The organism is Egicoccus sp. AB-alg6-2, assembly GCF_041821025.1.
Lineage (GTDB): Bacteria > Actinomycetota > Nitriliruptoria > Nitriliruptorales > Nitriliruptoraceae > Egicoccus.
In genome coordinates, this window is the sequence record NZ_JBGUAY010000002.1 from 457,318 (window position 1) to 498,442 (window position 41,125).

General features: G+C 71.9%; 34 protein-coding genes and 4 tRNA genes (1 of these 38 cut by a window edge). 18 read left to right on the forward strand and 20 right to left on the reverse strand.

Annotated features, from left to right (window positions below; all coding sequences use genetic code 11):
• The 3 genes in view from ACERMF_RS04695 to ACERMF_RS04705 are tightly spaced (at most 17 nt apart) and all read left to right on the forward strand, a layout consistent with a single transcriptional unit that may run on beyond the window.
• Positions 1-1,014, forward strand: the 3' portion of a protein-coding gene (locus tag ACERMF_RS04695; protein WP_373667864.1) for a zinc-binding alcohol dehydrogenase. 39 nt of this gene lie to the left of the window's left edge; 1,014 of the gene's 1,053 nt are visible here — the last part of the coding sequence; its start codon lies beyond the left edge, outside the window; its stop codon occupies positions 1,012-1,014.
• Positions 1,011-2,099, forward strand: a complete 1,089-nt coding sequence (locus tag ACERMF_RS04700) for a Gfo/Idh/MocA family protein (protein ID WP_373667865.1) — start codon at positions 1,011-1,013, stop codon at positions 2,097-2,099. Before ACERMF_RS04695 ends, ACERMF_RS04700 begins: the two co-directional genes overlap by 4 nt.
• Before the next feature lie 17 nt (positions 2,100-2,116).
• Complete coding sequence (locus tag ACERMF_RS04705) at positions 2,117-3,352, forward strand: AGE family epimerase/isomerase (RefSeq protein ID WP_373667866.1); 1,236 nt, start codon at positions 2,117-2,119, stop codon at positions 3,350-3,352.
• Here ACERMF_RS04705 and ACERMF_RS04710 read toward each other — a convergent pair.
• Complete coding sequence (locus ACERMF_RS04710; RefSeq protein ID WP_373667867.1) at positions 3,349-3,801, reverse strand: hypothetical protein; 453 nt, start codon at positions 3,799-3,801, stop codon at positions 3,349-3,351. The genes ACERMF_RS04705 and ACERMF_RS04710 overlap by 4 nt on opposite strands.
• Before the next feature lie 26 nt (positions 3,802-3,827).
• Positions 3,828-6,824, reverse strand: coding sequence for an EAL domain-containing protein (locus ACERMF_RS04715; RefSeq protein ID WP_373667868.1), 2,997 nt, complete (start codon positions 6,822-6,824; stop codon positions 3,828-3,830).
• A 194-nt stretch (positions 6,825-7,018) separates the two neighbouring features.
• Between ACERMF_RS04715 and kaiC the strand changes: the two genes are divergently transcribed.
• Together kaiC and ACERMF_RS04725 are read left to right on the forward strand one after the other, a co-directional pair.
• Complete coding sequence (gene kaiC / locus ACERMF_RS04720; protein WP_373667869.1) at positions 7,019-8,521, forward strand: circadian clock protein KaiC; 1,503 nt, start codon at positions 7,019-7,021, stop codon at positions 8,519-8,521.
• Positions 8,522-8,571: 50 nt separating this feature from the next.
• On the forward strand, positions 8,572-8,898 hold the full coding sequence (locus tag ACERMF_RS04725; RefSeq protein ID WP_373667870.1) for a circadian clock KaiB family protein: 327 nt from the start codon (positions 8,572-8,574) through the stop codon (positions 8,896-8,898).
• An 8-nt stretch (positions 8,899-8,906) separates the two neighbouring features.
• Here ACERMF_RS04725 and ACERMF_RS04730 read toward each other — a convergent pair whose 3' ends face one another.
• The 4 genes from ACERMF_RS04730 to ACERMF_RS04745 all read right to left on the reverse strand — a co-directional run bounded on the left by ACERMF_RS04730 (position 8,907) and on the right by ACERMF_RS04745 (position 13,009).
• Positions 8,907-9,299 carry a response regulator gene (locus tag ACERMF_RS04730; RefSeq protein ID WP_373667871.1) on the reverse strand — a complete coding sequence of 131 codons (393 nt, stop codon included), beginning with the start codon at positions 9,297-9,299 and terminating at the stop codon, positions 8,907-8,909.
• On the reverse strand, positions 9,296-10,858 hold the full coding sequence (locus ACERMF_RS04735; protein WP_373667872.1) for a nitrogen regulation protein NR(II): 1,563 nt from the start codon (positions 10,856-10,858) through the stop codon (positions 9,296-9,298). Before ACERMF_RS04735 ends, ACERMF_RS04730 begins: the two co-directional genes overlap by 4 nt.
• 2 nt (positions 10,859-10,860) lie before the next feature.
• A complete protein-coding gene (locus tag ACERMF_RS04740; RefSeq protein ID WP_373667873.1) occupies positions 10,861-12,030 on the reverse strand; it encodes an acyl-CoA dehydrogenase family protein in 1,170 nt (389 codons plus the stop codon).
• Positions 12,031-12,133: 103 nt separating this feature from the next.
• On the reverse strand, positions 12,134-13,009 hold the full coding sequence (locus ACERMF_RS04745; RefSeq protein WP_373667874.1) for a Gfo/Idh/MocA family protein: 876 nt from the start codon (positions 13,007-13,009) through the stop codon (positions 12,134-12,136).
• A 102-nt stretch (positions 13,010-13,111) separates the two neighbouring features.
• Here ACERMF_RS04745 and ACERMF_RS04750 point away from each other — a divergent pair, with 102 nt between their 5' ends.
• The 3 genes from ACERMF_RS04750 (at position 13,112) to ACERMF_RS04760 (ending at position 18,150) form a co-directional block, all read left to right on the forward strand.
• A complete protein-coding gene (locus ACERMF_RS04750; RefSeq protein ID WP_373667875.1) occupies positions 13,112-15,949 on the forward strand; it encodes an FAD-binding and (Fe-S)-binding domain-containing protein in 2,838 nt (945 codons plus the stop codon).
• Between the two features lie 77 nt (positions 15,950-16,026).
• The gene (locus ACERMF_RS04755; RefSeq protein ID WP_373667876.1) at positions 16,027-17,322 is read left to right on the forward strand and encodes a cation:proton antiporter; all 1,296 of its coding nucleotides are present in this window, start codon (positions 16,027-16,029) and stop codon (positions 17,320-17,322) included.
• 120 nt (positions 17,323-17,442) lie between these two features.
• Positions 17,443-18,150, forward strand: a complete 708-nt coding sequence (locus ACERMF_RS04760) for a hypothetical protein (RefSeq protein ID WP_373667877.1) — start codon at positions 17,443-17,445, stop codon at positions 18,148-18,150.
• A 24-nt stretch (positions 18,151-18,174) separates the two neighbouring features.
• Here the strand turns inward: ACERMF_RS04760 and ACERMF_RS04765 are convergent.
• The 3 genes from ACERMF_RS04765 to ACERMF_RS04775 all read right to left on the reverse strand — a co-directional run bounded on the left by ACERMF_RS04765 (position 18,175) and on the right by ACERMF_RS04775 (position 18,974).
• Positions 18,175-18,259 (reverse strand) — tRNA-Leu (locus tag ACERMF_RS04765).
• A 169-nt stretch (positions 18,260-18,428) separates the two neighbouring features.
• Positions 18,429-18,620, reverse strand: a complete 192-nt coding sequence (locus ACERMF_RS04770) for a hypothetical protein (protein ID WP_373667878.1) — start codon at positions 18,618-18,620, stop codon at positions 18,429-18,431.
• A 99-nt stretch (positions 18,621-18,719) separates the two neighbouring features.
• Positions 18,720-18,974: a hypothetical protein gene (locus ACERMF_RS04775; RefSeq protein ID WP_373667879.1), complete on the reverse strand. Its 255-nt coding sequence runs from the start codon at positions 18,972-18,974 to the stop codon at positions 18,720-18,722.
• Between the two features lie 147 nt (positions 18,975-19,121).
• On the opposite strand from ACERMF_RS04775, the gene ACERMF_RS04780 reads away from it, so the two are divergent.
• The gene (locus ACERMF_RS04780) at positions 19,122-20,120 is read left to right on the forward strand and encodes a TIGR03885 family FMN-dependent LLM class oxidoreductase (RefSeq protein ID WP_373667880.1); all 999 of its coding nucleotides are present in this window, start codon (positions 19,122-19,124) and stop codon (positions 20,118-20,120) included.
• Positions 20,117-21,775, forward strand: a complete 1,659-nt coding sequence (locus ACERMF_RS04785; RefSeq protein WP_373667881.1) for an alpha-amylase family protein — start codon at positions 20,117-20,119, stop codon at positions 21,773-21,775. Before ACERMF_RS04780 ends, ACERMF_RS04785 begins: the two co-directional genes overlap by 4 nt.
• Positions 21,776-21,981: 206 nt before the next feature.
• On the opposite strand, the gene ACERMF_RS04790 is transcribed toward ACERMF_RS04785, so the two are convergent.
• From ACERMF_RS04790 to ACERMF_RS04800, 3 genes are all read right to left on the reverse strand, one after another.
• Positions 21,982-23,511 (reverse strand): ATP-binding protein, encoded by a 1,530-nt coding sequence (locus ACERMF_RS04790; RefSeq protein ID WP_373667882.1) that lies wholly within the window; start codon positions 23,509-23,511, stop codon positions 21,982-21,984.
• 274 nt (positions 23,512-23,785) lie between these two features.
• Complete coding sequence (locus tag ACERMF_RS04795) at positions 23,786-27,313, reverse strand: right-handed parallel beta-helix repeat-containing protein (protein ID WP_373667883.1); 3,528 nt, start codon at positions 27,311-27,313, stop codon at positions 23,786-23,788.
• A gap of 309 nt (positions 27,314-27,622) precedes the next feature.
• The gene (locus tag ACERMF_RS04800; RefSeq protein WP_373667884.1) at positions 27,623-28,264 is read right to left on the reverse strand and encodes an NAD(P)-dependent oxidoreductase; all 642 of its coding nucleotides are present in this window, start codon (positions 28,262-28,264) and stop codon (positions 27,623-27,625) included.
• A 149-nt stretch (positions 28,265-28,413) separates the two neighbouring features.
• Here ACERMF_RS04800 and ACERMF_RS04805 point away from each other — a divergent pair, with 149 nt between their 5' ends.
• The 4 genes from ACERMF_RS04805 (at position 28,414) to ACERMF_RS04820 (ending at position 30,541) form a co-directional block, all read left to right on the forward strand.
• Positions 28,414-28,863 (forward strand): MarR family winged helix-turn-helix transcriptional regulator, encoded by a 450-nt coding sequence (locus tag ACERMF_RS04805; RefSeq protein WP_373667885.1) that lies wholly within the window; start codon positions 28,414-28,416, stop codon positions 28,861-28,863.
• A 97-nt stretch (positions 28,864-28,960) separates the two neighbouring features.
• Complete coding sequence (locus tag ACERMF_RS04810; protein ID WP_373667886.1) at positions 28,961-29,422, forward strand: YeeE/YedE family protein; 462 nt, start codon at positions 28,961-28,963, stop codon at positions 29,420-29,422.
• Positions 29,419-29,856: a DUF6691 family protein gene (locus tag ACERMF_RS04815; protein WP_373667887.1), complete on the forward strand. Its 438-nt coding sequence runs from the start codon at positions 29,419-29,421 to the stop codon at positions 29,854-29,856. Before ACERMF_RS04810 ends, ACERMF_RS04815 begins: the two co-directional genes overlap by 4 nt.
• A gap of 103 nt (positions 29,857-29,959) precedes the next feature.
• Positions 29,960-30,541, forward strand: a complete 582-nt coding sequence (locus ACERMF_RS04820; RefSeq protein WP_373667888.1) for a hypothetical protein — start codon at positions 29,960-29,962, stop codon at positions 30,539-30,541.
• Positions 30,542-30,635: 94 nt separating this feature from the next.
• On the opposite strand, the gene ACERMF_RS04825 is transcribed toward ACERMF_RS04820, so the two are convergent.
• The 8 genes from ACERMF_RS04825 to ACERMF_RS04860 all read right to left on the reverse strand — a co-directional run bounded on the left by ACERMF_RS04825 (position 30,636) and on the right by ACERMF_RS04860 (position 36,211).
• Positions 30,636-30,711 (reverse strand) — tRNA-Lys (locus ACERMF_RS04825).
• Positions 30,712-30,756: 45 nt separating this feature from the next.
• A tRNA-His gene (locus ACERMF_RS04830) sits at positions 30,757-30,831 on the reverse strand.
• Positions 30,832-30,889: 58 nt separating this feature from the next.
• Entirely contained in the window at positions 30,890-32,035 is a 1,146-nt protein-coding gene (locus ACERMF_RS04835) for a response regulator (RefSeq protein ID WP_373667889.1), read from the reverse strand.
• 62 nt (positions 32,036-32,097) lie between these two features.
• Positions 32,098-32,274: a hypothetical protein gene (locus ACERMF_RS04840; protein ID WP_373667890.1), complete on the reverse strand. Its 177-nt coding sequence runs from the start codon at positions 32,272-32,274 to the stop codon at positions 32,098-32,100.
• A 29-nt stretch (positions 32,275-32,303) separates the two neighbouring features.
• The gene (locus ACERMF_RS04845; RefSeq protein WP_373667891.1) at positions 32,304-33,530 is read right to left on the reverse strand and encodes a DUF2254 family protein; all 1,227 of its coding nucleotides are present in this window, start codon (positions 33,528-33,530) and stop codon (positions 32,304-32,306) included.
• 111 nt (positions 33,531-33,641) lie between these two features.
• Positions 33,642-33,715 (reverse strand) — tRNA-Arg (locus ACERMF_RS04850).
• A gap of 67 nt (positions 33,716-33,782) precedes the next feature.
• Positions 33,783-35,777: a transglycosylase domain-containing protein gene (locus tag ACERMF_RS04855; RefSeq protein WP_373667892.1), complete on the reverse strand. Its 1,995-nt coding sequence runs from the start codon at positions 35,775-35,777 to the stop codon at positions 33,783-33,785.
• A gap of 65 nt (positions 35,778-35,842) precedes the next feature.
• Positions 35,843-36,211 carry a cytochrome c gene (locus ACERMF_RS04860; protein ID WP_373667893.1) on the reverse strand — a complete coding sequence of 123 codons (369 nt, stop codon included), beginning with the start codon at positions 36,209-36,211 and terminating at the stop codon, positions 35,843-35,845.
• Between the two features lie 148 nt (positions 36,212-36,359).
• On the opposite strand from ACERMF_RS04860, the gene ACERMF_RS04865 reads away from it, so the two are divergent.
• From ACERMF_RS04865 to ACERMF_RS04880, 4 genes are all read left to right on the forward strand, one after another.
• Complete coding sequence (locus ACERMF_RS04865) at positions 36,360-37,121, forward strand: FkbM family methyltransferase (protein WP_373667894.1); 762 nt, start codon at positions 36,360-36,362, stop codon at positions 37,119-37,121.
• Between the two features lie 72 nt (positions 37,122-37,193).
• Positions 37,194-39,602, forward strand: coding sequence for a chemotaxis protein CheA (locus ACERMF_RS04870; protein ID WP_373667895.1), 2,409 nt, complete (start codon positions 37,194-37,196; stop codon positions 39,600-39,602).
• Positions 39,603-39,607: 5 nt separating this feature from the next.
• On the forward strand, positions 39,608-40,042 hold the full coding sequence (locus ACERMF_RS04875; protein WP_373667896.1) for a chemotaxis protein CheW: 435 nt from the start codon (positions 39,608-39,610) through the stop codon (positions 40,040-40,042).
• Between the two features lie 181 nt (positions 40,043-40,223).
• Positions 40,224-41,125 (forward strand): MCP four helix bundle domain-containing protein (locus tag ACERMF_RS04880; RefSeq protein ID WP_373667897.1); only part of this gene is annotated, 902 nt, incomplete at its 3' end.

Genomic DNA, 41,125 nt, shown 5'->3' on the forward strand with positions numbered 1-41,125 from the left:
GCGCTCGTCGACGAGGACCCGGTGCCGTTGCCGGCGGGTCACGTGCGGGTCCGCACCTGGTACTCGGGCATCTCGGCCGGCACGGAGATGACCGCCTACCGCGGTTCCAACCCCTACCTGTCCAAGACCTGGGACGAGGCACGGCGCCTGTTCGTGGCCGGCGAACCCCGGTTCGCCTACCCGCTGCGCGGGTGGGGCTACCAGGAGGTCGGCGAGGTCGTCGAGGTGGCCGCGGACGTGACCGAGCCGCGGACGGGGGAGGTCGTGTTCGGCATCTGGGGGCACCGATCGGAAGCGGTCGTGCCGGTGGGGAAGCTCGCGGCGCAACGGATGCCCGCCGGGACCGACCCCATCCATGGCGTCTTCGCCCGTCTCGGCGCGATCGCCCTCAACGCCGTCCTCGCCGCCGAGGTCCACCTCGGCGAGGACGTGGCCGTCTTCGGACAGGGCGTGATCGGTCTGCTCGCCACCCGGCTCGCCATCCGCAGCGGCGCCCGGGTGCACGCGATCGACGGGTTCGCGCAACGCCTGCGGCTCGCGCACCGCATGGGGGCGGTGACCACCCTGACGGCGGATACGGCGGGCGGCGTCGCCGAGGCCCTGCGCGTCGCCACCGACGACCGTGGGGTCGACACCGCCATCGAACTCAGCGGCAACCACCACGCGTTGCACGAGGCCGTCCGCAGCGTCGGCGCCGACGGCACCGTCGTCGCGGCCAGCTTCTACCAGGGGGACGCCGTCGGCCTCCGGCTGGTGGAGGAGTTCCACCACAACCGGGTCCGGATCCTGTCGAGCCAGATCGGCGGGACGCCGCCTGCACTGGGCACACGCTGGAACCACGGTCGGCTCGTCGAGGTCTTCATGCGCGAGGTCGCGACCGGCGGGGTGGACGTCGCCCCGCTCGTCAGCCACGTGGTGGACGCCGCGGATGCCGCCGCGGCGTTCGCCCGCATCGACGACGATCCTGCGTCGGTGCTGCAGACGGTGCTGCGCTTCCCCGGCGCGCCGGCATGAACGACGCACCCACGGGTCAGCCGACACGGCGACCGCTTCCCGACCACCGGCCCCGCATCCCGGCCGACGCCCGCGCCTACGGCATCGGCATCCTCGGCTGTGGGGAGATCGCGAAGAAGGCGCATCTGCCCGCCTACGAGCAGCACGGCCTGCGGGTCGCCGGCGTGTGGAGTGCCACGGCCGCCTCGGCCGACGACGCGCGGCGCCGGTTTCCGGCGATCGAACGCGTCCACGCGACACCCGGGGACCTGCTCGCCGACCCGCAGGTCCGGGTGGTCGACCTCGCCACCCGTCCCGAGCACCGCCTGCGCTGGCTGCGGGCCGCGGTGGAGGCGGGCAAGCACGTCCTGGCACAGAAGCCGCTGACCACCGACCTGGGCGCGCTCGAGCCGATCCTCGACCTCGCCGACGCGCAGGGGGTCGTCGTCGCCGTCAACCAGAACGCCCGGTGGGCGCCGGTGTGGCGGCTGGCGACCCTGTTGGTGCGCGACGGTGCGATCGGGGACGTGGTCGGGGTGACCCACCTGCACGACAAGCCGCTCCCGCCGATCGCGGGCACGCACTTCGACGACCTGCCGCACATGCTGATCGTCGACTACCTGATGCACTGGATCGACATCACCCGGTGCTGGCTCGAAGGCAAGGACGTCGAGGTGGTCCAGGCCTCCGACCACCGCGTCCCCGGTCAGCCGGCCGACGCCCGCAACCCCTGGGCGGCGGCCATCTCGTTGCGCTGCGCCGACGGCGCCAGTGCGTGGCTGCGCGTCGTCGGGGACGCGCATGCCACGACACCCGGGTGTCCGTTCTGGATCCACGGCACGGCCGGCACGATCCGCGGCCGCATCCTCGGCGACGACCACCTCGAACTCGACCGCGACGGCGAGGTGCGACGTCTCGTCCCGGACGGTGCGTGGTTCGTGGACGGCTTCGCGGGCGCGATGGGCGAACTACTGTCCGCACTCGACGAGGGTCGACCACCCGAGCACGCCGCGCGCCACAACGTCGCGTCGCTGCGGCTGATGTTGGCGGCCCGCGCCTCGGCCGAGCAGGATGGCGCACCCGTCGGACCGGCCGTGCCGTTGTAGCAGTCGAGGGAGAGCGCATGAGCGCATGGAATGGGGCATACGACGCCGCCTGGTTGCAGGCGGAGGCCGAGCGCCTGCTGCGCTTCGGAACCGTAGGGCGGCATCCCGCCGGCGGTTTCGCGTGGCTCCGCGACGACGGCACCGCCGACACCGACCGCGACGTCGAGTTGTGGATCACCTGCCGGATGACCCACGTCTACGCACTGGGGCACCTGCTCGGCTTCGAGGGGGCCTCGGCGCTGGTCGACCACGGACTCGAGGCGCTCAACGGGCGCCTGCACGACACCGCCAACGGCGGCTGGTTCGCGTCGGTCGACACCAATGGCCCCACGGCGCCGACCAAGGGCGCCTACGAGCACGCCTTCGTGCTGCTGGCGGCGACCTCGGCCGTCGTCGCCGACCGTCCGGGCGGTCAGCAGCTGCTCGACAACGCCCTCGAGGTCCAGGAACGCCACTTCTGGGACGAGGAGGACGGCGCGGTCGTCGACGTGTTCCTCGACCCCGCGTTCGGTGAGCTCGAGCCCTACCGCGGCGCCAACGCCAACATGCACACCGTCGAGGCCTACCTCGCGGCCGCGGACGTGACCGGCGACCGGGTCTGGCTGGAGCGTGCCGACCGGATCGTGCACCGCTTCGTCCACGCCGGCGCCGGCGGGCACGGCTGGCGGCTGCCGGAACACTTCGACGGGCAGTGGCGCCCGATGCTGTCGTACAACCGCGACCAGCCGAGCCACCCGTTCCGCCCGTACGGCGCCACCGTCGGCCACGCCTTCGAGTGGGCCCGGCTGGCGCTGCACCTCGAAGCAGCCCTCGACGGCGTGCACTCGCAGCTGCGCAGCGACGCCGCGTCGCTGTTCGAGCGCGCGGTCGACGACGGCTGGGCCGTCGACGGGTCCCCGGGGTTCGTCTACACCACCGACTGGGACGGCGAACCGGTCGTGCGCAACCGGCTCCACTGGGTCGTCACCGAGGCCACCAACGCGGCCGCCGCGCTGTACCGGGCGACCGGCGTGGAGGACTACGCCGCGTCGTACCGGGCGTGGTGGTCCTACGCCGACGACCACCTGCTCGACCGCGATGCCGGGTCGTGGCGGCACGAGCTCGACCCCGACAACCGCCCGGCCGCCAGCGTCTGGGCCGGCAAGCCCGACCTCTACCACGCGCTCCAGGCGACCCTGATCCCGCGCCTGCCGTTGGCCCCGTCGCTGGCCAGCGCCCTCGCGGCCGGCCACCTCGACGCCTCGACGGGCTAGTTGCCGGCGACGCCGACCGGAACCGGCGCCGCCGCCACCTGCAGCAGGGGCCGTCCGGTGTCGATGAGCGTCCCCGGCTCGTCGTCGGACGGTGCGACGGTGACCGGCGCCTGCCGGAACAGCTGGACCGGGATGCGGTCGCTGCCGGCCGCGAGATGGGCGGCGAGGACGTGGTGGCCCTTGAGCACGTACAGGCGCCGGTCGTGCAACAGCGACACGTACGAGGCTTCCAGCGGGTGCACCGTGCGGCGGGTGTGCCAACGGACCCGCTCCGGGTCGATGTCGGCGTTTCGGACGAACACCTCGAGGCCGTAGCGGGGGACGGACACGCGCACGCCGTTGGTCACCCACGCGCCCGTCGGCCAGCGCTCCGGCTCGACGACGTGGATGCGTCCGGGTAGGTAGTCGGGCAGCGCGGAGGGCAGCTGCTCCGGGACGTGCAGGTTCACGGGTGTTCCTCGAAGGGCCGTCGGCGCTAGGAGGCGCAGCGCACGCGTCGTTGCAGGGTACGCGATGCCAGCGCCTCGACGAGCGGCACCACCTCCTGCATCGGCCGGCTGTCCTCGTCGCCGTAGCACTCGAGCAGCCAGCGGGTGCCGTCCGGCATGGTCTCGGTCAGGCCGACGACGTAGCGGAAGCCGTCGGCCTCGAGGACGGCGACCTCCTGGGGGTCGGCCGCCGGGTCGTCGCTGCTGACCGCGAAGCCCTGTCCGTCCACGAACGCGGCGGCCGTGATCGGGAAGTCGTCGATGGTGTACTGCTCGTCGGGCTCGGGCGGGGCCAGCGGCGCCCGCGGACGCCGGCGGCGGAGGTGGGTGTCGTGGATCGTCAGGACCGAGGAGTCGGGCTGGGCGACACTGAGCGTCCAGCGGTTGAGATCGAACAGGTTGAGTGCCACCTCGCCGACGAGCTGCAGGCCGGGCACCGCCGGGCCGCGTTCGGCGAGCGCCCGGCTCCAGCGCCCCAGGGAAGCGTCGACCGAGCGGCCGGGCCGCTCGCTTCGCACACGCTGGTCCGGTGTCGGGTCGTCGTGGAGCAGCCTGGACGGGATCGGGCGGTCGTCGGCGCCGTCGTCGAACACGACGGCGACCCCCGACGCCTTGGCGCGGTACTGCGCGGCATCGGCGCGCGCCAGCAGGTCCGTGAACGAGTGGTCGTCCGATCGCGCGGCCGCCACGCCGACCGACACCTGCGGCTGCCGGGTGGGGGCGGCGCGCAGGAGCTCGAAGAAGCGCTCGACCATCCGTAGCGCGTCGTCCGCGTCGCCAGCGAGGACGACGCAGAACTCGTCGCCGCCCAGCCGCGCCGCCAGCGCCTCGGACTGCGTCACCGCCACGCGGTTGAGCGCGTCGGCGACCGTGATCAGCAGCTCGTCACCGGCGGCGTGGCCGTAGACGTCGTTGATCTCCTTGAGGCCGTTGACGTCGAGCATGACCGCGGTGACGTGGCCGGTGTCGCTGCGGGCCAGCTGCGATGCGGCGAAGTCCTCGAGGCGCCGGCGGTTGGCCAGACGCGTCAGCGGGTCCTCGCCCGCCAGCCGAGACAGGTTGCCGAGGTGCTCGGCGCGGGCGATCGCGAAGCCGATGAAGCCCGCGACGGCACTGACGTAGGGGATGTCGGCCGAGGTGAAGGGCGGGGAGCTCTCCGCCGTCGTGGCGTACAACTCGCCCCAGACGGTGCCCTCCACCACGATCGGCACGCCGGCGGCCGAACCCTTGCGCAGCCGCCGCAGGATGTCGCGCTCGCCGGGTTCGGTGGTGGGGTCGTCGACGGCGGTGAGCAGTACCCGTCGTTCGAGCACGAGCCGGGACGAGGCCGGCAGCTCCTTGAGCGAGTAGTGCTCGGCCGTCGGCCGGCGTTCCTCGTCGGGGCCGAGCCAGCCGACGTTGACGACGGTGCGCAGTTCCGCCGCCTCGCGGTCCCAGCGGGAGATCGACAGCGACGCCGCCCCCATCGCGCCCAGGGCAGCGTCGGCCGCGATCTCGAGCACGTCCGCCAACTCGCCGTCGGAGCCGATGGCGCGGGCGACACCGACGAGTCCGCGCAGCCGTTCGGCCGCGTCGTCGCGGCCACGGACCCGTTGTTCGAACTCCCGGACGACGGGGAGCGGCGGCGGGGAGGTCGCCGGCTCGTGCCACCAGGCATCGAGGCGCTCCAGCAGGTGCCCGCGGAGCGCGACGTCGTCGAGCACGTCGTCGAGCGCGTCCTCGAGCGGGCGCCCGACGCGGCGTGCGACCGCGAGGCGGGCCACGGCGGCGGCGACCGCGCCGGGATGGACGTCGACGGCCAACCGCGGCGCCTGCGACAGGGCTTCCTCGAGCTCCCGCCAGGCGGGTACCGCGTGCATCGTGCGCAGCACCTGGAGCAGGTCACCGGTGCCGACCAGCGCCGCGAGCAGGCCGATGACGTCGACGCGCGCGCGCGTCAGCGACAGCGCGAACCCGACGATCCGGGCGGCCTCGACCGCGTCGGCCCGCAGAGACCCCGGGCGGGGGTCGCCCGCCACCACGGCCACCGCGATGATCGCGGCCAGGTCGAGTGCCTGGGCCCCGATCAGGCTGGCCGCCGGCTCGACGGCGGACTCCTGGTGTCCGGCCACGTAGTCGCGCAGCTCGGCGTCGCCGCTCGCCGGGGCGTAGAGGTGGCCCTGACCCAGTTCGCAGCCCCACTCCCGAAGCAGCACGACCTGTTCGCGGTGCTCGATGCCCTCGGCCACGACGTCCAGGCCGAGGGAGGTGCCGAGGCCGATCGCCGCCTGCACCACCAGCGCCCGCCCGCGGGCCGGTCCGCTGGTGGTGCCCACGGCCGCGACGAACGAGCGGTCCAGCTTGAGCATCGTGAACGGAGCCGAGGCGAGCAGGTCCAGGGTCGCGAACCCGGTGCCGAAGTCGTCCAGCGCGATCCCCACGCCGAGGTCGGCCAGCGCGTGCAGTTGCGAGCCGTCGCTCAAGTGGTCGAACGCCGCCGTCTCCGTGACCTCGACGACCAGGCAGCCGGCGGGGAGCGCCGTCGCGGCCAGCGTGCGTCGCACCAGCTCGACGAACGCGCGGGAGCCGAGTTGGAGCGGCGAGACGTTGACGTGCAGCCGCAACGCGGCCAGTTCGGGTTGCCGCCGCCAGGCGGCGAGCTGCGCGCAGGCGCGCACGAGCACGTCGGTGCCCAGGGCCTGGATCAGCCCGGACCGCTCCGCGACGCGCACGATGCCGCTGGCGGCGGCCAGCGGCGGGTCGAGCGGGCCGGACAGTCGCACCAGCGCCTCGACCGCCACGGCGCGCCCGCAGGACAGATCGACGACGGGCTGGTAGACGACCTGCAGCCGGCCCTCGTCGATCGCGTCCGCGAGCAGCAGCGCCTCCGGGTCGGCGTGGGTGCCGTGGTCACGGCGCCAGTCGCGGGTGGCGAACGGCACGGCGGAGCGCAGCTCGCGCGGGACCGGCGCCTCGCGCCGGTCCATCGTCGTTTCGCTTCTCACGCCATCGCACCTCGGGGCACTCGCGCTCCCGTCGGCCGGAGCGGGCGCGGGTCGAGTGGTTGCGCGCGCAGGTACGGACGGACACCTCGGTGGCCCGATCCGGGCGCACCGCTGTCCGTCTAGGCTGTCGGGCGGCGACCGGAGCCGCATGCGAGAGCCGCCCGGGCTGACGCGGTCACCTCGATGGGTGTGCCATGTCAATCACCCCGGTCCGCAAGGTTCCCACGGGGATCCCGGGCTTCGACGCGATGGCCCACGGTGGCCTGCCGGAGGGCCGGACGACGCTCGTCGCCGGGTCGGCCGGCTCGGCGAAGACGTTGTTCGCGTCCCAGTACCTGGCGGGCGGCATCACCGAGTTCGACCAGTCCGGTGTCTTCGTCACCTTCGAGGAGACGCCGCTCGACCTGCGCCGCAACCTGATCTCGCTCGGCTGGGACGTCGAAGCGTGGGAGCAGGCGGGCAAGTGGCGGTTCGTGGACGCCTCGCCCGATCCCGAGCACGAGCTCACGTTGGCCGGGTCGTGGGACTTCGGGGCGTTGATGGCCAGGATCACCCGCGCCGTGGAAGCCGTCGGCGCCACCCGTGTCGTGGTGGACTCCCTCGGCGCGGTCTTCAGCGAGTTCTCCGACGGCGGTCGCGTGCGCCGCGAACTGCGGCGCCTCGTCCGCGCCCTGCGCGACCTCGACGTCACCTCGGTCATGACGGTCGAGCGCACGACCGAGTATGGCGACGTCAGCCGTTGGGGGGTCGAGGAGTTCGTCGCCGAGGACGTCGTACTGCTGCGCAACATCCTCGAGGACGAGGCCGCGCGCCGGACCATGCAGATCCTGAAGTTCCGCGGCACGACCCACCGCAAGGGCGAGTTCCCGTTCGCGATCATCAACGACCGTGGCATCGTGGCGCTCCCGCTGGCCGACTCGGCGCTGACGAGCCTGCGGTCGCGGGCCGACCGGATCGACTCCGGCAACGACGTCCTCGACGACATGTGTGGCGGCGGTCCGTTCCGTGACTCCATCAGCCTGGTGTCGGGCGCGACGGGTACGGGCAAGACGCTGACGGTCACGGAGTTCATGAAGGGCGGGGCTCGAAACGGCGAGCGCTGCCTGCTGTTCGCGTTCGAGGAGAGCCGGGCCCAGCTGATCCGCAACGCCCGCGGTTGGGGGGTCGACTACGAGCAGATGGAGCGCGACGGGCTGCTGAGGATCGTCGCCGCCTATCCCGAGACCGCCTCGCTCGAGGAGCACCTGGTCGCCGTCACCGACGCGGTGCGCGACTTCGACCCGCAGCGGTTCGCGCTGGACTCGCTGTCGGCGCTCGAGCGGGCATCGACCCCGCGGGGGTTCCGCCATTTCGTGATCGGCATCACCTCGATGCTCAAGGAACGCCAGGTCACCGGGCTGTACACGGCGACCACGCCCAGTCTCACCGGGGGCGCGTCGGTCACGGAGTCGCACATCTCGACCCTGACCGACGCCATCATCCTGCTGCGCTACGTCGAGATCCACGGGGAGGTGAAACGCGCCATCTCGGTGCTCAAGATGCGGGGGTCCGCGCACGACCGCGACATCCGCGAGATCACCATCGACGGCACCGGCATGCACATCGGTGAGGCGTTGCGCAACATCTCGGGCGTGCTCGCCGGTGCGCCACGTCAGCTCGGCCCCGACGAGGTCGAGGTCATCGGCACGAGTGCCTGAGCCACCACGGGTACCGAGTCACTGGATATCACGACGGACGGGAGGTGAGGGTGGACCGACCGGATCAGCTCCGACTCCAGCTGCGGTTGTACGTCCACGGCGACGCCCCCGAGACCGCGGCCGTGGAGCGCAACCTGCACGAGGTGTTCGCCTCGATCGGCCTGGACTACGACGTCGAGATCCTCGACGTGCGTGCGCACGCCGACGAGGCCGAGGCGGACAAGATTCTGCTGACCCCGACCCTGATCCGGTTGACACCCCCGCAGCTGCGTGTGGCCGGTGACCTGGCCGACGTCGAAACCGCGCTCGACGGGCTCGGCTTGCGCATCTGGTCCCAGCGGGCACGCGCACGACCGATGGCCGACAACGAGGGCTGACGGCCCGCTCAGGCGCGGCGGCTGGCCACGGCCTGGGCGATCGCGTCGTACAGGTCGGTGTCGGTGTAGGGCTTGGGCAGGAACGCGGTGTGCGCCGTGGGGTCGACCAGGTGTTCGGCGACCTCGCTCTGGTCGAAGCCACTGAAGAACACGATCGGCAGCCGGGGCGCGGCCGCCCGCATGCGCGGGAACGCCTCGTGTCCGGTCATCACGGGCATCATCACGTCGAGGAGCACGACGTCGAGGGCGTCCGCCTGCTCGGTGACGCGTTCCACCGCCTCGCGTCCGTTGGTGGCCTGCACCACCTCGTAGCCGGCCTTGCGGAGTAGGAGGGCGGTGACCTGGCGCACCATGGCGTCGTCGTCGACGACGAGAACCGTCCCCTCCGTCGCGGTCGTCATCCGGTGGCCTGGCCGGGGAAGGGCAACAGGAGCCGGAAGCGGGCGCCCTGGCCCGGGGCGCTGTCGACGTCGATGGCGCCGCCGTGCGCCGCGACGATGCCGGCACTGGCGGCGAGACCGAGGCCGCGTCCGGCGAACTTGGTGCTGAAGAACGGGGCGAACATCCGCTGGCGCACCTCGTCGTCCATGCCGGGACCGTCGTCGACGACGTCCACGATGACGTAGGAGCCGGGTGGCAGGAGGCGCGTGGGATGGGTGAGCGCGGCGTCGCCGGCCAGGTCGAGGGTGCCGCTGGTGACCAGAATCTGCCCGCCCTGTTCGCCGATGGCCTCGGAGGCGTTGATGACGAGGTTCATCAGCACCTGGCGTAGCTGGGTCGCGTCGGCGCGCACCTGGGGCACCTCCGCGTCCAGCGCGACCTCGAGGCGGGTCTTCGGCGGGACGCTCGAGCGGAGCAGCCGGATCATGCCCGTGACGAGGTCGTTGAGGTCGACGGTCGTCAGCTCGATGCTGCCGCGCCCGCTGTAGGCGAGCATCGAACGGGCCAGCTCGGCAGCCCGGCCGCTCGCCTCGAGGATCTGTTCGAGCGCGTGGTCGACCATCTGGGGGTCGTCGGTGCTCGCGCGGGCGATGCTGGCCCAGCCCTGGACGCCGACGAGCAGGTTGTTGAAGTCGTGGGCGACCCCGCCGGCCAACGTGGCCAGGCTCTCGGCCTGCTGCAGGTGGCGCAGGCGCTCCTCGCTCTGCCGTTCCCGGGTGATGTCACGCCCGATGACGACGTGGCCGACGATCGATCCCTCGCCATCGGTCATCGGGGCCGCCGTGACCGAGAGCAGCAAGGGCGCCTCGGGCGGACGTTCGAGCGCGAGCTCGCGGCGGACCTGCGATCGCGACGCGTCGGCGGCCGCGAGCATCTCGACCACCTCGGCGGGGTCGGCGGTGGCCAGGACCGCTTCCAGCGGCCGTCCTTCCACGGTCTGCAGGTTCGTGGTGAGCAGGCGCTCCCCGGACTCGTTGAGGGTGACGATGCGGCCGCCGGCGTCCACGCTCAGGATCAGGTCGGGGGCGTGGTCGATCAGGGCGCTGAGGTACTGCTCGGACATCGGCGACACGGCCTCCGGAGCCGTCACCGGCGGGGCGTCGAGGACGTCGCGGTTGATGGTGTCCAGCGCCCGGCGCAGCTGGGCGCGGCGCGAGGCGGACGTGGCCACCGCGTCCAGCGTCATCCGCAGCTGCGCGTCGTCGGTGTCACCCGCGACCACGACGGCGTTGGTGATCTCCGGAGCGAGCGCCAACCTGGTGCGCGCCACGTCGACCTGGTCCTCGGGCACCAGCAGGGCGAGACCGACGGTGCCGTTCGCACGCCGGATGCGTCGGGCGGCGGTCAGCGGCTGGGACCAGGACGAACCGATGGCGACCAGCAGGGGGGCCGGCCGGCCGCGCTGGAGCGCCGCCAGGCAGCCGTCGAGGTCGGTCACCGCCTCGAGCCCGGTGTCGCCGCGGGCGGCCAGCATCGCCAGCGGTCCGGTACCGGAGTCGAGGGCCAGGATGCGCGACATCGCTACAGCAGCGGCAGGTCGAGCAGGGAACGGCCGAGCCAGGTCCGGAGCAGGTCGGTCGAGGGCGACATGACGTGGGCGGCCCTGGCGTCACGCAGCGCACGCGTCAGGCGGCTGTTGCTCTGGTAGGCGATGCCGCCGGTCAGCGTCAACGCCTCGTTGGCGACGTGCACCGCGGCCTCGGCGACCTCCGCCTTGCAGGCGAACAGCGCCTGCCGCGCGGCCGGGTCACCCGCGTCGCCGAGCGCGGCGGCGTGGTGGAGCAGTTGGCGGGTGCGTTCGACGGTCGACCACAGCCCGCCGAGGCGGTGGGCGATGATGTCGTTGGCACCGATCCGCTCGCCGGTGTGCTCGTAGGTCCGCTTGCGCACGTGCTCGATCGTGGCTTCGAGGGCGCTGCGGGCGACCCCGAGGTAGGCGCCGGCCATCGCCACGATGAAGTACGGCGCGATGACCTCGAACACGTACCAGGTCTCGTCGCCCTCGGCGCCGAGCAGGTTGGCGGCCGGGACCCTCGCCTCGTCGAGCACGACGCCGCGGGAGCTGTTGCCACGCATCCCGAAACCGTTCCACTCCTGCTGCCAGGTGGCGCCCGGGGCTCCGGCGTCCAGCAGCAGGCACGAGAACGTGCCCGGGTCGAGCTCGCTGCCCTCACCGACGACGCTGAGCACGTAGGAGTCCGCGCGCCCGCCGCTGGTCACGAACGACTTGCAGCCGTTGACGCGGTAGTCGTCCCCGTCCCGCCGGTAGGTGACCTGGGGCAGGTAGAAGTGGACACCCGTCCCGGGTTCGGACAGCGCCAGCGAGGTGACGTGCCGACCGGCGGCGATGGGCGCGAGATAGCGCTCCTTCTGGGCGTCGGTCGCCTTGACGTCGATGACCTTGGCGGCAACGCAGTGCATGCCGAAGACCAGCCCGGTGGAGCCGCACTCCCGACCGAGTTCCTCGGTCACGACGGCGAGTGCGAGCAGTCCCTCGTCGTGGCCTCCGACGTCGGTCCCCACGTTGAGCCCGAGCAGTCCCGCCTCGCCCAGCGCGTGGAGTCCCCGGGCCGGCCACTGCGCCTCGCCGTCGACCTTGTCGGCGTCCTCGGCGAGCACCGTCGACGCAATGCCGCGTGCGGTCTCGGCGAAGTGCGCCACCCGGGCCGGAGGGCCCGCCGGATCCCGCACGTCGATCTCCTCAGAAAAGGCGCATTGCGCCGCGAACCCTAGCCACGATCCTCCCGGCTGCGCGACGCCGCGACCGCTCGCCGGGCGGTCGACGGGTGGCCCGTCAACCCAGATCGCGTTGCGCGGCCTCGAGAATCTCGACGATGCGGGTGCCGAACCGCACGTCGCACGCGTGCGCCTGACCGGTGTCGGCGGCGTCCTGCAGCGCCCGGATCGCCTCGCCGAGCGCCTGCGTGGCGTCGAAGGCCAGACCGGTCGGAAGCTCCCGCCAGCCCCCTTCGCCGTAGAAGACCACGCGCTGGCCGGTCGCCGGCTCGGGCATGGTCAGGCTCAACGTCAGCTGGCTCGAGGCACCTTCGGCGTGGCGAAGGGCGAGGTGGACGGTGTCGCCGGGCCCGCGGGCCGCCCGGACGTCCTCGACCGGCCCCAGCACGGGCAGCAGCAGCGACAGCATGTGCGGGCCGACGTCCCACAGCGCCCCGTGCTCGCGCCGCCAGGGCGAGTTGCCGAAGGGGTTGCCAGGGGTGTCGAGCGCCGCGAGGACGGTCGCCTGTCCGCCCAGCCAGCCGGACTCGGCCGCGGTGTCCTCGAGCCAGCGCTGGATGCCCGGCACGAATCTCGACGTCAGGAAGACCACCGACGCGACGCCGGTCCGCGCCGCAGCGTCGACGATCTCTCCGGCCGCCGCGGTCGACAGCGCGACCGGCTTCTCGAGCAGCAGATGGCAGCCGGCTCGCGCCGCCCGAACCGCCAGGTCGGCCTGCACGTCCGGCGGGACGGCGAACGACACCGCCTCCACGTCGGCGAACAGCTCGTCCGGATCGTCGTAGGCGCGAACGTCGCGGGCCTCGACGACCGCGTCGGCCTTGGCACGGTCGCGACCCCAGACGCCGACGAACTCGACGTCGTCGGCCTCGGCCAGTGCCTGCGCGTGGATCTCCGCGGCCCAGTAGCCGGTGCCGATGAGTCCGTACCTCACGTCGTCCCCGTCCGTCGTCGTGCCCACGCTGCACCGAGGTGGTGGCGACGGGCCACTGTACGGTGCCCGGACCGCACGGCACCGGCCCGGGAGGAACGTTCGATGGATGCCGCGGGCCGCCGCCCGGACGAGGTGGCCGCGGCGCTGCGCAGGGCGGGCGTCCGTGACGTCGACACCAGCACACGACGGCGCGCGGAGTACTCCTCGGACGCCTCCCTGTACCGGGTGCCGCCGACGGTCGTCGCCTTCCCCCACGACGCCGACGACCTCGCGGCCGCACTGGAGGTCGCCCGCTCGCTCGGCGTGCCGGTCACCGCCCGTGGAGCGGGGACCTCGATCGCCGGCAACGCCATCGGTCCCGGGATCGTGCTCGACGTCCGCCGCCACATGGACCGCGTCCTGGAGCTCGACCCGCAGGCGCGGCACGCGGTGGTCCAGCCGGGCGTGGTGCTCGACGACCTGCAGCGCGTGCTCGCGCTCCACGGTCTGCGGTTCGGGCCCGACCCGTCGAGCCACGACCGGTGCACGCTCGGCGGGATGATCGGCAACAACGCCTGCGGCTCGCGGGCCCTCGGCTACGGACGCACGGTCGACAACGTGGTGGCGCTCGACGTCGTCGCGGGGACCGGTGAGCGGCTGCTGGCCACCGCCGATCCATCTCCGTCGTCGCCGCTCGCGGGAGCCGCCCTCGCCCTGGCGCAGCGGCACGGCGAGGTCATCCGGACCGAACTCGACCGTTTCAGCCGGCAGGTCTCGGGGTACGGCCTGCACCACCTGCTGCCCGAACGGGGAAGCGACCTGGCCCGTGCGCTGGTCGGCAGCGAAGGGACCTGCGCACTGACGGCCGCCGCCGTCCTCGCGCTGGTCCCCGAGCCGGCCGTCACCGCCCTGGTGGTGCTCGGCTACGAGGACATGGTGGCCGCGGCCGAGGCGACGCCCGGCCTGCTCGGGCACGACGCGGTCGCGATCGAGGGCATGGACGCGAGGATCGTCGACGTGGTGCGGTCGCGTCGGGGCCGGGTCCCGGACCTCCCGGACGGTGGCGGATGGCTGGTCGTCGAGCTCGCGGGCGAATCGGTCGGGGACCTCATGAGCCGGGTGCCGGCGCTCCTGGCGGACGCGGGCGCACGGGACCACCGCACGATCACCGATCCGGCCGAGGCGAGGGAGCTGTGGCGCATCCGTGAGGACGGAGCGGGACTCGTCGCCCGGGCGACACCGACCCCCTCCCATGCCGGCTGGGAGGACGCGGCCGTCCCGCCGGCCCGGCTGGGCGCCTATCTCGGCGACTTCGACCGGTTGCTCGAGCACCACGGCCTGAAGGGCGTGCCCTACGGCCACTTCGGTGACGGTTGCGTCCACGTCCGCATCGACTTCCCGTTCCACGAGCCACGCGGTCGGGCGGTGTTCCGCGGCTTCCTGACCGACGCAGCCGCACTGGTCGCGTCGCACGGTGGCACGGTGTCGGGCGAGCACGGTGACGGACGCGCCCGCAGCGAGCTGTTGCCGGCGATGTACGGCCCCGACGCCATCGCGGCCTTCGCCGCCTTCAAGGGCCTGCTCGATCCCGACGACCTCCTCAATCCGGGTGTGCTCGTGCGCCCCGCCGCCGTCGATGCCGAGTTGCGCGTGGCCGGCGGGCACCGGCTCACCGACGGCCTGGCGCTGCACTACGACCAGGACGGTGGCGACTTCGCCGCGGCGGTCCATCGCTGCACCGGCATCGGCCGGTGCACGACCACGCACGCGGCCCCCGGTCGGGTCATGTGCCCCTCCTACCTGGCCACCGGCGACGAACGCGACTCGACGCGGGGTCGTGCCCGGGTGCTGCAGGAGATGGTCGACGGCCGGCTCGTCGCGGGAGGTTGGTCGTCGCCCGAGGTGCACGACGCACTGGAGCTGTGCCTGGCCTGCAAGGGATGCGCCAGTGACTGTCCCACGGGTGTCGACATGGGGACCTACAAGGTCGAGGTGCTGCACCAGACCTACCGTCGGCGTCTGCGGCCGCGAACCCACTACTCGCTCGGCTGGCTGCCCCGGTGGGCCCGGCTGGCGGCACGGGTGCCGCGCGCGACGGCGTGGGCCATGGGGCGCCCACGGCTCGTTCGGCTCGCGAAGCAGGTCGCCGGGATCGACCCAGGGCGCCGGGTTCCCGAACTCACCACCGACGACCTGCAGACCTGGTTCGAAGCACGTGAACGGCCGCCGGGCGAAGGCGGCGACGTGCTGCTGTGGGTGGACACCTTCACGCGACGCTTCGCCCCGCGGGTCGGGCGGGCGGCCGTCGAGGTCCTCGAATCGGCCGGACTCACGGTCAGGCTGACCGGCCCGGACCAGTGCTGCGGTCTGACCTGGATCTCGACGGGCCAGCTCGCGACCGCCAGGCGGCTCGTTCGTCGCCTCGTAGATGATCTCGCGGCCGAGATCGACCGGTCCGGAGGCGCGCTGACCGTGCTCGGCCTCGAGCCCTCGTGCACCGCGGTCCTGCGCCAGGACGCGATGCACCTGCTCGGCCACGACGACCCGGCCGCCCGCACGGTCGCGGCCGCCACCAGGACGCTGGCCGAGGTACTGGCGAGCCGGAGACCGGCATGGACGCCACCACGGCTCGACGGTGTCACCGTGGTGGCGCAGCCGCACTGTCACCACCACGCGGTCATGGGGTGGCACGCCGACCGGGCGCTGCTGGCGGCCTGCGGCGCCACCGTCGAACAGGTCGGCGGTTGTTGTGGTCTGGCCGGCGACTTCGGCATGACGCGCGGCCGGCGCGACGTCTCGGTCCGCATCGCGGAGTCGGCGCTGCTGCCCGCGCTGCGTACCGCCGGCCGCGACGCGGTCGTCCTCGCCGACGGCTTCTCCTGCCGCACCCAGGTCGCCGACCTGACCGGCCGACGATCGGTGCACTTGGCCGAACTGCTCGCGGGCGGCACGCCGGGCTGAACCGCACGCCGGCGGCCATGGGCGCTCGGCCCCGAGGTGGCGCGGTTCGGGGGGCCGCCCGGCCTATCGTCCCGCCGGTGAGCGCCGAACTGATCTATTTCGTCTGCGGTGCCGGCCTGCTGCTGGCGACGGTGCTGCCGCGCGTGTTGCACGGTCGCGCGTTCTCGGTCCCCATGGTGGTCCTCGCCGTCGGCGTCCTCGCCGGTGTGCTGATCCCGGGCGACGACCCGCTCGACGACGTCCTCGAGGCGACGGCGACCACCCACATCGCCGAGGCGTGCGTGATCATCTCGCTCATGGGGGTCGGCCTGGCCATCGACCGGCCGTTGCGGTGGCGAACCTGGGGGCCGACGTGGCGACTGCTCGTCATCGCGATGCCGTTGTGCATCGGCGGGGTCGCCCTCGTCGGCTGGTGGGCGGTCGGGCTGAGCGTCCCGGCGGCGGTGCTGCTCGGTGCCGTGCTGGCGCCGACCGACCCCGTGCTGGCCTCCGAGGTGCAGGTTGCGCCGCCCACCGTCGAGGAGGGCGGCGGCACGCTCGAGGACCAGCGGGGAACCGAGGACGAGGACCCGGAGGAGGACGCCGTCCGGTTCACGCTGACGTCGGAAGCCGGGCTCAACGACGCGTTCGCGTTCCCCTTCGTCTACTTCGGGCTGTTCCTGATGGACCGCGGTCCGCTCGGCGACTGGCTGCTCGAGTGGGTGCTGTGGACGCTGGTCGGCAAGATCGTCGTCGGCGCCGTGGTCGGCTGGCTCGCGGGCGCCGCGCTGGGACGGATGGCGTTTCGGGCCACGGCCGGCCCGCTGCGGATCGCCGACGGGGGCAATCCGCTCCTGGCGATCGCGGCGACCTTCGCGGTCTACGGGCTGACCGAACTCGTGGGTGGGTACGGATTCCTGGCCGTCTTCGCGGCGGCACTCGCGATCCGTTCGGTGGAGCGGGGGCACGGCTACCACCGGCAGCTGCACGAGCTGGTCGAGCGGCTGGAGGCGATCCTGACGCTGGTGCTGCTGCTGATGCTGGGTGCGGCCATGGGCGACGGGCTGCTGGTGGAGCTCAGTTGGGCCGGGGTGGCGGTCGCGGTGGCGCTGGTCGTCGTGATCCGGCCGGTGCTCGCCTGGCTGTCGCTCGCCGGTGCGCCGGAGCTGCAGGGCGCGGAGCGCTGGGCCGTGGCCGCGTTCGGGGTGCGCGGCATCGGATCGGTGTACTACCTCTCGTACGCACTCGGCAGCGAGTACACGCCCGAGCAACTCGACCTGTGGGCCGTCGTCGGCTTCACCATCGTGCTGTCGGTGATCGTGCACGGGGCGGCCGCCACGCCCGTGATGAGATGGCTCGACCGACGGCGGCAGGCCGCGGAACCGGTCGCCTGACAGCGCGCTCGACGCCTCGTCGTCGCAACGACGTCACGTCGAACGCACGGCGGTATGGCGGTCGAGCTGTCGGCGTCGCACACTGGTGCGACAGCTTGGATGCCGGAGGTGCTCGTGGCGATGACCGACCTCTCTGTCCCCGACCGGCTGCCGGTCCTGTCGCGGGGACGGCACCGCAACCCGCGCAAGGGCGCCTGCTTCATGGAACTGGCGTCCTATCTCGCCGGGGAGCGCTGGAGCGACCATCCAGCCTGCACGCATCCGCTGCTCGCCGCCGTCGCCCGCGCCGTCAACGACTGCACGTCGGACGAGGCGCGGCCGCAGTTGGCGCCACTGATCCCGTCCGTGATCGGGCTGACCAGCGACGACCCGCGGGTGACGGTGCGGATCGCCCGGCGGTGCGCCGTGGCCGCCCTGCCCGTCGTCGCCTTCGAGCGTCAGCGCATGCTGGCGGTGGCGCTGCTGACGTGCGAGCGGCTGCTGGACGACCTCGACGGACGCCAGCCCGGCAGCATGGACGCGACGACCCGCGAGGCCCTGGCGCAGGTGCCGGACGCGGCCGCCTGGGCGCGCCGGTTCACCAACGGCATCCGGAGCTCGCCGAAGGACTTCCCGCGATACACCGCACCCAGGATCGTCGGTGTCGCCGTGAAGGGGATCGCCGAAGCCTGTGTGCCCGATCCGGCGGTGCGGCTGCGCGACCTCCTCGTCGAGGTGATCGACGAGTGCCGCAGCGACGTCGACCGCGAGGCGAGCCCGGCGGCGGACCCCGGCCCGGCCATGTGGCACGAGGTCTGCTCCCTGACCGGTGCCGTGCCCGTTCGCTGACGCGAACTGGTCGCCCGGCTGTCGTGCGAGCGGGGGGACTCGAACCCCCACAGCCTTGTGGGCCACTGGGACCTAAACCCAGCGCGTCTGCCAATTCCGCCACGCTCGCCTGCGCCGGAAACCTACCGGCGAGCCGGCAGCGGACGCGCACGCGGTGGCGCGAGCCGACGGCTGTGCGGCCAGCCCGAGGTCCACCTCCGCTCCGCACCACGGCCGCGCCCCGGCATCACGGCGTGCCGAGGGTGGCGACCGGTCGCGCGTTGGACGCGCCGCCGGCGTCAGCGGCTGGCGACCAGCAGGAAGACGCCCGCGACGACGACCGCGAGCAGCAGGCCGACGACACCGGCGAGCCAGGTGCCGACCACCGTCAGTCCGACGGCCACCGCGATGATCCAGCCGCGACGGGCGAAGGCGGGTTCGTTCTCGCGGTCGGCGCCCGGCCGTGGTGTGCCCGGTCCGTTGTCGGCCATGGCGGTGCTCCCCGTCTCGGCTCCACCGTAGGGCTGGTCGCGCCCCACCATGAGGTGCCCGTCACGTTCGGACGACCGTGAGCCAAGCTCGGCCCGTCGTCACCGTGGCAGGCGTGCCCGAGCCCAGGCAAGGGCGCCGGGCGCCAGTCCCCTGCACTTGGGCACCTCGTGCACTTCGGCCACCAGCAGCGGCGCGCCGGCCGGCAACGCGTCCTTGACGGCGTGGTAGACGGCCGAGCGGTGCTGGTCGCTGTCGACGAACGCCAGGCCGGCCTCGACGGGACGGACCTCGGTCCAGGGGCCCTCGGTGCCGGCGGCCAGTTGCTGGCCGGGCGTTGCGACGAGGTAGAGCACGGGTCCGTCCTCTTCTGCGGCCAGTGGGTGGCAGCGTAGGCAGGGCCTCGCCACCTCCCTGCGGATCATGGCCGGCCCGGTCCCATGGCCGTGCTGCCGTCGCCGCCGACCGCTCTAGCGTGACGCGACGGACCGCAGGAGGTGGGCATGGTCACCGTCGGTTTCCACGCATCGCACGAGCAACTCCGGCCCAGCGACGCCCTGGCCGCCGTTCGTCACGCCACGGCCGCCGGCTTCCAGGCCGCGATGTGCTCGGACCATCTCGCGCCCTGGAGCGCCCGACAGGGGGAGTCCGGCTTCGCGTGGTCGTGGCTCGGGGCGGCGCTCGAGGCGACCGACGTCTCGTTCGGCGTCGTCTCCGCCCCCGGCCAGCGCTACCACCCGGTCATCGCCGCACAGGCCATCGCGACGCTCGGCGAGATGTATCCCGGGCGGTTCTGGGCGGCCCTCGGTTCCGGCGAGAACGTCAACGAGCACGTGACCGGCGACCGCTGGCCCGACAAGCCGACGCGTGACGCGCGCCTGCTCGAGTGTGTCGAGGTGATGCGTGCACTGCTGGCGGGGGAGGAGGTCACCCACGACGGGCTGATCCGTGTCGACCGTGCCAGGTTGTGGAGCCTGCCCGAGCAGATGCCCGCTCTGGTCGGGGCCGCGGTCAGCGCGCAGACCGCCGGCATCGTCGGTGGCTGGGCGGACGGCCTCATCACGGTCAACCAGCCGCTGGACACGCTCGAGCGGGTCATCGGCGCCTTCCGCGACGGCGGGGGCGACGGGAAGCCGGTGTACGTCCAGGTGCATGTGTCCTGGGCACCGGACGAGGACACGGCGCTCGCCATCGCCCACGACCAGTGGCGCAGCAACGTCTTCTCGTCCGAGTTGGCGTGGAACCTCGCCTTTCCCGAGCAGTTCGACGCCGCGGCGGAGCACGTGACGCCAGACGCCGTCCGGGAACCGGTCCTGGTCTCGGCCGACCTCGACCAGCACGTGGAGTGGCTGTCGGCGATCGCCGCGCTGGGGGTCGACGGGCTCTATCTGCACCACGTCGGACAACGGCAGGACGAGTTCGTCGACGCCTTCGCCGAGCACGTGCTGCCACATCTGACGGGGAACGGGATGTCGACCGGCGCCGAGAGGAACGCGTCGTGAGTACCGCCCGCACCGCCGACCTGTGGTGGAAGAACGCCGTCTTCTACTGCCTCGACGCCGAGACCTTCCGTGACAGCGACGGCGACGGCGCCGGTGACCTGGTCGGTCTGACCGAACGGATCGACTACCTCGCCGGCCTCGGGATCACGTGCCTGTGGCTGATGCCGTTCTATCCCTCGCCCAACCGCGACGACGGCTACGACATCACCGACTACTACGGCGTCGACGACCGACTCGGAACCCTCGGCGACTTCGTCGCGCTGGTCCGCACGGCGAAGGACCGTGGGCTCCGCGTCATCATCGACCTGGTCATCAACCACACCTCGGACCAGCATCCGTGGTTCCGGACGGCGCGTCGCAGCGCCAACTCGAGGTTCCGCGACTACTACGTGTGGCAGGACGAGCCGCAGGACGAACCCGACGCCGAGGTGGTGTTCCCCGACGCCGAGGACAGCATCTGGTCGTGGGACGAACAGGCGCAGCAGTGGTATCTGCACCACTTCTACGGCCATCAGCCCGACCTCAACATCGCCAGCCCCGCCGTGCGCGAGGAGATGGCCAAGATCGCCGGGTTCTGGCTCGAGCTCGGCGTCGACGGCTTCCGCGTCGACGCGGTGCCCTACCTGCTCGAGACGGGCGGCATCGACGGTGAGCTGCAACTCGACCCGCACTCCTACCTCAAGGACCTGCGCTCGTTCATCGCGCGGCGACGCGGTGACGCGGTGCTGCTCGGCGAGGTGAACCTGCCAACGGACGAACTCGTGGCGTACTTCGGCGACGAGCAGGCCGACGAGATCCAGATGCTGTTCGCGTTCCCGCTGATGCAGCAGCTCTACCTGTCCCTCGCCCGGCAGGACGCCCGTCCGCTCGCCGCGGCCGTGCGCGAACTCCCCGAGGTCTCCGAGCAGAGCCAGTGGGCGATCTTCGTGCGCAACCACGACGAGCTCACCCTCGACAAGCTCAGCGACGACGAACGCGAGGAGGTGTTCGCCGCGTTCGGCCCCGACGAGTCGATGCAGCTGTTCGGTCGTGGGCTGCGCCGACGGCTGCCGCCGATGCTCGACGGCGACCAGCAACGCCTGCGGCTCGTGTACAGCCTGATGTTCTCGTTGCCGGGCAGCCCCGTGCTGTTCTACGGCGAGGAGATCGGCATGGGGGAGAACCTCGACATCGAGGGACGACTCAGCGTCCGCACCCCGATGCAGTGGACCGATGGAAAGAATGCCGGCTTTTCCGACGCCCGCCCGTCGCGCCTGCGGCGGCCCGTCACCGAAGGGCAGTTCGGTCCGCTGGCGGTCAACGTCAGCGACCAGGAACGGGACCCGGACTCGCTGCTGAACTGGATGCAGCGCCTGATCCGTCGCCGCCGCGAGACGCCCGAGTTCGGTTGGGGCGCCTGGCAGCTGCTGGACACCGGTGACGACGCGGTGCTCGGCCACCAGTGCGACTGGGAGGGGCGGCGCGTTCTCGCCCTGCACAACCTGTCCTCGTCGCCTCGGGAGCTGCGCGTCGCGGTTCCCGACACCGGGGCCTCGGAGGTGGTCGACCTGCTCGGCAGTGACGGCAAGGCGCTCGAGCTCGAGAACGGACGACTCGAGTTGAAACTGGAGGGCTACGGCTACCGCTGGCTGCGGGTCCGGCCGTCGACGGCCTGACGCCGATCGCATCCTCACCGCTTCCATACGGCGTGACGCGAAATCCTGATACCGCCCTCACGGGATCGCGCCCATGATCACCACATGGCCGACGCACCCCCGACGTCGGCGCACCTCCGGGCCGGCGCGGGACGCGGCTTTCACCCACTCCCCGTCTCGGTGAAGGCGATCATTCCCCGCGCCGGCCCGCCATCCTCGTTCCGGCGTCAGCCGCTCGGCGTGAGGTGGGCATGCCCGTCGCCGCCGATGCCGATGCCGGCCAGTTCGACGACGACGCGCAGGCCGCTCGGCACGTTGTGCTCGACCCAGGCGCGTCCGCCGTGCAGTTGCGCGAACTCGGCGACCAGTGCCAGCCCGACGCCGGTGCCGGGACTCGGGTGCTGGTCGTCAGCGCGGTAGAACGGTTGGACGAGCTGGTTCAGGTCGTCGGCGGCGACCCCGGGCCCGCTGTCCGACACCTCCAGGCGGCAGCCCTCGGCGCCGAAACGCTCGACCGACACCGACACCTCCGCCCCGGGCGCGTACTTGGCGGCGTTGGTCAGCAGGTTCACCAGGATGCGGTCGAGCTGGACGGGGTCGGCGCACACCTGCAGGTGCTCCGGCGCGTCGAGCGAGACCAGCGCACGATGGTCGGACGAGGCGATGGCGCGCCGGACCACGTCGACGGCGTCGACGTACTCCGGCTCCGCGTACAGGGTGCCACGCGCCAGACGGTCCACGTCGAGCAGGTCGTCGAGCAGGCGCTGCATCCGCTCCGCGTGGTCGGCGAGCGCGTCCTCGATCTGGTCCCGCCGGCCCGTCGGCAGTCGACCGCGCAGGCGCTGCAGGGTGTTGGCCATCCCCTGGACCACCGCGAGTGGGGTGCGCAGCTCGTGCGAGACCGCGCTGAGGAAGGCGTTCTTGAGCTCGTCGAGGCCCCGCAGGCGTTCGGCGGCCTCCTGCTCCAACGCCGCGGCCCGGCGCAGCTCGGCTTCGGTCGCACGCTGTGCCGTGATGTCCTTGACGGTGCCGAACATGCGCACGGTGCGGCCCTCGTCGACGACCGACTCGCCCCGCTCCCACACCACGACCTCGCGACCGTCCGGGCGCCGCAGCCGGTACTCGGTGCTGAACGAGGTGCCGTGCGCGAGCGCGTCGCCGACGTCACGTTCGAGCGCCTCGCGGTCCTCGGGCACCGCCATCTCCAGCAGCTGCGCGAAGCTGAACGGCTCGGACGGGTCGGTGCCGAAGATCTGGTGGAGCCCGTCGGAGAGATAGGCGCTGTCGTGCGCGACCTCCCACTCCCACACCCCGATGCCGGCCGCCTGTTCGGCCGCGGACAGCAGCCGGGCGTCGTGGGCGACACGGACGAAGGTCTCGACCCGGCCGGTGATGTCACGCCCGCTGCAGAACACCAGTCCGGTTTCCGCGTCGAGTGCGGCCGACCAGCTGATGAACCGGTGCCCGCCGTCGCGGGTCGGCCACCGGTTCTCGAAGTCACCGACGGTGCGGCCGGCCAACACGTCCGACTCCCACAGGCTCCAGGTGCGACGGCGGTCGCTCTCGCTCAGGAAGTCGCCGAAGGGGCGACCCACGAGGTCCTCGGCCGACCAGCCCAGCAGCCGGTGCCAGGCCGGGTTGACCGCGCGGAAGGAGCCGTCCCGGTCGATGGCGCAGAGAAGGTCCGGCGAGACCCGCGCGAGCGCGCTCAGCCACTGCTCACCGACCTCCGAGAGGTCACGTGCCTCGCCGTGCATGGCCCGTCCCCGTCCACCGCACGGGCTGGGACCCGCGCACCGCCACCGACCGGCACGGTAGCGCGGTCAGAGGCTCCTGGCGTGGGCGACACGCGTCCGGAGATGCCTCCGAGCTCGGGCAGCAGGATCAACGTCGCGCTACCGATCAGCAGCCCGACCAGCGCACACAAGGCGGTGTTCCTCGAGTTTTGCGGTTGTCCGCGTCGTGTCGGCCCGGCAAGCTGAGCGCTCACCGGGCCGACCCGACACGTGACCGACCTGGGCCGTCAGGCGGTCAGCGGACGCGAGGTCCCGGCGTGTGCGCCGGAGGGCCGGGCTGGTGTGGCGGGGGACCCGGCACGTGCGCCGGTGGACCCGGCTGCGCGGTTCCGACCGGCGGGAACAGGGTGATGGAGGTCGGGTTCGGGTTGGCGGCCAGGCGGGCACCGGTGGTCTCGGGCGCCTGGTCGGTCAGCTCGAGCAGACCGTGCATCTCGATGCTGCCGTCCGCGGCGATCTCCGGACGCACCACCTCGGTGTCGAGGCTGGCGAACCAGTCGTCGGCCACGCGGACGCCCTCGGAGTTGCGGCTGGCGTCCCGGCTTCCCGACCCGGCGTAGGTGAGGAAGTTCGACGGATCGGTGGTGATGTCGTCGTCCTGGCCGCGCAGGTTGACCTGGTCGGCCTGGCTGGCGACGTACGAGAGCACGCCGGTGGCCCGGTAGTCGGTCTGGGCGGCGCTGGTGGTCAGCTGCAGGTTCATCCCGCTGGCCGCCGGCAGCACCAGCCCGTTCCGGTAGGCGGTCACGTCGACGACGCGCACGTCCGGGCCGGAGTTGGAGGTGATGCCCTTGGCGAGGTTGTCGAACGCGACCGAGTTCCGCAGCACGTGCTGGCCCGGCATGTTCTCGCCGCCGAGCTTGAACCCGTTGCCCTCGCCGAGGAGCGACTCGTCGTCCTCGAGCCAGCCGTTGCGGTACGCCACCGAGTGCTCCACGACCACGTTGCCGATCACGCCCGTGGTCGACTTGGCGTACAGGTCCCAGCCGTCGTCGATGTTGTGGTGCGCGATGCAGTAGCGGAACACGTTGCCGTCGCCCACGGTGAGCTTGGCGGCGAAGCCGTCGGCGTCGTTCGCCAGCGGGTCGGCGTTGTTGTGCGCCACGCTGGACAGCACGAGGTTGTGCGACGGCCACAGTTCGTAGGGCTCGTTCTCGTTGCCCGAGATCTGCACGCCCGTGTCACCGTTGTGGTGCGACTCGATCCGCTCGACCACGTTGTGGTGGCCCGAGACGAGCAGCGGCTTCTGGTAGCCGCGGGACCCCGTGATCTCGAGGTCGTACAGGTGCCAGTGGTCACCGCGCAGCCGGATGCCGCCGGAGGAGGAGTCGGACAGGTCGAGGGTCGCGCGCCCGTCGGGTTCGGACATCAGCGTGATCGGCGCGTCAACGGTGCCGTCGTTGCCGCGGTCGATCGTGATCGCCCGGGTCGGCCGGTAGGTACCTGACCTCAGCACGACCTGCTGGCCGGGCTGGGCGAAACCGATGGCCGTGTGCAGGTCCAGCGGACGTCGCGGGGTCCCGTCGCCGTCGGCATTCCCGTCCGGAGCGACATGGATCGCCTGACCGGGCTGGCCGAACCGGGCCACCGTGATGGTGAGGTCGGTCGTGTGGACGTCGTAGGAGGACAGGTCCTCGTACGCGCCGAGTTGGGGCTGCTCCTCGCGCGGCGCCGGCGCGAGTTCGGCGACGAACTCGTTCGCGCCGTCCTCCAACGCTGCGGTCAGGGAAACCCGCTCGCCGGGGGTCACCGGGGCGGTGCCGACGACCTCGCCGGCACCGTCCCGAAGCGTGACCTCGCCGCGGACGTTGGACACGAACGGGATGTCGAGCGTGTCGTGCGGCGTGGTGCGGGTGACGTCGGAGGTCAGGGTCGGCTCGATGTAGGTCGTCGGCCGCTCCAGGGGGGCGTCGTCGTCGTCCGGGTGGATCGTGGTGAACTCGATGTCGCGCACCTCGACCACGATCTTGCGGGCGACGAACACGCCGACGTAGTAGTCGTCTCCGTCCTGCTGCAGCAGCAGGTCGGGGTCGTAGTCGATGAGTTCCTCGGTCACGCCGTCGTGGCTCCAGAGCGCGTGGAAGCCGGTGTTGGACTTGCGCAACGTGTACTCGTACACATCGCCGTCGCGGAACTTCGGCGGGTTGGCGTTGGATCCCTCGACCATGTCCTCCCGGTAGTTCCAGTCGAAGGGCACCGAGCGCGTCATGTCGCGGTCGGGTGTGGAGACGTCGGGGCGGTCGGTGTAGCCGGTGACGATCTTCAGGCCCGGGATCCCGTAGCGGTAGGAGACCGAACCGTCGGTCGTCCGTGCATGCTTGGCCGTCATCGCCCCGGCGTTGTTGAAGTAACGGGCCGAGCGGTCGCCGGGGACGAAGGTGTCGACCGCGATCACGCCGAAGCCGGACTGGTTGTCCTTGTTGCTGGCATCGATCACCTCGAAGGTGGCCGAGAGCGTGAAGTTCTCCGTCTCGGGATCGATCCGCGTGTAGTGGTAGAGGAAGCCGTCCTCGGAGTCGGCGATCTTGCCGTTGTTCTCCCGCGTGTCGAACAGCAGGGCGCCGTCGTCGAGTTCGGTCACCGAGCCGTGGCTGCTGATGCCGGCGTGGGCGGTCAGCCATCGCTCGACGGTGTCGGCGACCGTGACCTCGTGAGGCGCCGAGGTGGTCGTGTCGTCACCGCGGTGGGCGGTCACCTGGAACTCGTACGTGGTGCCGGGGCTGAGGTCGGCGACGTCGGCCTCGGCGTCGGTGACGCTCGGGCCGGCGGTCCAGTCGGTCGTGCCGGCCTCGCGGTGGTCGACCCGGTAGCCCTCGGCCTCGGGGACCGAGGTCCACGCCAGGCTGACGGTGGCGCGCCCGTCGCTGATGGCGGTGGTGAGTGCGGTGTGGATCTCGGCGGTGGCCAGCGGCAGCGTGAACGACGGTGCGGCGACGCGCTCGGAGGACTTCTCCGTCTCCTCGTCGGTACGCGACAACGTGACCTGGACCTCGTAGTTCCCGGAGGCGGCCGGGGTCAGGGCGATGCTGCCGGCGTCACCAGGCGTGCCGGAGATGTTGGTGTCGACCACCTGTCCATCGGTGTCGAACAGGGTCGCGGTCGCGAGGTCGGCACCGGTGAAACCGACGACGCCGTCGTAGGCGACGACGATGTCGCCGGCGGACGTGGTCACGTCGGTGATGGTCGGGTCGGCCACGTCGTTCCAGGCGGGGCGTTGCGGTGGGGGACCGCCCTCGAGTTCGAGGTAGTAGATGTTCACGCCGGAGGATGGCGAGGCGACGTAGTAGTCACCCGCCTCCGGGACGATCAGCATCGCCTCGGGGATGTCGTTGGGGGCGCCGTAGGCGGGGACGCGGGCGAGCTCGGTGCCGTCGGTGCGGAACAGCGCCAGGGCGCGGTCGGCGCTCGAACTGCTGCTGAGGGCGTACACCCGGACCGTCGCCTCGCCGTCGGTGCTGAACCGCACCGAACGGGCCGTCGCGCTCCCGCCGCCGTTGAGCTTCAACCGCTGGGTGAAGGACATGCCGCCACCGGTCTTGTTGTTTCCGTCGACCTCGACGGGGCTGCTCTCGGTGGCCGTGACGGTGAATCGACCGACCTGGACGTTGCTGGTGAGGACGCCGGGCTCCATCGTCGACGCGTTCAGTACGTCTGCGTGCGTGTCGGCCATCGCGACGGCACTGAGGCCGGTCAGCGTCATCGCCGCGGTGACGAGCACCGCCAGCGACGCTCTGAGGCGTCTCCCGGGCATGGTGGTGTGCATGAGGGCTCCCTGTCTCCCAGGCCCGGCGGCCAGCCACGCGTCGAACGTTGGCTGTCTTCGGGGGACCGCTTCGGGCCGCTGCGGACGTGGCGGACTCCCGCATCGAGGCCCCCAACCGTCGCTGCGGAAAGCGCTTTCCCATCCGGCGGTTCGACCGTAGCCCTGCGTCCCGAGGCCGTCAAGAGGTCGAGTCCGGTCCCGCGCGGTCCCGTGCGGCGGCACACGGCCGGAGCAATTCCCACCGCCTCGTGAAGAGGAGATCGCCGCGGCGAGACCCGCCGTGACCGGGGGCGGGACGGCGATGCACCGCTACCAGCTGACCACCGGTGCCTGCCGGATCCAGGTGCCCTGCTCGAGCTCATCGAGGAGGAACCGCGCGAGATCGCGGCGTCCGAGGGTGGTGCCCGAGCCGTCACCGACACGGCCGCCCGTGCGCACACGTCCGCGCCCACCCGCGTCCACCAGCCGAGGGACGCGCACCACGGTCCAGTCGAGGTCCGATGCGGTGATTGCCGCAACCGCGGCCTGGCCGTCGTCGAGGATGTCGCGCTGGACCAGCGACATCAGGCCGCGGATGGCGCGGTCCGCGACGCCCGGGACGTCGCCATCGAGGCGGACCCCGGCCCCGGTGAGAAACACCAGGCGTCGCACCCCGTGGCGGTGCATCGCCGGGAGCACGTGGGAGACGACCTCGGCGCGCAGCCGCTTTGGGCCGCCGCGCACCGGGCCGCTGGCGTCGAGGACCGCGTCCGCACCGGCGATGGCGGCATCCACGGCCGACGCGTCGGTCGCATCGCCGACGACGAGGCGCAGGCGATCGTCGGACGGGAGCAGCCGGGCGGCCTTGCCCTCGTCGCGCACGAGACAGGTGAGGCGGTGGCCGCGGGCCAGCGCGTCGGGGACGAGCGGTACACCGGTCCGACCGGTCGCTCCGAGCAACGTCAGGTTCATGGCGGGCTCCCTGGCCTGTCCGCCCAGTCGCCTGGTGCGGCGGGCCGCCGGGCGAAGATCGTCAACGGCGTTGACCGTAGGTCCGGGTCGGTGAAATGTCAACAACGTTGACGTATCGTTGACGTCACCGAGCTGCAAAGGGGCGGGACGTGCCGACACCATCGAGCAACGAACTCCCGCCCGGCCGGCTCGCGGCGGCGTTGCTCGAGGCGAGCCAGTGGTTCGACGAGGCGCTGCTGGCCCGCCTGGAGCAGGAAGGGGGCCCGGTGCTGTCACCGAACCGGTCGCGCGCGTTCCTCGCGATGTCCTCCGGGCCGCTGCGCGTCATCGAGCTCGCCCGCCAGCTCGACATCTCCCGACAGGCCGCGCACAAGCTCCTGGACGGCCTCGAACGGGACGCGCTCGTGGAGCGGTGGACCGACGAGCGCGACCGACGGGCGCAGTTGGTCACGCTGACCGACCGGGGCCGCGACGTCGCGCGCCGGGCCGCCCGGATCCTGGGTGAGCTCGAAGCGGAGTTGCGCGGCCGGATCGGGCCTGGCCACGTCGACGCGTTGCGCCGGGCCCTGGCCGTGGACTGGGGGCGGAGCCCGCGGTGATCACCGCACGCATCCGTGCTTTTCGCCGTTCTCGGGCGCAACGCGGCGTACGATCGGTCGTCGCGGTGACCGAGCATCGGCTCGTCGGAGGGTGGCCGTGGAAGATGTCCTTGCCTGGTACGTGGCCGGCCCGGTGTTCGGGCTGCTCGTCGTCGCCCTGTACGCGGTCTCCAACCAGCGTCTCGGTGTGTCGGGGTCGTACCTGCACCTCGGCTTCGCGCTTCGCGGCCAGCCGGCAGAAGCGTGGCGACTGTGGTTCCTGGCCGGGCTGCTGGCCGGTGCCGCGGCGGCTGCCGCGTCCCGGGGGCAGCTCGCGCCCAGCGCCTACTACGGGCGGCTGAGCGAGGTCGTCCCGGCGATGCTGCTGCCCCCGGTGCTGGTCGCCGGCGGGCTGCTGATCGGCTACGGCGCCCGTTGGGCCGGCGGCTGCACCTCCGGCAACGGGCTGGCGGGCTGCTCGACCCGCTCGACCGGGAGCCTGACGGCCACCGTGACCTTCTTCTCCACCGCCGTGGCCGTGACCTGGCTCGTGCACTGGGTGACGGGTGGTGCGTTGTGAAGGTTGCCGGGGCGCTGATCGGGTTGGTCTTCGGAGCCGCCCTGTGGCTCAGCGGCATGGCCGACTACGACGTCATCCACCGCGGCCTGCTGTTCCAGGAGGCGCACCTGTACCTGATGATGGTCGCGTCGATCGGGACCGCCGCCCCGCTGTTGTGGCTGCTCGAGCGTCGTGGTTGGCGCACGGCCCTCGGCGGCGCGCTGCGGATCGGTCGCGAGCCGCCCAAGGCCAAACACGTCGAGGGGGGCCTGACGTTCGGCATCGGCTGGGCGATCGCGGGCACCTGTCCGGGCGCGGTGGCCGCGATGGTCGCCGGCGGTCGTCTGCACGGCCTCTGGGTCATGCTCGGGATCGGGGCGGGCGTGATGATCCGGGACCGGCGTGAGAAGCGGTCCGCTTCTGCCGCTCCTGTCGACCAGGTGCTCACCGGGTAGGAGAGGCGCTGCCTCGACATCCTGGACTTCTGCGCGGCGATCCCTTGACAGGCGGCACGGTCCGGCGGAACGTGAATGCAGGTTGAGCCTGGAGGAGGGGGCCATGTTCGTCCAGTTCATCGAGGGGCCGATCGACGACCCGAAGGCACTCCGCGACCGGCTGGATCGCTGGCGCGACGACCTCGCCGCCGGGAGCGGCTGGGCCGGTACCACGGCCGGGGTGACCGACGAGGGCACCGCCTTCGTCGCCGCCCGGTTCGAGTCCGCGGAGGCCGCGCGGGCCAACTCCGACCGCGCCGAGCAATCCGAGTGGTGGGCCGAGACCGAGCGCCTCTTCGGCGGACAGGTCTCGTTCGAGGACCACGAGGACGTGTCCACCTTCCGCTCGGGCGGCTCCGACGACGCGGGGTTCGTCCAGGTCATCCGTGGCAAGGTCAACGACGTCGACACCGCGCGCGAGCTCATGGTGGAGATGCCGGACGACATCCGTCCCGACGTGATCGGCGGACTCGTCGGGCTCGCTCCCGACGGCACCTACACCACCGTGGTGTACTTCACCTCGGAGGCCGCGGCACGCGAAGGCGAGACCGACGAGGGCGACGAGTTCTCCGAGCAGATGAACGCACTCCACGACCAGCCGCCACGGTTCCTCGACCTCCCCGACCCGTGGATGTGGTCGCCCTGAGACCGTGGCGGCACGCGCGAGGTGGGGTGACCGCGACGGATGGGCGACTCCCCGTGAAACGCCGAGAACCGGCCACGACGGGCCGGTTCTCGTGTGGTGCGCCGCCAGGGACTCGAACCCCGAACCTGCCGGTTAAGAGCCGGATGCTCTACCAATTGAGCTAGCGGCGCGTGCGCGGGGCGGAACGGTACAGCATCCGCGAACCCGCGACGCAGGGTGGATGAGGGGACTTGAACCCCCGGCCTCTTGGATCACAACCAAGCGCTCTAACCAAGCTGAGCTACACCCACCAAGGCGTACCGGTCGCCCGGCACGATCGCGGAGAGTACGGCACCGCCACGGGGGCGGTCAAAGCGCACGCTGCCCGGTCGTCGTGGCGCCCCGCCCACCGGTGGCAACGTCCTCCACCAACGCGTAGAGGGCCGCGAGCTCAAACGGTTTACCCAGGACCGGGCGCCCGTCGAGCTGACCGCCAGGTGCCGCGTCACCGGTGAGATACACCACCTGGCCCGCTGCCTCGGGCCAGCGCCGCGCGAGCCGTGCGGCGATGTCGGTGCCGAGCTCGTCACCGACGTGGAGGTCCAGCAGCACGACGTCGGCGGCTCCGGCCTCCAGCGCCGCTTCGGCGGCCGCGCCGTCCGCGACCGCCGTCACGGTCCAGCCCGCTCGCCCGAGGACGCTGATCAGGAGCTGTCGTGCCGACGCGTCGTCGTCGACCACCACGGCGCGCCACGAACGGGACACCGCGTCCGTCGCCGGGTCACCTTGGACTGCGGCAGCGTCGGTGGCGCCATCCGCCGCCGCGCGCAGGCGCACCGTCACGACGTTGCCCGCGTCCAACCCCGGGGTCAAGGTGAGCCCGGCGCCATGACCCGACAGGTGCACGCGCGCTGCCGCGACGTCCACTCCGACCCCGCGCCCGAGCGGCAGTTCCCCCAGGAACGGCAGGAACGGGCGCTGGCTGATCCGGTCGGGGACGGGGTCACCGTCGTCGGTGATCGTGATCACCACCTCGTCGGTCCGGCGGTGCACCTCCACCACGACGGGCCGGCCGCGCCCAGGGGTTCCGTGGGCATCCTCGATGAGGGCGAAGATCGCGCGTGGCAGCAACTCGGGATCGGCGTGGACCCTGGCGTCGCCCATGGCGGCGGTCACCTCCACCTCGAGATCCTGCGCACGGCACCAGGCACGAATCCGTTCGACGACCGCCGTGAGTTCCGTCGGCTGCACCGACGCTTCGGACGGCGCGTAGCGGCCCGAGGCGTCCGCGGCGAGCCGGCTGGCGCGCATGACCTCCCGCTCGACGATGTCGAGCAGCTCGTGACGCTGTTCGTCGTCGTCCACCGACCGCAGCGCGGCCGCTGCCATCGCGACCGTCGCGAGCGGGTTGTTGAGGTCGTGCACGACGCCGCGCAGCACCGCGTGGACCATCGCGTGGCGGAACCGCACCTCGGCGTCCGTGGTCGGTCGGTCCCCAGGCGTCGACGTGCTCACGCGCCCCGCTCCCTCGTCGTCCCCGGGGGCAAGGCTACTGGGCGCGGGGCTTCACGAGCGGGTCAGAGGTCGGCCTCGTCCGGATCCACCCCGGGCGCCGTCTCGTCGGCACGGAAGTTGTCCCGGCCCGTGACGTCGTCCTCGCTGGCTCCCGCACGACGCTCGCGCAGTTCTGCCTGCTCGTCGGGGTGGTCGGCCTGGCCCTGGTGGGTGTCGTCGTCGATGGGTTGGTCGGACATTCCCCGCTCCCGGTTCGTGTGCCGTCACGCTACGAGCCAGCCCGTCGGCCCGGACGCACCGCCCCTGTCGTCGAGCCACCGGCCGAGAGCTCCTCTCGCAGCCGGTCCAACGTCGCCCAGGCGTCGTCGTCGCCGACCTCGTCGGCCGTGCCCTGCAACGCCTCCACCGTCGCTTGCACCTGGCGGCACATCGAGGCGTCGGGGACGGCGGTGTGCAGCCGCTCGAAGACCGCCGTGAGGTGGTCGGCGGGGCTCCACGCCGCGCCGGAGACGACCGCCCGATCGTCCTCGCCCCGGCGGCATCCCGTGGCCGTGCCGCGGCGGATCAGAACGTGCAACACGCCGCGCAGGTGCACCAGGGCCTCGTAGGCCGTCGAGGTGTCCGACGAGTGGGGCGCCATCGCGTGCTCGGCGATGTCCACCAACTGCTGGACCGCGTAGGCGAGGTCCAGGCGGGTCGAGCGGGTGCGCGTGACCGTGAACGCCGCACGGAGCCGCGCCTGCGTGTCCTCGTCGACGTCGACCGACAGGGTGGCGACGCGCTCGCCCTCGGCCACGAAGTCGCCGACGTCGAGCCCGAGTTCCAGGGTGGCGCCCGCGGGGAGGGCGTCGAGCAGGCCGTCGAAGTCGATCCCCTGGATCCAACCCAGCGTGCGGCTGCGGATGACGGTGCCCGTGGGGCGCCCGGCCGGGACCGGGAGCGCGTCGTTCGGCCACGGCTCCTCCGCGAGGAGGTCCAGGACCTGATCGGCGAGCGTCCTGACCACGCTCGGCATCGACAGCGACGACACGGCGTTGCGCATCGCCAGCAGCACGCCGATCAGCGCTGCGATGACGGCCGCGAACCCCACCGACGCGCTCAGCAGCGGGATCGCCTCGGCGTCGGCCGGCAGCAGGACCATGACGCTGGCCAGATAGCTGAACATGCTCACCATGACGCCGAGGACGCGCCGCTGGAACCGGTCGTCGAGGTAGGCGACGAGGATGCGCGACGAGACCTGCCCGGACGCGAGCCCGACCACCACGGTGCGCATCCACAGGGCGAACACCGCGATGGTGAGAACGCCACCGAGGCACGCGCCCAGCAACGCCTGGGCCATCGACGAATCGACCGGGATCCCGATGCGGAGCAGCCGGTCGAGCTGCCACACCGCGAGGGCGACCGCGATGCCGGCCGCGACCCCGATCGCGCCACGGAGGGCGAGGCCGGCCGCGAACGTGCGCAGGCGGGTTTCGTCGTGCATGGAACGCGGCACGAAACTTTCCTGACGATCGCCGGCACGAACCCCACCAGCCTGGTCGCACGCCGCCCGGCTGGCGCGGCCGCGGTGCCATCGCACGGACAGGTGACGGCCGCACGCCGTGAGCGCGCCCGGCAGGATTCGAACCTGCGACCGTCGGATTAGAAGTCCGGTGCTCTATCCAGCTGAGCTACGGGCGCGTGCCGCGGGATGGTAACGGCGGCACCCCCCGTGCCGGCTCCAAGCGCCCGCGGCCGGGCATCAGGCTCAGTCGTCGAGACCGGCCATGTACTCGGCCCAGATGCTGGCCGGCAGCGACCCGCCGGTCACGCTCTCGAAATAGCGGCCACCGATCGTGACGTCGCGCAGGGGAGCAGGACGTTCGTGGCCGATCCACGAGGCCGTGGAGTACGCCCCGGCGAAGCCGACGAACCAGGCGTCGGCGAAGTCCTGGGTCGTGCCCGTCTTCCCGAAGGCGTCCGGCACCGCCTGCCCGACGACGGGCGCGGTGCCGTCGCTGGCCACCGGCTGGTACAGCAGGCTGCGCATCAGTCCCGCGGTCTCCTCCGAGACGACCTGCTCGCAGACGGGCTCGTGCTCGTAGATGACCTCGCCCCAGCGGTCCTCGACCCGCTCGATCAGGTACGGCTCACAGCGCACGCCCGCGTTGGCCCACGTGCCGTACGCCACCGCCATCTCGAGGGGGAAGATCTCGGGGGTACCCAGCGCGATCGAGCACATCCGCTCCCCGAAGTCCTCGATGTTCGAGGACTCGGTGATGCCGTGCGCCTGCGCGAGGGCAACGATGCGCTCGATACCGACGTCACGGGCGAGCTTGACGAAGTACACGTTGTTGGAGGCGCGCATCGCCTCGGGCAGTTCGATCTCGCCACCGTCTTCGCCGCCGTAGTTCTGCGGCTCGTAGTCGTCCTCGTCGGAGAACCCGCATCCCTCGATCGGTTCACCCGACGGCGTGTCGTACTCGTGGTCGAGCGTCACGCCGTCCTCGATGGCCGCCGCGGCGACGAAGGGCTTGAACGCCGAGCCTGCCTGACGCCCCGAGCCGCCCGCGTTGGGCAGTGCCGGGTTGACCTGCGTGGCCAGGCACGGCTCGTCCTCGTCGAGGTCGGGCGGGCAGGCCCCGAACTGTCGCGGTCCCAGAGCGACGGCACGCAAGGCACCGGTGGCGTGCTCGACCGTGATCAGCGCGCCCATCGGGTCGTGTTCTGGATCGTCGAGGTGGTTGGCCAGCGTCTCGTTAGCACGGGCGTGGACGGCCGGATCGAGGGTGGTGAAGATGCGCAGTCCGCCCTCGAAGACGGCGTCGATCCGCTCGGCCCGGGTTTCGCCGACAGCTTCGCGCAGCCCGGGCTGCATCGCCATGTTCTCGTCGTAGATCAGCCGCTTGACGTAGTCGATCCAGAACGGTTCGGCGGCGACCTCCTCGCGCAGGTCGAGTTCGAGCGGCTCGTTCCTGGCGGCGTCGAGGTCCTCGGCGTCGATGGCCCCCTCGGCCAGCATCCGGCTCAGGACCACGTCGCGGCGACGTTCGGCGGCCTCGGGATCGCTCACCGGGTTGGTGGTCGAGGGCGCCTGGATCGTGCCGGCCAGCGTGGCGGCCTCCGCGAGGGTCAGCTCCTCGATCGGCTTGCTGAAGTAGTGCTCGGCCGCGGTCCCGAACCCGTACACCCCGTCGCCGAGGTAGACGGCGTTGAGGTAGCGCTCGAGGATCTCGTCCTTGCTCAGGCGCTGCTCGAGTTCCACCGCCCACACGACCTCGTGCATCTTGCGGTCGAGGGTCTGCTCGGGGTCCAGCAACGTCATCTTGACGTACTGCTGGGTGATGGTGGAGGCGCCCTCCTCGATGCCGCCGGCCGTCGCGTTGCGCGCCGCGGCACGCAGGACCGACTGGTGGTTGACGCCGTTGTGCTCGTAGAACTCGTCGTCCTCGATGGCCAGCACGGCGTCGACGAGCACCTGGGGAACCTGGTCGAGCGTGACCGGTTCGCGCCGCTCGACGCCCGACAACTCCGCGATCCGTTCCCCACTGGACTCGTGGACCGTGGAGATCTCCGCCGCGATCGGCAGGTTCTCCGGCAGCGGAGGTCGGTCGATCACCTGCGTCCGCGTCGCGTCGACCGTGTCGGCGGCCGCGACCACGAACGGCACGATCGGCGCCAGGACCAGCAGGCCCAGGGCCACGACGATCACCAGCACCCCGGTGAGGCTGCGCAGCCCGCGACTGATCGAGTTGAACGACATGGCCACAGCATGGCGTGTCCAGGATCGACACCCCGCCGACGTCCCCGACCGGATGGTCGGGAAGATCAGTCGATCCCGGCCTCGCGCTGGCGTTCGCGGACCCACGCGACGATGTCGTCGACCTGCGCGGTGTCGAGTCCGCCGATCGGGGGCATGTCCCCGAAGTCCCAGTGGTGGGCCGCCACGCCCTGCTCGACCGCCCGGTGGAACGACGCGTCGGAATGATGGCCGGGTTCGTACACCTCGTGGACGAGCGGGGGCCCGTTGTTGGTGCCCTGCCCCTGCGGCCCGTGGCAGAGGGCGCAGTTGGCCTGGAAGAGCTCCTCGCCGCGTTCGACGTCCGCGGCCGTCTCGCCATCGAGGGTGGCCGCGCCGCCACACGCCACGAGCGAGGCGGCGATCACCGTCAACAGGGTCGTCCGACGTCGGTGCACGACAACCTTTCAAAAACGATGGCGACGGCCGGCACGGTAGGCGAAGCCGCGGCCGCCGCGCCGCGCTGCACGGACCGACGGTCGGACAGCCCACGCCGGAGGACAACGCGTAGAGTCCCGCCGCCGACGAGACGGACAAGGAACCTCCGTGGCTGCACGCCGCGCCGGGCACGACGACGGCCGCCCCGACTTCCTGGAACGCGTCGTCGACCGGATCCCGTTCCTGGAGAAGGAACTGTTCCTGCTGCGGCGTCTGGTGCGGCCGGGCGACGTCTGCATCGACGTCGGCGCTGCGGGCGGTGCCCACCTCCTCGTCATGGCCAGGGCCGCGGGACCCACCGGTCGGGTGCTCGGCTTCGAGCCGCGCCCCGGATCGCTCGCCGTCCTGCGCCGGCTGGTCCGCCTGGCACGTCTCGCCGACCGCGTGGAGTTGCACCAGGTCGCGCTCGCCGACGAGGCGGGCACCCTGCCCCTGCGGATCCCGGTGGTACCGACGCGGGCGCACTTCCACGGCTCGGCGGCCGACCGCAGGTCCACCGCCGCGTTCTCACGCCTGCCCCACCGCGAGATCGAGGTTCCGACGGCTCGCCTCGACGACGTCGTCGAAACGGCCGGCCTCGCCCGGGTCGACCTGATCAAGTGCGACGTCGAGGGAGCGGAACTGCGCGTGCTGGCCGGCGCCGGACACGTCCTCGACACGCACCGCCCCCTGGTGATCCTCGAGGCCGACGACCTGCACCAGGCGCGCGAGGACGCCACGGGCGCCGACGTGCTGGCCGCCGTCGTCACCCACGGCTACCGGGTCTACCGCTACCGGCGGGGCCGGCTCGAAGCGGTGTCCGGGCCGGTCGAGGGCGAGGACGACTACCTGTTCGTGCCACAGGAGCGCGACGCCCCGCCGATTGCTTGACCACGGCCCGTCGCCGCCGATGGGGGCGCAGGAGGTCGCCGGCGTGGCGGCCGCAGCGCTGAGGCCGTGCCCGTGAGCGAGATCGACGAGATCGTCGGGGAGTTCCTCGTCGAGAGCTACGAGAACCTCGACCGCTACGACGAGGACCTGCTCGCCCTCGAGCGGGACCCGACGGACGCCGACGTGCTCGGCAGCATCTTCCGCACCATCCACACGATCAAGGGCACCTGCGGCTTCTTCGGCTTCAGCCGGCTCGAGTCCGTGTCCCACGTCGCCGAGAACCTGCTCGGCAAGCTGCGTGACGGTGAACTGGTCGTGACCGGCGAGATCGCCAGCGCACTGCTCACCACCGGTGACGCCCTGCGCGGCATGCTCGCCGACATCGAGGCGACCGGCGAGGAGGGCGCGAGCGAGCACGCCGACCTCGTCGCCGAGCTCGAACGGCTCCACGCCGGGGGCGCCGCGACGTTCGCGGCGGTCGGCGACGACACCGCGGTCGACGCGGCTGCGGACGGCGGCGACACCGAGGTCGCGGCTGCCGGCGTCGACGAGGACGCCGCCCCCGACGCCGCCGAGGAACCGCCGACGCCGCGCCTGGGGGACCTGCTCATCGAGCAGGGGCTCGCCACCGCCGAGGACGTCGCGCTCGCCCTCCACGCGCAGGAGCTGGGCGACAAGCGGCCCCTGGGCGAGATCCTGATGGAACAGGCGAAGGTTCCCGTCGAGGAGGTCGACCAGACCCTGGCGACGCAGGCGAGCGCCCGTGGGCTGGCAGAGAGCTCGATCCGGGTCGACGTCGGCCTGCTCGACGAGCTGATGAACCTGGTCGGGGAGCTGGTGCTCGCCCGCAACCAGATCGTGCAGCTGGTCACCGAGGAGCAGGACAGCTCCTTCGCCAACGCCTCCCAGCGGCTGAACCTGATCACGACCGAGCTGCAGGAAGGCGTCATGAAGACGCGCATGCAGCCCATCGGCAACGTCTGGAACAAGCTGCCCCGCGTCGTGCGTGACCTGGCGCTGTCCTGTGGCAAGCAGGTCGACCTGGTGATGGAGGGCCAGGACACCGAGCTCGACAAGACCATCATCGAGGCCATCAAGGACCCGCTCACCCACCTGGTCCGCAACGCCGTCGACCACGGCATCGAGTCGGTCGAACGTCGCGTCGCCGTCGGCAAGTCCAGGACCGGCCGGCTCGTCCTGCGCGCCTACCACGAGGGCGGCCAGGTCAACATCGAGATCGCCGACGACGGGGCCGGCATCGACGCCACCAAGCTGAAGGCGAAGGCGCTCGAGAAGGGGCTCATCACCGCCCAGCAGGCCGGATCGATGCGCGAGCGTGAGGCCCTGCAGCTGATCTTCGGCGCCGGGTTCTCCACCGCGGCGCAGGTCACCAACGTCTCGGGCCGCGGGGTCGGCATGGACGTCGTGCGTACCAACATCGAGCGCATCGGGGGCACGGTCGACGTGCACACCGAGCTCGGTGGGGGCACCACGTTCAAGGTCAAGATCCCCCTGACGCTGGCGATCATCCCCGCACTGGTCGTCACCTCGCAGGGTGACCGTTTCGCGATCCCGCAGCTGAACCTGCTCGAGCTGCTGCGGCTGGAGGGTGAGCAGGCGCGCAGCGGCATCGAGCTGTTGCACGGTGCACCGGTCTACCGCCTGCGCGGCCGGCTGCTGCCGATCGTGCGGCTCGACGACCAGCTCGGCCAACCCCGTCTCGTGACCGCCGAGCCGGCGGACGGCGACCGGGAGGTCATCAACATCGTCGTCCTGCAGGCCGACGGTCACCAGTTCGGGTTGGTCGTCGACGACATCACCGACACCCAGGAGATCGTGGTCAAGCCACTCGGTGGCCACCTCAAGGACGCCACCCTGTTCGCCGGTGCGACCATCATGGGCGACGGCCGGATCGCGCTGATCCTCGACGTCCTCGGCATCGCCCAGCGGGCCCGGGTGGTCTCCGAGGCACGTGAGCGTTCGGCGGCGATCACCGAACTCGACGACGTGGTCGCCACGGGCACGGCGACCCAGACGCTGCTGCTGGTCGGTGTCGGCGAGCGGCGCGCCGCCGTGGCGCTCTCCGAGGTGTCGCGCCTGGAGACCTTCGACGCCAGCACCCTGGAGTGGGCGGGCGGCCGCGAGGTCGTGCAGTACCGCGACGAGATCCTGCCGCTGGTCCGCCTCGGCGCGGCGATCGGGGTGCATGGGACCAACGCGTCCGAGGGCCCCCTCGAGGTCGTGGTGCACCAGGTCGCCGGACGCGCGGTCGGCATCGTCGTCGACGCGATCCTCGACATCGTCGAACAGCACCTCGACCTCGACGACGGCGACGGACGACCGGGCCTGCTCGGTTCGGCGGTGATCCAGGAACGCGTCACCGACGTGCTCGACGTCGCCGCCATCGTGGCGACGGTCGATCCCGGTCGGTTCGCGCACGACCCCAACCGCTTCGCGTCCGACGCGTACCTCGGAGCCTGACCGCCATGACCGACAACGAGTACTGCACCTTCCGGCTCGACGAGCTGACCTTCGGCATCGAGGTGCACCAGGTCCAGGAGGTCATCCGCCCGCAGGTCCTCACCCCCGTGCCACGCGCCAACGGCGTGGTCGAGGGACTGATCAACCTGCGCGGGCAGATCGTGACGGCGATCGACCTCCGCCGACGGCTGGAGCTCCAGGACCGCCCCGAGGGGCGCGAGGCCATGAACGTCGTCGTCCGTACCGCCGAGGGCGAGGTCAGCTTCCTCGTCGACGAGATCGGCGACGTGGTCCAGGTCGACGATGCGAGCTTCGAGACCCCGCCCGACACCGTCCAGGGCGTCGCGCGCGAGTTGATCACCGGCGCCTACAAGCTCGAGGACCGGCTGCTGCTCATCCTCGACGTGCCACGCACGGTGCAGCTGCCCGCGCCCGCCTGACGGACACGTCGTCGTCGAGAGGGTCCGTGCGCGGGCCCTCTCGGCATGTCGGGGTTGCGCTCCGCCGTGAATTTCCTGAGCCGAACGAGAAACCGCGAAACCTCGCGCAGGGGCGGTCGACAGATCCTGAAGGACAGTTGAACCGCTCCGTCCGGGGCGGCTGTTCCCCGAGGTGACCGTCATGTTGTCCAAGCTCTCGCTCAACCGCAAGCTGTTGTCGGCCTTCGCCATCGTGCTGGTCGCCTTCGGGGCCCTGTCCGCGTTCCTGATCGTCAGCACGGCCCGGGTCGACGCCGCCTACGAGCGCGTCCTCGCCGAGAACGCCGCGGCGGTGGCGCACGCCCGCACCATCGACGGCTCGGTCTGGTCCATGGCCAGCCTCGTACGCCAGCACACGGTGGCCACCAGCGAGACGGAGATGGCCGAGGTCGAGGCGGCGTTCGCGGAGAACGCCGAGATCGTGGTCACCGAGCTCGCGGCACTGCGCGCGGCGAGCGATCCCGCCGAGGAGCGGTGGCTGGCCGACGTGGACGACGGCTTCGCGGAGCTGTCCGACGTCTGGACCCAGGTGTTGGAGCTGTCGGCGGCCAACGACGACGTCGCCGCGCTCACGCGCATCGAGGACGCCGAACCGCTCCTCGAGCGCATCGTCGCGAGCCTCGACGCCGACATCGACTACAACGAGGAGAAGCTCGCGGCGGGCAGCGCGGCCGCCACGGCCACCTACACCAACTCGCGCAACGTCTCGATCGCGCTCGTCCTGGTGCTCGCGGTCGGCGTCTTCGTCTTCGCCTGGTGGCTGGCGCGCAGCGTCTCCCGCCAGGTCGGCGACGGCGCCACCCGGCTCAACGTCGCCTCCGACGACCTGGCGGCGGTGTCGGCGCAGGTGTCGGCGGCGAGTGAGGAGACGGCGACGCAGGCGAATGTGGTGGCGGCTGCTGGTGAGCAGGTGAGTCACAACGTGCAGACGGTGGCGACGGCGGTGGAGGAGATGTCGGCGAGTGTGCGTGAGATCGCGACGTCGTCGGCGGATGCGTCCAAGGTTGCGGCGGATGCGGTGCGGCATGCGGAGTTGTCGAATGC

What these genes read in the sequence shown, in the direction of transcription:
- ACERMF_RS04875 (WP_373667896.1), top strand. Translation starts at nt 39,608, where the DNA reads ATGACCGACAACGAGTACTGCACCTTCCGGCTCGACGAGCTGACCTTC.
- ACERMF_RS04840 (WP_373667890.1), bottom strand. Translation starts at nt 32,274, where the DNA reads ATGTCCGACCAACCCATCGACGACGACACCCACCAGGGCCAGGCCGAC.
- ACERMF_RS04790 (WP_373667882.1), bottom strand. Translation starts at nt 23,511, where the DNA reads ATGCACGGCGAGGCACGTGACCTCTCGGAGGTCGGTGAGCAGTGGCTG.
- ACERMF_RS04820 (WP_373667888.1), top strand. Translation starts at nt 29,960, where the DNA reads ATGTTCGTCCAGTTCATCGAGGGGCCGATCGACGACCCGAAGGCACTC.
- ACERMF_RS04730 (WP_373667871.1), bottom strand. Translation starts at nt 9,299, where the DNA reads ATGACGACCGCGACGGAGGGGACGGTTCTCGTCGTCGACGACGACGCC.
- kaiC (WP_373667869.1), top strand. Translation starts at nt 7,019, where the DNA reads ATGTCAATCACCCCGGTCCGCAAGGTTCCCACGGGGATCCCGGGCTTC.
- ACERMF_RS04780 (WP_373667880.1), top strand. Translation starts at nt 19,122, where the DNA reads ATGGTCACCGTCGGTTTCCACGCATCGCACGAGCAACTCCGGCCCAGC.
- ACERMF_RS04735 (WP_373667872.1), bottom strand. Translation starts at nt 10,858, where the DNA reads ATGTCGCGCATCCTGGCCCTCGACTCCGGTACCGGACCGCTGGCGATG.
- ACERMF_RS04770 (WP_373667878.1), bottom strand. Translation starts at nt 18,620, where the DNA reads ATGGCCGACAACGGACCGGGCACACCACGGCCGGGCGCCGACCGCGAG.
- ACERMF_RS04800 (WP_373667884.1), bottom strand. Translation starts at nt 28,264, where the DNA reads ATGAACCTGACGTTGCTCGGAGCGACCGGTCGGACCGGTGTACCGCTC.
- ACERMF_RS04705 (WP_373667866.1), top strand. Translation starts at nt 2,117, where the DNA reads ATGAGCGCATGGAATGGGGCATACGACGCCGCCTGGTTGCAGGCGGAG.
- ACERMF_RS04795 (WP_373667883.1), bottom strand. Translation starts at nt 27,313, where the DNA reads ATGCACACCACCATGCCCGGGAGACGCCTCAGAGCGTCGCTGGCGGTG.
- ACERMF_RS04750 (WP_373667875.1), top strand. Translation starts at nt 13,112, where the DNA reads ATGGATGCCGCGGGCCGCCGCCCGGACGAGGTGGCCGCGGCGCTGCGC.
- ACERMF_RS04700 (WP_373667865.1), top strand. Translation starts at nt 1,011, where the DNA reads ATGAACGACGCACCCACGGGTCAGCCGACACGGCGACCGCTTCCCGAC.
- ACERMF_RS04760 (WP_373667877.1), top strand. Translation starts at nt 17,443, where the DNA reads ATGACCGACCTCTCTGTCCCCGACCGGCTGCCGGTCCTGTCGCGGGGA.
- ACERMF_RS04855 (WP_373667892.1), bottom strand. Translation starts at nt 35,777, where the DNA reads ATGTCGTTCAACTCGATCAGTCGCGGGCTGCGCAGCCTCACCGGGGTG.